This window comes from Arhodomonas sp. SL1 (assembly GCF_052060015.1).
GTDB lineage: Bacteria > Pseudomonadota > Gammaproteobacteria > Nitrococcales > Nitrococcaceae > Arhodomonas.
The window spans coordinates 54,626-110,582 of sequence record NZ_JBPODZ010000008.1 but is presented as its reverse complement, the minus strand read 5'-3'; the positions used below and the strand labels follow the sequence as shown (position 1 = coordinate 110,582).

53 protein-coding genes and 9 tRNA genes (2 of these 62 cut by a window edge) are annotated in these 55,957 nt (G+C 67.9%); 53 read left to right on the top strand and 9 right to left on the bottom strand.

Annotated elements, in window-relative coordinates:
* The 9 genes from mutL to ACQ754_RS12540 form a co-directional block, all read left to right on the top strand.
* Positions 1–87: the 3' portion of a DNA mismatch repair endonuclease MutL gene (mutL, locus tag ACQ754_RS12580; protein WP_440997379.1), read on the top strand. 1,815 nt of this gene lie to the left of the window's left edge; the window shows 87 of its 1,902 coding nt (coding positions 1,816–1,902); the start codon falls outside the window, past its left edge; its stop codon occupies positions 85–87.
* Positions 84–1,028 (top strand): tRNA (adenosine(37)-N6)-dimethylallyltransferase MiaA, encoded by a 945-nt coding sequence (gene miaA, locus ACQ754_RS12575; protein WP_440997378.1) that lies wholly within the window; start codon positions 84–86, stop codon positions 1,026–1,028. The genes mutL and miaA overlap by 4 nt, the downstream gene beginning before the upstream one ends.
* 67 nt (positions 1,029–1,095) lie before the next feature.
* The gene (gene hfq, locus ACQ754_RS12570; protein ID WP_440997377.1) at positions 1,096–1,347 is read left to right on the top strand and encodes an RNA chaperone Hfq; all 252 of its coding nucleotides are present in this window, start codon (positions 1,096–1,098) and stop codon (positions 1,345–1,347) included.
* Positions 1,325–2,650, top strand: a complete 1,326-nt coding sequence (gene hflX / locus ACQ754_RS12565; protein WP_440997376.1) for a ribosome rescue GTPase HflX — start codon at positions 1,325–1,327, stop codon at positions 2,648–2,650. Before hfq ends, hflX begins: the two co-directional genes overlap by 23 nt.
* 101 nt (positions 2,651–2,751) lie before the next feature.
* The gene (gene hflK / locus ACQ754_RS12560) at positions 2,752–4,122 is read left to right on the top strand and encodes an FtsH protease activity modulator HflK (protein ID WP_440997375.1); all 1,371 of its coding nucleotides are present in this window, start codon (positions 2,752–2,754) and stop codon (positions 4,120–4,122) included.
* Entirely contained in the window at positions 4,122–4,997 is an 876-nt protein-coding gene (gene hflC / locus ACQ754_RS12555) for a protease modulator HflC (protein ID WP_440997374.1), read from the top strand. Before hflK ends, hflC begins: the two co-directional genes overlap by 1 nt.
* A gap of 43 nt (positions 4,998–5,040) precedes the next feature.
* On the top strand, positions 5,041–5,229 hold the full coding sequence (locus ACQ754_RS12550; RefSeq protein ID WP_440997373.1) for a DUF2065 domain-containing protein: 189 nt from the start codon (positions 5,041–5,043) through the stop codon (positions 5,227–5,229).
* A 16-nt stretch (positions 5,230–5,245) separates the two neighbouring features.
* Positions 5,246–6,454 carry an ATP phosphoribosyltransferase regulatory subunit gene (locus ACQ754_RS12545; protein ID WP_440997372.1) on the top strand — a complete coding sequence of 403 codons (1,209 nt, stop codon included), beginning with the start codon at positions 5,246–5,248 and terminating at the stop codon, positions 6,452–6,454.
* Positions 6,455–6,468: 14 nt separating this feature from the next.
* Entirely contained in the window at positions 6,469–7,761 is a 1,293-nt protein-coding gene (locus tag ACQ754_RS12540; protein WP_440997371.1) for an adenylosuccinate synthase, read from the top strand.
* A gap of 67 nt (positions 7,762–7,828) precedes the next feature.
* On the opposite strand, the gene ACQ754_RS12535 is transcribed toward ACQ754_RS12540, so the two are convergent.
* Positions 7,829–7,915 (bottom strand) — tRNA-Leu (locus ACQ754_RS12535).
* Positions 7,916–8,156: 241 nt separating this feature from the next.
* Here ACQ754_RS12535 and ACQ754_RS12530 point away from each other — a divergent pair.
* The 15 genes from ACQ754_RS12530 to radA all read left to right on the top strand — a co-directional run bounded on the left by ACQ754_RS12530 (position 8,157) and on the right by radA (position 22,991).
* On the top strand, positions 8,157–9,491 hold the full coding sequence (locus ACQ754_RS12530; protein WP_440997370.1) for an ABC transporter substrate-binding protein: 1,335 nt from the start codon (positions 8,157–8,159) through the stop codon (positions 9,489–9,491).
* Positions 9,492–9,575: 84 nt separating this feature from the next.
* Positions 9,576–10,415 carry an ABC transporter ATP-binding protein gene (locus tag ACQ754_RS12525; RefSeq protein WP_440997369.1) on the top strand — a complete coding sequence of 280 codons (840 nt, stop codon included), beginning with the start codon at positions 9,576–9,578 and terminating at the stop codon, positions 10,413–10,415.
* A complete protein-coding gene (locus ACQ754_RS12520) occupies positions 10,396–11,103 on the top strand; it encodes an ABC transporter ATP-binding protein (protein WP_440997368.1) in 708 nt (235 codons plus the stop codon). Before ACQ754_RS12525 ends, ACQ754_RS12520 begins: the two co-directional genes overlap by 20 nt.
* Before the next feature lie 3 nt (positions 11,104–11,106).
* Positions 11,107–12,180 (top strand): branched-chain amino acid ABC transporter permease, encoded by a 1,074-nt coding sequence (locus ACQ754_RS12515; RefSeq protein ID WP_440997367.1) that lies wholly within the window; start codon positions 11,107–11,109, stop codon positions 12,178–12,180.
* Positions 12,181–12,184: 4 nt separating this feature from the next.
* Complete coding sequence (locus ACQ754_RS12510) at positions 12,185–13,378, top strand: branched-chain amino acid ABC transporter permease (protein WP_440997366.1); 1,194 nt, start codon at positions 12,185–12,187, stop codon at positions 13,376–13,378.
* Positions 13,379–13,480: 102 nt separating this feature from the next.
* On the top strand, positions 13,481–15,808 hold the full coding sequence (gene rnr / locus ACQ754_RS12505; RefSeq protein ID WP_440997365.1) for a ribonuclease R: 2,328 nt from the start codon (positions 13,481–13,483) through the stop codon (positions 15,806–15,808).
* A complete protein-coding gene (gene rlmB / locus ACQ754_RS12500) occupies positions 15,805–16,551 on the top strand; it encodes a 23S rRNA (guanosine(2251)-2'-O)-methyltransferase RlmB (RefSeq protein WP_440997364.1) in 747 nt (248 codons plus the stop codon). Before rnr ends, rlmB begins: the two co-directional genes overlap by 4 nt.
* Before the next feature lie 148 nt (positions 16,552–16,699).
* Positions 16,700–17,113: a 30S ribosomal protein S6 gene (gene rpsF / locus ACQ754_RS12495; protein WP_440997363.1), complete on the top strand. Its 414-nt coding sequence runs from the start codon at positions 16,700–16,702 to the stop codon at positions 17,111–17,113.
* 10 nt (positions 17,114–17,123) lie between these two features.
* Positions 17,124–17,453, top strand: a complete 330-nt coding sequence (priB, locus tag ACQ754_RS12490; protein ID WP_440997362.1) for a primosomal replication protein N — start codon at positions 17,124–17,126, stop codon at positions 17,451–17,453.
* Positions 17,454–17,460: 7 nt separating this feature from the next.
* A complete protein-coding gene (gene rpsR, locus ACQ754_RS12485) occupies positions 17,461–17,685 on the top strand; it encodes a 30S ribosomal protein S18 (protein ID WP_440997361.1) in 225 nt (74 codons plus the stop codon).
* A 1-nt stretch (position 17,686) separates the two neighbouring features.
* Entirely contained in the window at positions 17,687–18,553 is an 867-nt protein-coding gene (locus ACQ754_RS12480; protein WP_440997360.1) for a hypothetical protein, read from the top strand.
* Positions 18,554–18,599: 46 nt separating this feature from the next.
* The gene (gene rplI / locus ACQ754_RS12475; protein ID WP_440997359.1) at positions 18,600–19,049 is read left to right on the top strand and encodes a 50S ribosomal protein L9; all 450 of its coding nucleotides are present in this window, start codon (positions 18,600–18,602) and stop codon (positions 19,047–19,049) included.
* Between the two features lie 107 nt (positions 19,050–19,156).
* Positions 19,157–20,539, top strand: coding sequence for a replicative DNA helicase (gene dnaB / locus ACQ754_RS12470; protein ID WP_440997358.1), 1,383 nt, complete (start codon positions 19,157–19,159; stop codon positions 20,537–20,539).
* Positions 20,539–21,612, top strand: a complete 1,074-nt coding sequence (gene alr, locus ACQ754_RS12465; protein WP_440997357.1) for an alanine racemase — start codon at positions 20,539–20,541, stop codon at positions 21,610–21,612. The genes dnaB and alr overlap by 1 nt, the downstream gene beginning before the upstream one ends.
* A 2-nt stretch (positions 21,613–21,614) precedes the next feature.
* Positions 21,615–22,991 carry a DNA repair protein RadA gene (radA, locus tag ACQ754_RS12460; RefSeq protein WP_440997356.1) on the top strand — a complete coding sequence of 459 codons (1,377 nt, stop codon included), beginning with the start codon at positions 21,615–21,617 and terminating at the stop codon, positions 22,989–22,991.
* On the opposite strand, the gene ACQ754_RS12455 is transcribed toward radA, so the two are convergent.
* Positions 22,967–23,803: an IclR family transcriptional regulator gene (locus ACQ754_RS12455; RefSeq protein ID WP_440997355.1), complete on the bottom strand. Its 837-nt coding sequence runs from the start codon at positions 23,801–23,803 to the stop codon at positions 22,967–22,969. The genes radA and ACQ754_RS12455 overlap by 25 nt on opposite strands.
* A gap of 143 nt (positions 23,804–23,946) precedes the next feature.
* Between ACQ754_RS12455 and ACQ754_RS12450 the strand changes: the two genes are divergently transcribed.
* Complete coding sequence (locus tag ACQ754_RS12450) at positions 23,947–24,180, top strand: hypothetical protein (RefSeq protein ID WP_440997354.1); 234 nt, start codon at positions 23,947–23,949, stop codon at positions 24,178–24,180.
* Positions 24,181–24,260: 80 nt separating this feature from the next.
* A complete protein-coding gene (hyi, locus tag ACQ754_RS12445; protein WP_440997353.1) occupies positions 24,261–25,043 on the top strand; it encodes a hydroxypyruvate isomerase in 783 nt (260 codons plus the stop codon).
* 4 nt (positions 25,044–25,047) lie between these two features.
* Here the strand turns inward: hyi and ACQ754_RS12440 are convergent, their stop codons facing one another.
* The 3 genes from ACQ754_RS12440 to uraH all read right to left on the bottom strand — a co-directional run bounded on the left by ACQ754_RS12440 (position 25,048) and on the right by uraH (position 27,432).
* Complete coding sequence (locus ACQ754_RS12440) at positions 25,048–25,776, bottom strand: GntR family transcriptional regulator (RefSeq protein WP_440997352.1); 729 nt, start codon at positions 25,774–25,776, stop codon at positions 25,048–25,050.
* Positions 25,777–25,864: 88 nt separating this feature from the next.
* Positions 25,865–27,073 (bottom strand): urate hydroxylase PuuD, encoded by a 1,209-nt coding sequence (locus ACQ754_RS12435; RefSeq protein WP_440997351.1) that lies wholly within the window; start codon positions 27,071–27,073, stop codon positions 25,865–25,867.
* Positions 27,074–27,078: 5 nt separating this feature from the next.
* Positions 27,079–27,432, bottom strand: a complete 354-nt coding sequence (uraH, locus tag ACQ754_RS12430; RefSeq protein ID WP_440997350.1) for a hydroxyisourate hydrolase — start codon at positions 27,430–27,432, stop codon at positions 27,079–27,081.
* A 119-nt stretch (positions 27,433–27,551) separates the two neighbouring features.
* Between uraH and uraD the strand changes: the two genes are divergently transcribed.
* Positions 27,552–28,073 (top strand): 2-oxo-4-hydroxy-4-carboxy-5-ureidoimidazoline decarboxylase, encoded by a 522-nt coding sequence (uraD, locus tag ACQ754_RS12425; RefSeq protein ID WP_440997349.1) that lies wholly within the window; start codon positions 27,552–27,554, stop codon positions 28,071–28,073.
* A 1-nt stretch (position 28,074) separates the two neighbouring features.
* On the opposite strand, the gene folD is transcribed toward uraD, so the two are convergent.
* A complete protein-coding gene (gene folD / locus ACQ754_RS12420) occupies positions 28,075–28,926 on the bottom strand; it encodes a bifunctional methylenetetrahydrofolate dehydrogenase/methenyltetrahydrofolate cyclohydrolase FolD (protein ID WP_440997348.1) in 852 nt (283 codons plus the stop codon).
* 172 nt (positions 28,927–29,098) lie between these two features.
* Between folD and ACQ754_RS12415 the strand changes: the two genes are divergently transcribed.
* From ACQ754_RS12415 to ACQ754_RS12340, 16 genes are all read left to right on the top strand, one after another.
* A tRNA-Pro gene (locus ACQ754_RS12415) sits at positions 29,099–29,175 on the top strand.
* A 57-nt stretch (positions 29,176–29,232) separates the two neighbouring features.
* Positions 29,233–29,309, top strand: a tRNA-Arg gene (locus ACQ754_RS12410).
* A 21-nt stretch (positions 29,310–29,330) separates the two neighbouring features.
* Positions 29,331–29,406: transfer RNA gene (locus tag ACQ754_RS12405), tRNA-His, on the top strand.
* Between the two features lie 7 nt (positions 29,407–29,413).
* Positions 29,414–29,489: transfer RNA gene (locus ACQ754_RS12400), tRNA-Lys, on the top strand.
* 144 nt (positions 29,490–29,633) lie between these two features.
* Positions 29,634–30,353, top strand: a complete 720-nt coding sequence (locus ACQ754_RS12395; protein WP_440997347.1) for an ABC transporter ATP-binding protein — start codon at positions 29,634–29,636, stop codon at positions 30,351–30,353.
* Between the two features lie 5 nt (positions 30,354–30,358).
* The gene (locus tag ACQ754_RS12390) at positions 30,359–32,722 is read left to right on the top strand and encodes an ABC transporter permease (protein ID WP_440997346.1); all 2,364 of its coding nucleotides are present in this window, start codon (positions 30,359–30,361) and stop codon (positions 32,720–32,722) included.
* Positions 32,723–32,726: 4 nt separating this feature from the next.
* Entirely contained in the window at positions 32,727–33,923 is a 1,197-nt protein-coding gene (locus tag ACQ754_RS12385) for an efflux RND transporter periplasmic adaptor subunit (protein ID WP_440997345.1), read from the top strand.
* A gap of 147 nt (positions 33,924–34,070) precedes the next feature.
* Positions 34,071–34,158: transfer RNA gene (locus ACQ754_RS12380), tRNA-Leu, on the top strand.
* A 50-nt stretch (positions 34,159–34,208) separates the two neighbouring features.
* Positions 34,209–35,537 carry a trigger factor gene (tig, locus tag ACQ754_RS12375; protein ID WP_440997344.1) on the top strand — a complete coding sequence of 443 codons (1,329 nt, stop codon included), beginning with the start codon at positions 34,209–34,211 and terminating at the stop codon, positions 35,535–35,537.
* 2 nt (positions 35,538–35,539) lie between these two features.
* The gene (gene clpP, locus ACQ754_RS12370) at positions 35,540–36,190 is read left to right on the top strand and encodes an ATP-dependent Clp endopeptidase proteolytic subunit ClpP (protein WP_440997343.1); all 651 of its coding nucleotides are present in this window, start codon (positions 35,540–35,542) and stop codon (positions 36,188–36,190) included.
* A 175-nt stretch (positions 36,191–36,365) separates the two neighbouring features.
* On the top strand, positions 36,366–37,643 hold the full coding sequence (gene clpX / locus ACQ754_RS12365; RefSeq protein ID WP_440997342.1) for an ATP-dependent Clp protease ATP-binding subunit ClpX: 1,278 nt from the start codon (positions 36,366–36,368) through the stop codon (positions 37,641–37,643).
* 171 nt (positions 37,644–37,814) lie between these two features.
* Positions 37,815–40,268 (top strand): endopeptidase La, encoded by a 2,454-nt coding sequence (lon, locus tag ACQ754_RS12360; protein WP_440997341.1) that lies wholly within the window; start codon positions 37,815–37,817, stop codon positions 40,266–40,268.
* Positions 40,269–40,551: 283 nt separating this feature from the next.
* Complete coding sequence (locus ACQ754_RS12355; protein ID WP_440997340.1) at positions 40,552–40,824, top strand: HU family DNA-binding protein; 273 nt, start codon at positions 40,552–40,554, stop codon at positions 40,822–40,824.
* Between the two features lie 13 nt (positions 40,825–40,837).
* A tRNA-Val gene (locus ACQ754_RS12350) sits at positions 40,838–40,913 on the top strand.
* Between the two features lie 8 nt (positions 40,914–40,921).
* Positions 40,922–40,998 (top strand) — tRNA-Asp (locus tag ACQ754_RS12345).
* A gap of 120 nt (positions 40,999–41,118) precedes the next feature.
* Positions 41,119–43,041: a SurA N-terminal domain-containing protein gene (locus ACQ754_RS12340; RefSeq protein WP_440997339.1), complete on the top strand. Its 1,923-nt coding sequence runs from the start codon at positions 41,119–41,121 to the stop codon at positions 43,039–43,041.
* 44 nt (positions 43,042–43,085) lie between these two features.
* On the opposite strand, the gene ACQ754_RS12335 is transcribed toward ACQ754_RS12340, so the two are convergent.
* A complete protein-coding gene (locus ACQ754_RS12335) occupies positions 43,086–43,877 on the bottom strand; it encodes an enoyl-ACP reductase FabI (RefSeq protein ID WP_440997338.1) in 792 nt (263 codons plus the stop codon).
* A gap of 151 nt (positions 43,878–44,028) precedes the next feature.
* Between ACQ754_RS12335 and ACQ754_RS12330 the strand changes: the two genes are divergently transcribed.
* The 10 genes from ACQ754_RS12330 (at position 44,029) to ACQ754_RS12285 (ending at position 55,301) form a co-directional block, all read left to right on the top strand.
* Positions 44,029–45,840, top strand: a complete 1,812-nt coding sequence (locus ACQ754_RS12330) for an extracellular solute-binding protein (RefSeq protein WP_440997337.1) — start codon at positions 44,029–44,031, stop codon at positions 45,838–45,840.
* Between the two features lie 16 nt (positions 45,841–45,856).
* A complete protein-coding gene (locus tag ACQ754_RS12325; protein ID WP_440997336.1) occupies positions 45,857–46,165 on the top strand; it encodes a hypothetical protein in 309 nt (102 codons plus the stop codon).
* A 4-nt stretch (positions 46,166–46,169) separates the two neighbouring features.
* Positions 46,170–47,246, top strand: a complete 1,077-nt coding sequence (locus ACQ754_RS12320) for a microcin C ABC transporter permease YejB (RefSeq protein WP_440997335.1) — start codon at positions 46,170–46,172, stop codon at positions 47,244–47,246.
* Positions 47,247–48,296 carry an ABC transporter permease gene (locus tag ACQ754_RS12315; protein WP_440997334.1) on the top strand — a complete coding sequence of 350 codons (1,050 nt, stop codon included), beginning with the start codon at positions 47,247–47,249 and terminating at the stop codon, positions 48,294–48,296.
* Positions 48,289–49,896 carry an ABC transporter ATP-binding protein gene (locus tag ACQ754_RS12310; RefSeq protein ID WP_440997333.1) on the top strand — a complete coding sequence of 536 codons (1,608 nt, stop codon included), beginning with the start codon at positions 48,289–48,291 and terminating at the stop codon, positions 49,894–49,896. Before ACQ754_RS12315 ends, ACQ754_RS12310 begins: the two co-directional genes overlap by 8 nt.
* A gap of 67 nt (positions 49,897–49,963) precedes the next feature.
* Entirely contained in the window at positions 49,964–51,388 is a 1,425-nt protein-coding gene (gene der / locus ACQ754_RS12305; RefSeq protein WP_440997332.1) for a ribosome biogenesis GTPase Der, read from the top strand.
* Between the two features lie 95 nt (positions 51,389–51,483).
* The gene (locus ACQ754_RS12300; RefSeq protein WP_440997331.1) at positions 51,484–52,407 is read left to right on the top strand and encodes an amidoligase family protein; all 924 of its coding nucleotides are present in this window, start codon (positions 51,484–51,486) and stop codon (positions 52,405–52,407) included.
* Positions 52,380–53,099 carry a gamma-glutamyl-gamma-aminobutyrate hydrolase family protein gene (locus ACQ754_RS12295; RefSeq protein WP_440997330.1) on the top strand — a complete coding sequence of 240 codons (720 nt, stop codon included), beginning with the start codon at positions 52,380–52,382 and terminating at the stop codon, positions 53,097–53,099. Before ACQ754_RS12300 ends, ACQ754_RS12295 begins: the two co-directional genes overlap by 28 nt.
* Entirely contained in the window at positions 53,096–53,551 is a 456-nt protein-coding gene (locus tag ACQ754_RS12290; protein WP_440997329.1) for a YqaA family protein, read from the top strand. The genes ACQ754_RS12295 and ACQ754_RS12290 overlap by 4 nt, the downstream gene beginning before the upstream one ends.
* A gap of 97 nt (positions 53,552–53,648) precedes the next feature.
* Positions 53,649–55,301, top strand: a complete 1,653-nt coding sequence (locus ACQ754_RS12285) for a diguanylate cyclase (RefSeq protein ID WP_440997328.1) — start codon at positions 53,649–53,651, stop codon at positions 55,299–55,301.
* Here ACQ754_RS12285 and ACQ754_RS12280 read toward each other — a convergent pair.
* Both ACQ754_RS12280 and ACQ754_RS12275 read right to left on the bottom strand, forming a co-directional pair.
* Positions 55,294–55,821 (bottom strand): universal stress protein, encoded by a 528-nt coding sequence (locus tag ACQ754_RS12280; RefSeq protein WP_440997327.1) that lies wholly within the window; start codon positions 55,819–55,821, stop codon positions 55,294–55,296. The genes ACQ754_RS12285 and ACQ754_RS12280 overlap by 8 nt on opposite strands.
* A 74-nt stretch (positions 55,822–55,895) precedes the next feature.
* Positions 55,896–55,957, bottom strand: a tRNA-Arg gene (locus ACQ754_RS12275) (it continues 15 nt past the right edge of the window).

Sequence of the window (55,957 nt, the reverse complement as noted above, 5' to 3'; positions counted from 1 at the left end):
AACATCGGCCAGTGCAACCACGGCCGCCCCACCTGGACGCGGTTGACCATGCAGGACCTGGATCGGCTGTTCATGAGGGGGCAATGACGGCACAGCGCCTGCCGGTGGTCCTGCTCATGGGGCCCACCGCCTCCGGGAAGACCGCCGCCGCCATCGAGCTGGTGGAGCACTTCCCGGTGGAGGTGGTCAGCGTGGACTCCGCCCAGGTCTACCGGGGCATGGATATCGGGACCGCCAAGCCCGGGCCGGAGGAGTTGGCCCGGGCCCCGCACCGGCTCATCGACATCCTCGACCCTGCGGAACGCTACTCCGCCGCCCGTTTCCGCGAGGATGCCCTCGCGGAGATCGCAGCCATTCACCGCGCGGGACGCGTCCCCCTGCTCGCCGGCGGCACCATGCTCTATTTCCGGGCGCTGAGCCGGGGGCTCGCCGATCTGCCGGACGCGGATCCCGTGGTGCGTGCGGAGATCGAGGAGGAGGCCCGCCATCACGGCTGGGCGGTACTGCACCAGCGCCTCGCGGGGCTCGATCCGCAGACGGCGGCGCGACTGCACCCCAATGACGCCCAGCGCATCCAGCGGGCCCTGGAGGTGTACCGGCTCACCGGCCAAAGCCTGAGCGCGCTCACCGCGGCGGCGCGGACGGAACCTTTCCCGTTCCGTCTTGTCACTTGGGCAGTGGCACCGGCCGAGCGCCGGGTGCTGCACGAGCGCATCGGCCGCCGCTTTGCGGCCATGCTGCGGGATGGTTTCATCGACGAGGTGGCGGCCCTGCGCCGGCGGGGGGATCTACATACGGGGCTGCCGTCCATGCGGGCGGTGGGTTATCGTCAGGTCTGGGAATACCTGGAGGGGCGTTTCGACCGCGAGGATCTGGAGCAACGCGGCGTTGCCGCGACCCGACAATTCGCCAAGCGCCAGCTCACCTGGCTGCGCCGGGAGCGCGATGCGCAGTGGTTCGATGCCGCTGACGGCCGGCTGCTGCGCCAGCTTCGGGATGCCATGGGCCGCGTGTTAGACTCACGCTAGTCGGGCGCGGGTATAGAGGCTGTTCCCGCATAACAACAAGGGCCGGTAGCACGAAGGAGCATCAGGAATGGCCAAAGGGCAATCACTACAGGAACCGTTTCTCAACGCCCTGCGCAAGGAGAAGATCCCGGTCTCCATCTACCTCGTCAATGGCATTAAGCTTCAGGGCCAGATCGAGTCCTTCGACCAGTTCGTGATCCTGCTGCGCAACAGCGTCAGCCAGATGGTCTACAAGCATGCCATCTCCACCATTGTCCCGTCGCGGCACGTACGTGCCCATCAGCTAGAGGGATCGAGTGACGAAGAAGCCGATCAGTGATACGGCAACCGAGACGGTAGCGGCCCAGCTCTTCGAGCGGCCCGGCGGCGGCGAGCGGGCTGCCCTGGTGCAACTCGACGATGGCCGCCGCGCCGTCGACGAGGGGCTCGCCGAGCTCGCCGCACTGGCGGAGTCCGCCGGTGCCGAAGTCGTCGAGCGCCTGGTCAATCGCCGCGATCGTCCGGATCCGCGGTATTTCCTCGGCCGTGGCAAGGTAGACGAGCTCCGCGAGCGGCTCGCCAGCGCGGGCGCGGACCTGGTGCTCGTCAATCACACCCTCACTCCCGCCCAGGAGCGTAACCTGGAGCAGGCGCTGCAGTGCCGGGTGCTCGACCGCACCGGATTGATCCTCGACATCTTCGCCCAGCGGGCCCGCACCCACGAGGGCAAGCTCCAGGTGGAGTTGGCCCAGCTCCGTCACATTGCCAGCCGCCTGGTCCGCGGGTGGAGCCATCTGGAACGCCAGAAGGGCGGCATCGGCCTGCGCGGGCCGGGCGAGACCCAGCTGGAGATGGACCGGCGCATGCTCGGTCATCGCATCAAGCAGCTGGAGAAGCGCCTGGAGCGGGTGCGCCGCCAGCGCGGTCAGGGGCGCCAGTCCCGGCGCAAGCGCGAGCTCCCCGCCGTTTCGCTGGTGGGGTACACCAATGCGGGGAAATCCACCCTGTTCAACCGCCTCGCCCATGAGGGCGTGTACACGGCGGACCAGCTGTTCGCGACCCTCGATACCACGCTGCGCCGGATCGACCTCCCAGGCGGCGAGGCCGCTGTGTTCGCCGATACGGTGGGGTTCATCAGCGACCTGCCCCATCAGCTGGTGGCGGCGTTTCGCTCCACCCTTGAGGAAGTCGTGGAGGCGGACCTCCTGGTCCATGTCGTCGATGCCGCCGCCGACAACCGGGGGGATCAGGTGCGCGACGTGGAGGCGGTGCTCGAGGAGATCGGCGCCGGCGAGGTCCCCGTCCTCACCGTCTACAATAAGATCGACCTGCTCGGTCAGCCGCCGCGGGTCGATCGCGACGCGTCGGGGGTGGCGCGGGCGGTCTGGGTGTCGGCGGTCTCCGGCGAGGGGCTCGGCGAGCTGATCACGGTGGTCGGCGAGCGGGTCGGCGCGCAGCGCGCGCACGGCCGGCTGCGCCTGGGCGCTGCCGAGGGTCGGCTGCGCGCGCTGTTGTATCAGTCCGGTGATGTCATCGACGAGCAGGTCCTGGACAACGGGGACTGCCTCCTGGAGGTTAGCCTGCCCCAGCGCGAGGCCGAGCGCCTGCGCTGCCATGAGGGACTGCCCACCTTTGTCGAGTAACCTTCACGTGCCTTGCGGCCGTCGCAGGCGGATCATTAGAATCCGCCGCTGCGGCTGCGACCGGGCCTACGGGCCCCATCCAATGCAGGAGATCATCATCAATGGCCTGGAATGACCCCGGTGGCGATAACCGGGATCCCTGGAGTGGCGGCGGCGGCAATCAGGGACCGCCGGATCTTGACGAGTTGCTGCGCAAGGCGAAGGAACGGCTGAGCAGCCTCTTCGGCGGCAGTGGCTCCGGCGGCGAGAAGGGCTCCGGTTCCGGCGGCGGCGGTGGGCTACCCATCGGCCCCACCGGGATCGGCGTGATCGCCGGCGTGATCGTGCTCGGTTGGCTCGCCTCGGGGATCTACATTGTCGACGAGGGCCAGCGTGGCGTGGAGCTCACTTTCGGTGCCAATAGCGGCATCACCCAGCCGGGTCCGCACTGGCATTACCCCACACCCGCCGGCAGTGTCGAGCAGGTGGACGTCTCCGAAGTCCGTACCGTGGAGATTGGCTACGAGTCGATGGGCAACAGTACCCGGGAAGTGCTGCGCGAGGCGCTTATGCTGACCCGGGACGAGAACATCGTGAACCTCAAGGTGGCGATCCAGTACCGGGTCAGCGACCCCGCGGACTATCTGTTCAACCATCGCTCGCCGGACGACACCCTCAAGCAGCTCGCCGAGAGCGCGCTGCGCGAGGTGGTGGGCAAGGCGGAGGCCCCGGAGGGCGCCGAGATCCGGGCCACGGACGATCTCGATGAGCTGGCCGACGAGCTCTCCGACGAGCTCTCCGAGGAGCAGCTCGCCTCGCTCATCTCCGGCTCCGAGGATACCGATGACATGCGCCCGACGCCGCTGGAGTGGGTCCTCACCCAGGGGCGCGCGGAGGTCGCCCAGCAGACCGAGCAACTCATGCAGGATACGCTGGACGGTTATGAGGCCGGTTTCACCCTGATCCGGGTGGCGATCCAGGACGCCCAGCCGCCGGAGCAGGTGCAGCCGGCCTTCGCGGACGCCATCCGCGCCCGTGAGGACCAGCAGCGCACCATCACCCGGGCCCGTGGCTACGCCAACGCGCTGCTGCCCCAGGCCCAGGGCCAGGCGGCACGTATCCGCGAGGAGGCCCAAGCCTATCGCGAGCAGGTGATCGCCGAGGCCGAGGGTGAGGCCGATCGCTTTGTCGCCCTGCTGCAGGAGTATCAACAGGCCCCCGCTGTCACCGAGAAGCGCCTCTACATCGAGACCATTGAGCGGGTACTCAGCGAGTCCAGCAAGATCATGGTGGACGTCGACGGCGGCCAGCCGCTGATGTATCTGCCGCTGGACCGCATCCTCGAGCGCCGTGGCGCCAGCGATGACGGCGCTGATGAGGAGGATGCCGATGCCCGGGCCGGCGGTCTCTCCGATCGCCCGGGGGAGGGTAGCGACCGCTTCGCCCCGGTGGGCCAGGGCCGTGACACGCTGCGCACGCGGGAGGTGCGGTGATGGATCGCATGATTAAGACGGTGCTCATTCCCGCCGTGGCGGTGCTGCTGGTGCTGGTGTATTTCTCGGTCTATACGGTCGACGAGCGCGAGTACGCCATCAAGTTCCGCCTCGGTGAGGTCCTGACCGACGACATCGGGCCGGGGCTGCACTTCAAGACGCCGTTCATCAACAACGTGCGCAAGCTCGATCGGCGCGTGCAGACCCTGGATGCGGACCCCCAGCGCTTCCTTACCGCGGAGAACAAGAACCTCATCGTCGACTCCTTCGTGAAGTGGCGCATTACCGATCCCACGGAGTTCTACGTTTCCTTCGGCGGTGGCAACTTCCAGATGGCCAACTCGCGGCTGCGGGAGATCGTCCAACAGGGGCTGCGTGACGAGTTCGGCCAGCGTACGGTCAATGAGGTGATCTCCGGTGAGCGTGCCGAAGTGATGCGGATCCTGCGCGAGAGTGCGGAGGCGGCCACTAACGAAGTGGGCATTGAGGTCCTGGATGTGCGGATCAAGCGCGTCGACCTCCCCGAGGATGTCAACGAGTCCATCTTCGAGCGGATGGCCGCGGCCCGTGAGCGGGTCGCCCGGGAGTTGCGGGCCCTCGGCGAGGAGGCCGGTGAGCGCATCCGCGCCGAGGCGGATCGCCGGCGGACGGTGATCCTTGCGGAGGCGTATCGCGATGCCGAGCGCATGCGCGGTGAGGGCGACGCGCAGGCCACCGCGACCTACGCCGCCGCCTACGACCAGGAGCCGGACTTCTACTCCTTCTACCGCAGCCTGGAGGCCTATACCACCTCCTTCCGCAACAAGGACGACATGCTGGTGCTCTCGCCGGATAACGAGTTCTTCCGGTACTTCAACGAGCTGCAGTCGCCGTGAGCGCGACGGCGGGGGCGGGCGCCCCCGCCGCTGAGCGGTTATCATGTTCAACGACCTGTTGACGGCGCTGGCGCTGTTGCTGGTGATCGAGGGCATCATGCCCTTTCTGAGCCCGCGCTCGCTGCGCCGGGCGCTGTTCCAGATCGTCCAGCAAAACGATCGCACCCTGCGGTGGACGGGGCTCGTCACGATGGCCGCCGGTGTCGCGCTGCTCTACCTGGTGCGCCAGTGAACCCCGGGAGACGGAAATGAGCGATTCGAGCTACGCGCGCGGTGATCGCTGGCTGCTACCCGACGCGGTGGAGGAGCTGTTGCCGCCGCGGGCCATGGCCCTGGAGCGGCTGCGCCAGCGGGTGCTGGAAACCTGCACGGTCTGGGGCTATGAGTTGGTCATGCCACCGACCATCGAGTACCTGGACTCGTTGCTCACCGGTGCCGCCCACGACCTCGATCTCCAGACCTTCAAGATCACCGATCAGCTCTCCGGGCGCATGATGGGGGTGCGCGCCGATATCACGCCCCAGGCGGCGCGGATCGATGCCCATCAGCTCCGGCGCGACGCGCCGGTGCGGTTGTGTTACACGGGCACGGTCCTTCGGACCCGGCCGGAGGGGCTGACCGGTTCCCGCAACCCGTTGCAGGTGGGTGCCGAGCTGTACGGCCACGCCGGGGTGGAGAGCGATATTGAGGTGATCGCGCTGATGGCGGAGACCCTGCGTAGCGCAGGAGTCGGGACCATTCACGTCGATCTCGGCCACGTGGGGATCTTCCGCGGTCTCGCTCGGCAGGCCGGCCTGGGCGTAGACGCCGAGACGGAGCTCTGGGACGCGCTGCAGCGCAAGGCCGCCGCCGACATCGCGGCGCTGATCCGCGAGCACGGGGTCAGCGAGCCGGTGGCGGGCATGCTCTCCGCCCTGCCGGAACTCACCGGTGGTGTGGAAGTGCTGGACCACGCCAATGAGCGGTTGGCCGCCGGCGACGAGGAGGTCCACGAGGCCCTGCGGCGGCTTTGGTCCATCGCCGGTGCCCTTGAGCGTTGGTTGCCCGACGTTGCCCTGCACTTCGATCTCGGCGAGCTCCGCGGCTATCGCTATCACACGGGGGTGGTGTTCGCTGCCTTCGTCCCCGGCTGGAGCCAGGAGATCGCCCGCGGCGGGCGCTATGACGAGATCGGGGCCGTCTTTGGACGCCCGCGGCCGGCAACGGGCTTCAGCGCCGACCTCAAGGCGGTGCTGGCGCTCGCCGACGATACCGGCAGCACCGGAATGACCGCCCCGGCGGTCGGCGCCCCATGGGTGGATTCCGCCGCGCTGTTCCGGCGTATCGCGGAGCTCCGCGGGCGCGGCGAGCGCGTGCTGTGGCTGCTGCCGGGCCACGAGGATGAGGCGACGGCCATGGGCTGCGACCGGGTACTGGCCCGCCACGGTGAAGACTGGGTGGTGCAACCGCTGGACTGAACGGAAGGGGATTCATGGGCAACAGCGTAGTGGTCGTCGGCTCCCAGTGGGGCGACGAAGGCAAGGGCAAGGTGGTCGACCTCCTCACCGAAGGGGTATCGGCGGTGGCCCGCTTCCAGGGCGGGCACAACGCTGGCCATACCCTGGTCATCGACGGGGAGAAGACGGTGCTGCACCTCATCCCCTCCGGCATCCTGCGCGAGGGTGTGCTCTGCGCCATCGGTAATGGTGTGGTGGTCTCCCCGGCGGCCTTGCGCGAGGAGGTGGAGGCCCTCGAGGGCCGAGGCGTGCCCGCCCGCGAGCGGCTGCGGGTCAGCCCCGCCTGCCCGGTGATACTGCCCTCGCATCAAGCCCTGGACCAGGCCCGCGAGCGTGCCCGTGGCCACGCCGCCATCGGCACCACCGGGCGCGGCATCGGTCCCGCCTACGAGGACAAGGTGGCGCGTCGGGGGCTGCGCATCGGCGACCTGTTCCACCGCGAGCGGCTCGCCTCCAAGCTTGGTGAGCTGCTCGATTTCCACAATTTCGTGCTCCAGCGCTATTTCGGGGAGGCAACCCTGGACTTTCAGCGCATCCAGGACGAGTGCCTGGCGCATGCCGAGTTCCTGCGTCCGATTACCGCCGATGTGGCGGCGCTGCTTCATGACCGGCGGGAGGCGGGGGAGGACCTGCTCTTCGAGGGCGCGCAGGGGACGTTGCTGGATATCGATCACGGTACCTATCCCTATGTGACCTCCTCGAACACTACCGCCGGGGCAGCGGCCACGGGCACCGGCGTGGGGCCGCGGGACATCGACTACGTCCTCGGCATCACCAAGGCGTATACCACGCGGGTCGGCGCGGGACCCTTCCCCACGGAGCTCTTCGACGAGCTCGGCGAGCACATCGCCCGGCGGGGTCACGAGTTCGGCGCCACCACCGGCCGGCCGCGGCGCTGCGGCTGGTTCGATGCGGTGGCCATGCGGCGCTCGGCGCAGATCAACAGCTTCTCCGGGCTGTGCGTGACCAAGCTCGACGTACTCGACGAGCTCGAGACCCTGCGCATCTGCGTCGGCTACCGCAGCGCCGACCGCAGCAGCGCGGTGCTGCCGGCGGGGGCGGAGGCCGTGGCCGAATGCGAGCCGGAGTACGTGGAGCTGCCGGGCTGGCAGTGCTCGACGGTGGGGATCCGTCGCTATGAGGATTTGCCGGAGGCCGCGCGGACCTATCTCAAGCGCATCGAGGAGCTGGTGGGTGTGTCGGTGGACATGATCTCCACCGGGGCCGATCGGCACGATACCATCGTCCTGCGAAATCCCTATCAGTAGGACGCTCCGGCGCCGGGGAATGCCCACGAAAAAGGGCGGACCATCGGGCCCGCCCCTTCCGGGAGTTTGGTGCCGAGGAGAGGACTTGAACCTCCACGGGGTTACCCCCACTAGCACCTGAAGCTAGCGCGTCTACCAATTCCGCCACCTCGGCTTTCCCGTCGTCGACGCCGGGCGTCGGCGACAAGCGGCGCAAAGACTACCCTCCCGTGGCGGGGCTGTCAAACGCCCTGCCGACGGTTTCGCGCGAGGCGATTGCCCTTCGGCGAACAGCGTCTACACTCCTACCGTGAGGTGCGCGGCGAGTCCGTCGCACCGGACCAGAGCAAGAAGAAGTGGGCGCGGTGGCGTGAGGCCATCGGTGTCCCGTAAAGGCCCATATCAGGAGAGCAGCCATGCATGAAGACACGGCAAGCGTGACGGGCGGCAGTGCCCGCGGAATCCTCAGTGCCCTCGCACTCGGTGCGGCGCTGGTGACCACCAGCGTCGGTGCCCAGGACGCGCCGCCGGCGATCAAGCTCGGCCAGATCGCCCCGTTCACCGGTGCGGGGGCGGAATTTGGCGAGTTCTACCGGGACGGTGCCGCACTGGGCGTGGACCATATCAACGCCGCTGCCGAGGAGGTGCTCGGCGGCCCGGTAATCTCCGAGCACCTCGCCGAGGACACCAACACGCTGCCCACGCCGGCCATTGAGGCGGCCCGGCAGCTCGTCGAGGTTGAGGGCGTGCCCGCCATCGTCGGCGGTTGGTCCAGCGGCGTCACCGTGGCAGTGGCCACGTCGGTGACCATCCCCTCCGAGGTGCTGCAGATCTCCAACGGCTCCACCTCGCCGCTGATCTCGATCCTGCCGGAGGACAAGGACGCGGACATGCTGTTCCGCACCACCGCCTCCGACGCCCTGCAGGGCATCGTCGCCGCGCAGCTCGCCCGTGGCGAGATCTTCGACGACTACCAGGTGGATACAGCGTCGACCATCTTCATCAACAACCCCTACGGCCAGGGCCTGTCCAACGCCTTCGCCCGCGCCTTCCAGGCACGGGGTGGAACGGTCAACGCCCAGGTGCCTCATCCCGAGGAGCCGCAACCGACCTATACGTCCCAGCTGGCCCAGGCCTACCAGGGCGATCCGGACCTGCTGTTCGCGGCGAGCTATCCGGGCCACAGCTCGACCTTCCTGCAGGAGGCCCGGGATATCTTTGACCACACCACCTGGCAGTTCGTGGACGGCAATCGTTCCTCGGAGGTGATCAATGCCGTGGGGGCGGACGACCTGGAGGGCCTGATCGGCACGGCGCCCGGCCAGGACGAGAGCATCCCCGGCTTCCAGAACTTCGCTTCGGCGTTCGAGGATGCCTACGGCCACGACCGCATCCCGCCGTTCACTGAGTCCGCCTACGATGCCTCCATGCTGGTGGGCCTGGCGGTGGTCAAGGCCATTGCCGACGGCTACGATAACGCCGATGACATCACCGGCACCGTGCTCCGGGATCGCCTCCGCGAGGTGGCCAACCCGCCGGGACAGGACATCGTGGCCGGTGACGCGGAGAGCATCGCCGCCGGCATCCAGGCGATCCTGGACGGTGAGGATGTCGCCTACTCCGGGGCCGCCGGGCCGGCGGACTTCGACGACAACGGCGACGTGATCACGCCCATCGCCATCTGGAAGTACGCGGGCGGTGATATCGAGACTCTGCAGATCCAGTCCCCGGAGGATATCCCCGCCGAGTGATCCGGGGACCGAGTCGGCCCGCCGCGCCCGGCGGCGGGCCGTTTTCCGGTACACCCGGAGGACCAGACAACGAGTGAGGACAAGGTGAGCGACGAGACCGCAACCACAGAAGAAACCTCCACGACGCGCTCGTCCCCATCCGCCAAACCCCTGCTGGAAGTCACCGGCCTGCTGCGCGATTTCGGCGGTCTGCGGGCGCTGGACGGTGCGGACCTAGAGGTCCATGAAGGGACCATCACCGGCTTGATCGGGCCCAACGGTGCCGGCAAGACCACCCTGTTCAACGTGGTCACCGGCTTTCATGCCGCGCAGGGCGGGCGGGTGATCCTCGACGGGCACGATATCACCAATCTGCCGCCGCACCGGATCTTCCGCCACGGCCTGTGCCGGACCTTCCAGATCCCTCGGGAGCACGAAAGCCTCTCGGTGCTCGAGAACCTGATGCTGGTGCCAACGGATCAGGTGGGCGAGCAGCTGATCAGCGCCTGGCTGCGGCCGGGTGCCGTGCGTCGCCAGGAGCGTGAGATCCGGGAGAAGGCGCTGGAGGTGCTGGAGTTCGTCGAGCTCGGCCATGTGCGTGACGAGTACGCCCGCAACCTCTCCGGCGGACAGAAGAAACTCCTGGAGCTGGCGCGCACACTGATGACCGATCCGCGGCTGGTGCTGCTCGACGAGCCCGGCGCGGGGGTCAATCCGACGCTGATGCGCCGGCTCACCGAGAATATCCGCACCTTGAATCGCGAGCGTGGCATCACCTTCCTGGTCATCGAACACGACATGGACATGATCATGTCGTTGTGTGATCCGGTGATCGTCATGAGCGAGGGCCGGCAGCTGATGACCGGTTCCCCAGAGGAGGTGCGCAACGACCCGCGGGTGCTCGAGGCCTACCTGGGAGGGCAGTATGCCGTTGCTGAAGGCTGACGGGATTACCGCGGGCTACGGGGACACCGAGATCCTCCACGACGTGCATCTGGAGGTGCACGACGGCGAGATCGTCTCGCTGATCGGGCCCAATGGTGCCGGCAAGTCCACAGTGATGAAGACCATCTTCGGGCTGGTCCATCCCAAGCAGGGATCCATCCAGTTCCGCGACCAGGAGATCGCCGGGCTGACCCCCTACGAGGTGGTCAAGCGGGGGATGTGCTATGTGCCCCAAGTGGCGAATGTCTTCGTTCAGCTCACGGTGGAGGAGAACCTGGAGATGGGGGGGTACCTGCTCGAGGAGCGCCAGCTCCCCGAGCGCAAGGCGCGGATCTACGAGCTCTTCCCGAAGCTCGAGGAGCGCCGCCGCCAGCGCGCGGGCAAGATGTCCGGCGGCGAGCGGCAGATGGTGGCCATCGGTAGCGCGCTGATGCTGGACCCGGGGTTGCTGCTCCTCGACGAGCCCTCCGCCGGGCTGTCACCGAAGCTGGTGGACGAGATGTTCGAGAATATCCGGCGCATCAACGCGACGGGGCTGGCGGTGCTCATGGTCGAGCAGAATGCCCGCAAGTCCCTGGAAATGGCCGACCGTGGCTATGTCCTGGCCAGTGGCCAGAACCGCGTCGAGGGCGCCGGCCATGAGCTGCTCAACGACCCCGACGTGGGTCGTCTGTATCTGGGGGGTTAATCGATGAATGGGGGCGATCCGGCCAACACCGCCGGCGGCATGGTCCTGCGCGAGAAACGGCCCGGCGAGCGCCTGCGCGAGGTGGTCCAGACCCGCGCCTTCCTGCTGGTGGCGGTGGCCGCAGTCTTTGTGGCGCTGGTGGCCCTTGCCTGGGCCCAGGGCGTGGGCGGCGAGCGGCTGCTGTCCCTGGTGGCCTGGGGGCTGATGCTTGGGGGCATCATCGGACTCGGGAGCATTGGGCTGACGCTGGTCTACGGCGTGCTCAAATTCCCGAACTTCTCCCACGGTGCCTTGGTGACCTTCGGCGCCTACTTCACCTTCGCCCTGGTGGCCTTGCTACCCCAGGGGCAGACGCTGCGGCCGCTGTCCTTCGGCTGGGAATTCCTCGTGGCGCTGGTCCTCGCCATGCCCCTGGTGGGCCTGGTGGGCCTGGCGGTGGATCGGGTGGTCTACCGCCGCCTGCGCAATCAAAATGCGCACCTGGTGCTCTTCGCCATGGCCTCGCTGGCGATGGCGTTCTTCCTGCGCAGCATCATCTACATCCTCTGGGGACCGGATTTCCACTTCTACTACCCCGGCCGTGCCAACCCCGCCCTGGACCTGCCCCTGGGGATCCGCATACGCGCCGACCAGCTCTTCATCCTGGTGCTGGCCCTGGTGCTCATGGCGGCGGTGTATCTGCTCCTCGAGCGCACCCGCATCGGCAAGGCCATGCGGGCCACGGCGGACAACCCGGAGCTGGCCCAGGTCCGCGGGATCAATACCGAGCGGGTGATCGCCTGGACTTGGATGATCGGTGGCGCCCTGGCTGCGGCGGCGGGGACCATGTACGGGCTGTCCTCGCAACTGCGCCCGGAGATGGGCTTCTGGCTGCTGCTACCGATGTTTGCCGCCACCATCATGGGGGGTATCGGCAATCCCTACGGTGCGTTGGTGGGGGCGCTGATTATCGGTGTGACCCACCAGGTTTCCTCGGCATTCCTCGATCCGACCTACGGTCCCGCCGTGGCCTTCGTGCTTATGGTGATCGTCTTGCTGGTCCGGCCCCAGGGCCTGTTCGGCCGCTCGGGAGGGTAGCGCCATGTCGAGCATCGTATTGATCAAGGGCATCCTGCTGGTCATACCCGCCGTGCTGCTGATGGCGTTGGTGCTGCCGCCGCGCCCCTGGCGGCTGCCCGCCGCTGTCGTGATCGGGGCGGTCGCTGGCTTCGTCGCGGCGGCAGCGCTGCCGCCGGGCATCCTGGCCTATGTGGTGTCCTTCGCCATCATGGGCAGCGTCTACGCCATGCTGAGCCTCGGGCTGAACACGCAGTGGGGCTATACGGGGCATCTCAACTTCGGCGTGGCCGGTTTCTTCGCCGTGGGTGCCTTCACTTCAGCGCTGGTCACCGTGGAGGCCCCCACAGGGATGGCGGCGCAGTACACCCAGATGGCCTTCGGCCTGGACATGCCGTTCCTGGTGGGTGTAGCCGCGGCGGCGGCGGTCTCCGCGGTGGTGGCCTTCCTGGTGGCGGTGCCCGTGCTGCGGTTGCGGATGGATTTCCTTGCCATCGCCACCATCGGCGTGGCGGAGATCATCCGGTTGATCTTCCAGAACGAGCGCTGGCTCGCCAACGGCCCGCAGCCGCTGCGCGGCATCCCCCAGCCGCTGCAGTGCGCGGTGCGCGGTGATGTCTGCGAATGGCTCCCGGCCTGGGCGACCGCGTTGCTGGAGCCGTTGTCGCCGCGAGATTATCCGCTGATCTACCTGGTGATCATCACGCTGTTTTTGGCGGTGGTGTACATGGTCGTCGAGCGTGCCTGTCGCTCGCCCTGGGGGCGGATGCTACGGGCCGTGCGTGATGACGAGGGCTCGGCGGCGATGAACGGCAAACCCATCACCTATGTGCGCATCCAGTCCTTCGTGTTCGGGGCGGTGATCATGGGCATCGCTGGCGCTCTCTACGCCCATTACGTGGTGACCATCGACTACAGCCACTTCCACGCGCTGTTCGCCACCTTCCTGGTGTGGGTGATGCTCATGCTCGGCGGCAGCGGCAATAACCGCGGCGCGGTGATCGGGGGCTTCATCGTCTGGGGGGTGTGGAGCGGCACCGCCTTCCTGACCAGCGCCATCGAGCCGCTGCTGGCACTGATCTCCGATGACCTGCCCCGGCGGGCGGCCTACTTCCGCTGGCTGCTGGTGGCGCTCCTGCTCGCCGGCATCGTGCTGTTCCGGCCTCAGGGGCTGATCCGCGAGGAGAAGGTGGTTTCGCGCTATCTCCGCGGGCGCTGAGCGCGCTGGCATTTCAGTGCGAGCGGGTGCATGGAGCGGGGCCGATGGCGTATGCTTCCGCGCATTAATGGCGCCATTTGTTGCGAATAGGAAGCGAACCGCATGGCCAAAAAAGGTAGTGTCGATCCGGGTGCGGACCCGCATCTGGCGCGCGAGCAGGAAAAGTACGGGAACCCGGTCCCGAGTCGCGAGTATATCCTCGAGCAGCTCGAGGCGGCGGCGCGGCCCCTCGCCCGCAAGGAGCTTGCTGAGCTCTTTGGACTGACCGACGAGGATGCCCTTGAGGGTCTGCGCCGTCGGCTGCGCGCCATGGAGCGCGATGGCCAGCTCGTGCGCAACCGCCGCAACGGCTATGTGGTGGTGGACAACGAGGAGCTGGTGCGCGGGCGCGTGCGCTCCGGCCCGGAGGGCTGGGGCGTGCTGCGCCCGGACCTCCCCGGCGACACGGTGTTCCTCTCGCCCCGGGAGATGCGCAATCTCCTCCACGGTGACCGTGCGGTGGTCCGGATCACCGGCGTCGATCGCCAGGGCCGCCCGGAGGGCGAGGTGGTGGAGGTCCTGGAGCGGGCCAACCGCAGCATCGCCGGGCGCTACTTCGAGGAGAGCGGTGTCGGCTTCCTGGTGCCGGACAACAAGCGCCTGCACCAGGACGTCATCATCCCGCCGGATAACCGCGGCGACGCCCAAGACGGCGATCTGGTGGTGGTGGAGGTGTTGAGTCAGCCCTCCAAGCGCCGCCAGCCCATCGGCCGGGTCACCGAGGTAGTGGGGCGCCATATCCCCGAGGGCAGCGAGATCGACGTCGCCGCCCGGGTCCATGGCATCCCGGTGGAATGGCCGAAGGAGGTGGAGCAGGAGGCCGTGGCCTTCGGCGAGGAGGTGCCTGAGGCGGCCAAGCAGGGACGCAAGGATCTGCGCAAACTCCCCCTGGTGACCATCGACGGCCCCGACGCCCGGGATTTCGACGACGCGGTCTACTGCGAGCCCACCGAGAACGGCTGGAAGCTGCTGGTGGCCATCGCCGACGTGGCCCATTACGTGACCCCCGGCAGCCCACTGGACACCGAAGGCGCCGAGCGCGGCAATTCGGTGTATTTCCCCCGCAGCGTGGTACCCATGCTGCCCGAGGAGCTCTCCAACGGGCTGTGTTCGCTCAACCCGAAGGTGGATCGCCTGTGCATGGTCTGCGAGATGCAGATCAACCGCGAGGGCAAGGTGCGGCGCTCGCGCTTCTATGATGCGGTGATGCGCTCCCACGCCCGGCTGACCTACGACGAGGTCAAGGCCATCCACATCGATCGGGATCCGGAGGTGCGCCGGCGCTACCGCGGCATCCTCAAGTACATCGATCACCTGTTCTCGCTCTACCGCGTCCTGCGTAAGGATCGGGATCGCCGTGGCGCCATCGACTTCGAGACCACGGAGACGGAGATCGAATTCGACTCCGATGGGCAGATCGCGGCCATCCATCCCACCGAGCGCCATGATGCGCACAAGCTCATCGAGGAGTGCATGGTGCGGGCCAACGTGGCCGCCGCGAGGTTCCTCGAGCGCAAGCGCGTGCCCGCCCTCTATCGGGTGCACGAGCCGCCGGCGGAGGAGCGCCTGGATAACCTACGCCAGTTCCTGGCCCAGGTGGGACTGCGGCTGGAGGGCGGCGACAGTCCGGAGCCGAAGCATTACGCTGCGTTAATGCAACGCGTGCGTAGCCGCCCCGACCGACACCTCATCGAGACCGTCCTGCTGCGCTCGATGATGGCCGCGGAGTACCGCCCGGACAACGCCGGGCATTTCGGCCTGGCCCTGGATGCCTACACCCACTTTACCTCGCCGATCCGGCGTTATCCGGACCTGGTCGTCCACCGCGCGATCAAGCATGTCATCAACGGTGGCAAGCCGGCGGATTTCGGCTATAGCAATGACTACCTGGTTACCCTGGGCGAGCACTGCTCGATGACTGACCGGCGCGCCGAGGAGGCGAGCCGCGACGCCGAGATGACGCTGAAGTGCCGCTATATGGCCGAACGGGTGGGCCAGGAGTTCAACGGTGTGATCAGCGGGGTCACCAGCTTCGGGCTGTTCGTGGAGCTCGAGGGCATCTACGTGGATGGGCTCATCCACATCACCAACCTCGAGAGCGATTTCTTCCACTTCGACCCGGTCGGCCACCGCCTCACCGGCGAGCGTACCGGCAAGGAGTACCGGCTTACCGATCGTATCCGGGTACTCGTTGCCCGGGTGGATATCGACGAGCGCAAGATCGATTTCCAGCCGGTGGCCCACCCCCTCGGCCCGGACGGTGAGCCCTTGGAGGGGGGTGGCACGCGTAGCAGCAAGCGCCGCCAGGAGCAGGGCAAGGGCGGTAAGAGCGCCAAGAGCGGGAGGCGACGCCGGCGTCCCGGACGGCGGCGCGGCGACGGCGACAGTTGAGCGCCACCCTACAGACCCTGTTCGGCCAGCATGCGGTGCGTTCCGCGCTGCGTTACGACCCCACCCGCGTGGTGGAGGCCTGGGTGGATGCGCGGCGCCGGGATCCGCGGGGGCGCCGGCTGCGTGAGCAGCTGGAGGCCGCCGGGTGCCCGGTCCACGACGCCGACCGTCGGACCCTGGACCGGCTGTCGGGGGGTGGTGCCCACCAGGGGGTGGTGATCCGCTATCGCGGTGACGAGCCCCGCGGTGATCAGGCGCTGCTCGAGCACTTGGATGTCCTGGAGGGGCCGCCGTTGCTGCTGGTCCTCGACCAAGTCCAGGATCCTCACAACCTGGGTGCCTGCCTGCGTACCGCCGATGCCGCGGGGGTCGACGCGGTGATCGCCCCCCGGGACCGGGCGGCGGGGCTGACCCCGGTAGTCCACAAGGTGGCCGCCGGCGCGGCCTCCCGGGTACCGTTCTACCAGGTCACCAACCTCGCTCGCAGCCTTCGCGCCCTGCGCGCGCGGGGTATTTGGCTGGTGGGGGCCGCGGATTCCGCCGACGCTGACCTCTACACCAGCGATCTCACCGGCCCCATCGCCCTGGTGCTCGGCGCCGAGGAGCGCGGCCTGCGCCGGCTCACCCGGGAGGCCTGTGACACCGTGATCCGCATCCCCATGGCCGGCGGTGTCGAGAGCCTCAATGTCTCCGTGGCCACCGGCGTGGTTCTGTTCGAGGCGGTGCGCCAGCGTCGTTGTTGATGTTTCCCATTGCCTGTACCCGCGGCTTGGCGCGTGCCGGCGTTCCGGGTATCATTGCCCGTTCGCCCGTTCCGGGCGTCTCCTTGCTGTCCGCCGCCGCGCGGATGGCTTTCATGACCTCCGGGTCAGACAACCGTAAGGAGTGACAATGCGACACTACGAAATCGTCTTCATGGTCCACCCGGACCAGAGCGATCAGGTGCCCGCCATGATCGAGCGCTACCGCAACCTCATCGAGGGTGGTGGCGGCAGCATCCATCGGCTCGAGGACTGGGGGCGCCGGCAGCTCGCCTACCCGATCAATAAGCTCATCAAGGCCCATTACGTCCTGATGAACGTGGAGTGTACCCCGGCGGAGCTCGACGAGCTGGTTTCGCTGTTCCGGTTCAATGACGCCGTCATCCGGCATATGACCCTGTCCCGCCAAGAGGCGGTGACCGAGCCGTCGCCGCTGGCCAAGAACCAGGACGAGCGGCGCGACGACGAGCGGCGCGACGACGAGCGTCGCGACGACGAGCGTCGCGAGGAAGAGCGCAGCGGCCGGGAGTCCTCGGAGGCCTGAGCGGGCCGTCGTGGCCGCGAACCGCGTACGCTTGACCGGCCGCCTCGTGGAGACGGCCCGGCTGCGGTACTCGCCGGCCGGGGTCCCCATCGCCCGCTTCCTGCTCGAGCACGAGTCACGGCAGGAGGAGGGCGGCGCGAGCCGTCCCGTGCGTTTCCGGGTCGGCGTCCGCGCCGCCGGCGATGCGGTGGGCGAGGGGCTCACCCGCTGGCCGCCGGGCACGGAGATCACCGTCGAGGGGTTTTTGGCCCGTGCCCGGCAGCGGGACGGGGACAATCGCTTGATCATCAGCGCCGACCGGATAGAGAGCACCGGCGGCGCGCACCAATATCGGGAGTAATCGAGACATGGCACGTTTTTTCCGTCGCAGGAAGTATTGTCGGTTTACCGCGGAGGGCGTGAAGGAGATCGACTACAAGGATCTCAACACCCTGCGCAACTACATCACGGAAACGGGCAAGATCGTCCCCAGCCGCATCACCGGCACCGCCGCGCGCTACCAGCGGCAGCTCGCGCGGGCGATCAAGCGGGCGCGCTACCTGGCGCTTCTGCCCTACACCGACCGCCACTGACATGCAGGCGCTGGCGGCCTTCGTCATGCGTGGTCGCCTCGCGGCCATCGCGGTGACGGCCGTTGCCGCGATGATGCCGCTGCTGCTGTGGTTGAGCGCTGCGGCGGTGGCGCTGGTGACCCTGCGGCGTGGGGTCAACGAGGGGCTGCTGGTGACGGTGGGCGCCAGCGTCGTGCTCGGTGCGGTCAGCGCGGTCAGCCTCGGTAGCCCCGTGCCGGCGCTGCAGGCCCCGCTCCAGGTGTGGCTGCCGATGGTCGCCATCGCTGGCTGCCTGCGGGTGACGGTTTCGCTGGGTCGTACCCTGGAGCTGGCCGCGGGTCTCGCTGCGCTGGCAGTGTTGCTGTTCCACCTAGCGGTGGGGGATGCCGGGGCCTACTGGCGGGACATGCTGGTGCGGGCCTCGGAGCTGTTCGCCGACCCGGCCATGCGCGAGGCGCTCCAGCAGCAGGCCGGGGACGTGGCGGCGATGATGACCTCGCTGTGGTTCGGCAACCTGCTGTTCGTGGGCGTGGCGAGCCTGCTGCTCGGGCGCTGGTGGCAGGGCCTGCTGTATAATCCGGGCGGGTTCGGTGCCGAGTTCCGGGGGCTGCGGTTTTCGCGGGCGTTCACAGTGGCGGCGCTGGTGCTGCTGGTCCTGGGTGGTTTCGCCGGTGGCGGGCTCGTCTATGACCTCGCGTTGGTGGTGAGCACGGTGTTCCTGTTTCAGGCGCTGGCAGTGGCCCACGCCCTGGTCCACGAGCGCGGCGCGAGCCGTGTCTGGCTGGTGGTGGTCTACCTCACACTGGCGCCGTTTGCGCGCATCTACGCCCTGCTCGGCATGGTCGACGTCTTCGTGGACGTACGCCGGCGGGTCTCGCGTCCCGCCTGAAGGCGGTGATGGACTGCAATCGCAAGACTGGTTTTGGGGATTGGTAATGGAAGTCATTCTGCTTGAGAAGATCGATAATCTCGGCGATCTCGGCGATCGCGTGAAGGTTCGTGCCGGCTATGGCCGCAATTACCTGCTGCCGCAAGGCAAGGCACGGATGGCGACGGCGGAGAACATCCGCTACTTCGAGGAGCGTCGTGCCGAGCTCGAGCGCCAGGCCGCGGAGCAGCTCGCCGCCGCCCAGCGTCGTGCCGAGCAACTCACCGGCCTGACCGTCACGATTCAGGCCAAGGCCGGCGAGGAGGGTAAGCTCTTCGGCTCTGTGGGTACCGCCGACATCGCCGAGGCGATCACCACGGCCGGGGTGCCGGTGGAGCGCCATGAGGTGCGGATGCCGGAGGGACCGTTGCGGCAGACCGGCGAGTACGAGATCGAGCTGCACCTGCACTCCGGCGTCGACACCACGGTGAACGTGGTCATCGAGGGCGAAGGCTGAAGTAGGTCGGCGTATCCCATGGCCGCGCGTCGCCCCGGACGCGCGGCGTCGGCGGGTGTGCCCTGTCCGGGAAGGTGAGGCAGCCCCGAGCGGGCGCGGAGGTGGCGATGGCCGAGGCGCGTGCCGCCCTGAGCGAGACCGAGGCACTGAAGGTGCCGCCCCATTCCATGGAGGCCGAGCAGGCGGTCCTCGGTGGGCTGATGGTGGATAACGCGGCCTGGGATCAGGTCGCCGACCGGGTCTCCGAGCCGGACTTCTACCGCCGGGACCACCGCCTCATATTTCGCGCCATGGAGAGCCTGGCCGAGGCCGGCCAGCCCATGGACGCGGTCACCCTCTCGGAGTGGCTGAAGGCCAACGGCGAGCTCGAGGACGCGGGGGGGCTGCCCTATCTCGGGGCCCTGGCCAAGGATACCCCTAGCTCGGCGAATATTCGCGCGTATGCGGACATCGTCCGCGAGAAGTCCGTGCTGCGCCAGCTCATCGCCGCCGGCACCGAGGTGGCCAGCTCCGGCTACACGCCGGATGGCCGCACCAGCGAGGAGCTGCTGGATCACGCCGAGCGCACCATATTCGAGATCGCCGAGCAGTCACGGCGCCACCGGCGCGGCTTTATCGGCGTGCGCGAGATCCTGCCCGATGTCGTTGACCGCATCGACACCCTGTACCACCAGGATGGCGACGTCACCGGCTTGCCCACGGGGTTCAGTGACTTTGACCGCATGACCTCCGGGCTGGAAGGCGGTGACATGGTGGTGGTGGCGGCCAGGCCCTCTATGGGCAAGACCACCTTCGCCATGAACGTCGCCGAGAACGTCGCGATGCACGACGACACACCGGTGGCGGTGTTCAGCATGGAGATGCCCGCGGATGCCCTGGCGATGCGAATGCTCGCCTCCCTCGGCCGGGTGGAGCTGCAGAAGATCCGGTCCGGGCGTCTGGCGGATGATGACTGGCCGCGACTGACCAGCACCATGAACCTGCTCTCGCGGGCGAAGCTGTTCATCGACGACACGCCCGGGCTCACGCCCACGGAGATGCGTGCCCGGGCCCGGCGATTGAAGCGCGAGCATGGTCTCGGGCTGATCCTCATCGACTACATCCAGCTCATGCAGCTGCCCGGCTTCAAGGAGAACCGCGCCCAGGAGGTCTCCGAGATCTCGCGCTCGCTCAAGGCCATGGCCAAGGAGTTGGAGGTGCCGGTGATCGCGCTCTCCCAGCTCAACCGCAGCCTCGAGCAGCGCCCCAACAAGCGCCCGGTGATGTCCGACCTTCGCGAGTCGGGAGCGATTGAGCAGGATGCAGACGTCATCGTGTTCATCTACCGGGATGAGGTCTATAACGAGGACAGCCCGGATAAGGGCGTCGCCGAGATCATCATCGGCAAGCAGCGCAACGGGCCGGTGGGCACGATGCGGCTGACCTTCCTCGGCCAGTTCACCCGCTTCGAGAACCACATCGAGGACATATACGGGAGCGAGGCCTGGTAGTGACCCGGATCGCCCGTGCCACCATCCATGCCGCTGCCCTGCGTGAGAACCTCGCCGTCGTCCGCCGGCATGCCCCCGGCGCGCGGGTGATGGCGGTGCTCAAGGCCGATGCCTACGGCCATGGGTTGCTGCCGGTCGCCGATGCCCTCGCCGGGGCCGACGCCCTGGCAGTGAGCTGCCTTGCCGAGGCGCTTCCCCTGCGGGAGGCGGGGTTCGGGCATCGCGTGGTGCTCCTCGAGGGCTTTTTTAGTGGCGACGAGATTCCCCTCTTCGCGGAACGGCGGCTGGATGCCGTGATCCACGCCCCCTGGCAACTGGATTGCCTGGAATCGGCCGCGCGGGGGCGGCCCATCGACGTATGGATCAAGGTGGATACCGGCATGCACCGGCTCGGTTTCCCGCCGGAGGCCGCGGCGGGCGTGTACCGGCGCCTACGTGCCTGCCCAGCGGTCGGCGAGATCCGCTGGCTCACCCATCTGGCGAGTGCCGACGACCGCGATGACCCCACCACCGGTGCCCAGGTCGACGACTTCGAGGCGGCACGGGGCGAACTCCCCGGCGAGGTGTCCCTGGCCAATTCCGCCGGCACCCTGGGCTGGCCCGTGGCCCACGGGGACTGGGTGCGTCCGGGTATCTGCCTGTATGGCGCGTCACCGTTCATCGACGGTGGCGGGCGGCCGCCGTTGCGCCCGGCCATGACCCTGGAGGCCCGGCTCATCGCCGTGCACCGCCGTTGTAAGGGGGACCGTATCGGCTATGGCGGCGGTTTCACCTGTCCGGAAGACATGCCGGTGGGCGTTGCCTCCATCGGCTACGGCGACGGCTATCCCCGGCACGCCCCCAATGGCACGCCCGTGCTGGTGGCGGGGCACCTGGCCGCCCTGGCCGGGCGGGTATCCATGGACATGCTGTGCGTCGACCTGCGGGGCGCCCCGCAGGCGGCCCCCGGTGACCGGGTCACCCTATGGGGCGAGGGGTTGCCCGCGGAGCGCGTCGCGGACGCCGCCGGCACCATTGCCTACGAGCTCTTCTGCCGGCTCACGCCCCGCGTCGAGCGAATCGTGGAGGAGTGAGCATGGCCAAGGCCGGACGTTCCCGCCGTGCATTCGTGTGCACCGCCTGTGGCGGCGAGTCGGCGAAGTGGGCCGGGCAGTGCCCGGACTGCGGGGCCTGGAACACCCTGGAGGAGCAGGTGGTGGCGCCGGCGGCCGGTGGCGGCCGGCAGGGCCGCGAGCAGTATGCCGGTGACCAGGGCGTGCGCAGCCTCGCCGACGTCCCCGCCGACGAGGAGAGCCGTCAGACTACAGGCACCGGTGAGCTGGACCGGGTCCTCGGGGGCGGCCTGGTGGTCGGTGCGGTCATCCTCCTGGGCGGCGACCCCGGCATCGGCAAGTCTACCCTGTTGCTGGAGACCGTCGCCCGGCTACCCGCGGAGCGACGTGCACTCTACGTTACTGGCGAGGAGTCGCTGCGGCAGGTGGGCCTGCGGGCGAGTCGGCTGAACGTCTCCGCGGAGGGGCTGCGGCTGCTTGCGGAGACCTCCGTGGAGGCCATCTTGGAGGCGGCGATGTCCGAACGTCCCGGGGTCATGGTCATCGACTCCATACAGACCCTGCACAGCGAGGCCCTGGGGTCGGCCCCGGGCTCGGTGGCCCAGGTGCGCGAGTGCACGGCACAACTGGTGCGCTTCGCCAAGCAGAGCGGGACGACGCTGTTCTTGGTGGGTCACGTCACCAAGGAGGGCCAGATCGCCGGGCCGCGGGTCATGGAGCACATGGTGGATACCGTGCTCTACTTCGAGAGCGATTCCGGAAGCCGCTACCGCCTACTGCGGGCGGTGAAGAACCGCTTCGGCGCCGCCAATGAGCTGGGCGTGTTCGCCATGCTCGATACCGGGCTCCACGAGGTGAAGAACCCCTCCGCGATCTTCCTCTCCCGCCACGAGGAGGCGGTCTCCGGGAGTGTGATCATGGTCACCCGGGAAGGGACCCGACCGCTGCTGGTGGAGGTCCAGGCCCTGGTCAACGAGAGCCCGCTGGCCAATCCCCGACGGGTGGCGCTGGGCCTCGACGGCAATCGCCTGGCCATGCTGCTGGCGGTGCTGCAGCGCCACGCCGGGGTGAGCACGTTCGGAGAGGATGTGTTCATCAATGTCGTAGGGGGCGTTCGGGTCTCCGAGACCGCCAGCGACCTGCCGAGTCTCACGGCGGTGATCTCGAGTCTCCGCGACCGTCCCGTGCCCCAGGAGTGGGTACAGTTCGGAGAGGTCGGCCTGGCCGGCGAGATCCGGCCGGTGCCCAACGGCCCGGAGCGCCTCGCCGAGGCCGCCAAGCACGGCTTTCGCCGCGCCCTGGTGCCGGCCAAGAACCTCCCCCCCAAGGCCCAGCGGCCTCGGGGGATGGAGATCGTTCCGGTCTCCCGGCTGGATCAGGCCCTGGACGCCCTGTTCTGAATAGCGACGCCACCGAGTCGGCTCGTGATGGCCCGCGCGGTGCGCGCCACCTTGGCGCCGAGCTCGTGCATTACGGCATCGGTGATGCGCGCCCGGGGGCCCGAAACAGAGATGGCAGCGAGCGCCTGGCCGGTCTCATCATGGATCGTGGCGGCGACGCAGCGCAGGCCCACCGCATGCTCCTCATAGTCGCAGGCGTAACCGCGCTCGCGGATCTCGGCGAGATCCGCGAGGAGCCGGGCCGGCGTATCCAGGGTGTTGTCGGTCACCCGCGGCAGGCCCCGCCGCTGGAGAATGCGTTCCACCTCCGGGTCCGTCATGCTCGCGAGCAACGCCTTGCCCACGCCGGAGGCGTGCAGCGGGGCGCGGCTGCCGAGGCGCACGATCATGCGCATCATCTCCTGGGATTCCACCTGGGCGAGGAAGACCGCGTAGCCCTCGTCCTGGACGGCGAGGTTGGCCGTCTCGCCGGTGTCCTCCATGAGCTGGTGGAGATAGGGGCGGCTCTCGGCCACGTAGTCCCGGGCGTCGACGAAGCCATTGCCCACGATGAAGGCCTTGACCCCCACCTGCCAGAGGCCCAGATCCTCGTCCTGCTGGACGAACTGCAGCTGCTCCAGGGTGTGGAGCAGCCGGTGGGTGGTTGATGGGGCGAGGCCGGCGATCTGGGAGATCTCCGAGAGCGTGAGCCCGTGGCCCGCGCCGGCCAGCGCCTCGAGGATATGCAGTCCCCGAGTGAGTGACTGGCTGTGCCCACCGCCGCGGTTGCTGGTCCGGGGGCGACCGGTGGTTCGCGTTACTCGTTCCGCCAACGTTTCTCCTCGTGGAAGCATTTTCCACGATTGTAGGTCATCGTGGCGCGACAGTGGGAGCGGGGCGTTGATCTGGGTCATGGTCGCGCCGGAGCGGATGCGATGTGATGGCAGCGTCACTTTTATCCGCTGCGGGAGGGATCATGACGGGCGTGACGCATCAGAGCTGGGATTATCAGGAGTGCGTTCGTTGCGCGGCCTGGCAGGTGGTGCCACGGGAATCGGCGGTGGTGCTGGCGTGCGCCTGCACCCGTCCGCGGGAAGTGGAACGCCTGGACCGCCCGGCCACCGGCCACGAGGTGTTGCAGGCCGAACGGCTGCGCGCGCTGGTATGGGCGGCGCCGGTGTGGGAGGCACAGCCGCGGGAGGCGGCCTGAGCGTGCCCCCGCGCGGGCGGTGAAAGGCCCAGGGCGGCTCGGCTACACTTGCGGTGCACACTCACGCCGCAGGAGCCGCCATGCCACGCCTCGCCGCCAACCTCTCGCTGCTGTTCACCGAGTATGATTTCCTCGATCGTTTCAAGGCGGCCGCCGACGCCGGCTTCCGCGGCGTGGAATACCTCTTCCCCTATGACTATCCGCCGCAGCAGCTCCAGGAGTTGCTGGTGGAAAACGGCCTCACCCAGGTGCTGTTCAACCTACCGCCAGGCGATTGGGACGCCGGCGAGCGCGGCATCGCCTGCCATCCCCTGCGTCGCGAGGAATTCCGCGAAGGGTTGGAGGAGGCGATCACTTATGCACGGGCGCTGGACTGCCGGCGTGTCCACTGCCTGGCGGGGTGTCTGCCGGAGGGGGTGGACACCGCCGAGGCCCGTTCCACTCTGGTAGCGAGCCTCGCCGAGGCGGCCCCGCGGTTCGGGCAGGCGGGGGTGACGCTGCTGCTGGAGGCCATCAATACGCGGGATATCCCCGGTTTTCTCGTCCACCGTTCCGCCGACGCGCTGGCCATACTCGACGAGGCCGGCGCCGATAACCTCGCGCTGCAATATGACGTCTACCACATGCAGGTGATGGAAGGGGATCTGGCGCGCACGATGGAGGCGAATCTCGCCCGCATCGGTCATATCCAGATTGCCGATAACCCCGGCCGGCATGAACCGGGGACCGGCGAGATCCATTATCCCTATCTCCTCGACCGCCTCGATGAGTGGGGATACCGGGGATGGGTAGGCTGCGAATACCGTCCCTCGGGAGACACCGCAGCCAGTCTCGCATGGGCGGCGGACTACCTGGACCGTTGAGGTTTCAGTGCTTGAGGATATCCGCCAAATCCACGGGGCGTGGCTGCTCCTCGAGGCTCAGGCGCGCCTCCAGGGCATCCAGATGTTCGCGCGCCCGTCGGGCGGCCTCGTCTCCGTGCCCGGCGGACAGGGCGTCGGCGAGGGCCTGGTGGTCATCCCCCAGGTAACAGGCGCTCATGCCTGGTGCCTTGTACAGCGCGATGACGATTGAGGTGCGGATCACCAACTCGCGGAGCATGCGTCCGAGCACGGCGTTGGGGGCATGGTCGGCGATGCACAGGTGGAAGGCCATGGAGTGCTGGACCCGCTCGTCCTCCCGGGCCTCCTGGTGGGCGGCGTGTTCGTCGGCGATGATCTCGCGCAGACACTGCTCCACCACCTGCGCCCGCACACCCGCGAGCTGACGGACCACCTCCGCCTCCACGAGGCGGCGCGCGTCAAAGATATGCCGTGTCTCCTCGACGCTGGGGCGGGCCACGATGGCCACCTGGTTGGGTCGGCGGGTCACGAGCTGGTCGCCATCGAGCCGCGCCAAGGCCTTGCGTATCACCGAGCGGCTCACCCCGAAGAGCTTGCCGAGGCTGACCTCCGGGAGCCGGGTGCCCGGGGGCAGTCGCTGGGTGAGCACGGCGTTGTAGATTGTCCGGTAAATGGTCTCGTCCGTGGAGCGCCGCCCGGCCTCCGGCGCGAGGCCGGGCGGCGCGAGGGGCGGGGATTCCTTCCGTTCGGTCATCAGTGTGGCTCGTCGGGGCTGCTCATGGGGCTCCCTGGTCCGAATTTAGCCATTCCGCCGGCCCTTTGGCAAACCGCCCCCACGGGGATCATGGGTCTTGTTCCGCTGCGGCGATCCAGGCCCCGAGGCGCCGGCGTTCGTCCTCGGTCATCTCCGTGATGTTGGCCAGTGGCATATAGTCGCTGTCCACCGCTACCCGGGCGATCGCCTCGCGCTGGCGTCGAATCTCCGCGGGCGTCTCCAGTACCACGCCCGCCGGCGGGCTGGCGTAACCGGCGAAGCTCGGCTCCTCGGCGTGGCAGGCGGTGCAACGGGACTGGATGATTCCCTGGATCTCGGCGGACGCTACCTCCTCGGTGACCGCCGCGCTAGGCCCGTTTGGGCCACCGGTGAACGGCTCGTGCAGTGCCGGGCTCGCCGCAATCGCCACGGCGGCAAAGGCGAGGGCACTGGCCGGAAGAATCAAGGCCTTGGACCGTCCCGGACGGTGGCGGATGTTGAAGTAGTGGCGCACCGCCACACTGATTACCGACAGCGCCGCGAGGATCGCCCAGTTCCATTCCTGGGCGTAGGTGCTCGGGTAGTGGTTGCTGATCATGATGAACAGCACCGGCAGGGTGAGATAGTTGTTGTGGCGGCTGCGCAGCAGCCCGGCCTTGCCGTGGCGCGGGTCCGGCGCCCGTCCCTGCTCCATGGCGCGAACCAGCTCCTTCTGGGACGGGATGATGACGAAGAACACGTTGGCCACCATGCAAGTGCCGACGGCCGCGCCCACGTGGATGTACGCCGCGCGGCCACTGAGCAGCGTCGACAGCCCCCAGGCGAGCAGCACCAGGAGCACGGTGATGAGGGTCGCGAGCCACCCCGGCCGATGGCCGAGCTGCCGGCACAGCGCATCGTAGACCAGCCAGCTGACCACCAGCGTGGCCAGCCCCAGGGCTACCGCCTGCCACGGTGCCAGCACCCCGGCGGTGCCGAGCATCATCGTGCCGGCATTGTGGTAATAGACGACAATCAGTAGCAGGAAGCCGGTAATCCAGGTGGAGTAGGCCTCCCACTTGAACCAGTGCAGTCGTTCGGGCAGCTGTGGCGGTGCCACGGCATACTTCCGAACGAAGTAGAAGCCGCCGCCGTGGACCGCCCAGAGCTCGCCGGCGATCCCCTCGGGCCGGCCCGTACGCTCGAGGTGGTTCTCCAACCAGTTGAAGTAGAACGACGCGCCGATCCAGGCCACGCCGGCGATGAGATGCAGCCAGCGGACCAGCAGGCCCGACCACTCGGCGAGCGCCGCCTCCATGGGGGTCAGCTGCCGCGGTAGGTGGTGTAGCCGTAGGGCGAGATGAGCAGCGGGACGTGATAATGCTCATCGGGGCGGGCGACACCGAAGCGGATTACCACCTCGTTGAGAAAGCGCGGACTCTCCGTGCCCAGCCCCGAGCCGTCGAAGTAGTCCCCCACGTGAAAGACGAGCTCATAGTCGCCGGCGGTCAGTGCCTCGCCCTCGAGCAGTGGCGCGTCCACCCGCCCGTCCCCATTGGTCACCGCTTCTTTGATGGGCCGTGGGTTGCCGTTTTCCATCCGGCGAAGTTCGATGCGGATGCCGGCACCGGGATGTCCTTGGGCGGTATCCAGGATATGGGTGGTGAGTCGGCCCATGTCGTCTTCTCCCCGTTGGTCACCGGTTCGCGGGAGGTATAGACCAAAGTGTCGACAGCCGCAACCGGAAATGTATACAGTTAGTGGCGCGTCGGGAACCTTCCGAGGGGAAACCGCTGATGGCATCCACACTTCGACCCCGGCCCAGCGAGCTCGACGAGGAGGCCTTCGTCGCCACTTACGGGGATGTCTACGAGCACTCACCGTGGGTGGCGCGGGAGGCGTATCGTCAGGGGCTGACGCCGGTGGAGGACGATCCCGAGGCCCTCGCTGCGGCGATGGCGGCGGTGCTCCGGGAGGCCGCCGCGGAGGACCAAATGGCCGTCATCCGGGCCCATCCCGACCTGGCTGGTAAGGCGGCGTTGGGCGGCACCCTCACCGAGGACTCCGGTCGGGAACAGGCGGGGGCGGGGCTCGACCAGTGTACGCCGGAGGAGCTGGAGCGCTTCCAGGCGCTCAATCGGGCCTATCGGGAGCGCTTCGGTATGCCCTTCGTGATGGCGGTGAAGGGCTTCCACCGCCGGGACATCCTGACCGCCTTCGAGACCCGTCTCGCCAACGACGCCGACGAGGAACGGCGCACCGCCGTCGAGCAGGTCAACCGCATTGCGCGGCTGCGTTTGCGCGCCCGTGCTGGGTGAGTCAGCGTTCCAGGCCCGCCGCCTGGAGGGTGTTGGCCAGCAAGGTGGCGCGGGTCATGGGACCGACGCCACCGGGTACTGGCGTGATCCAGCCGGCCCGGGCGGCGGCGGCATCGTAGTCGACGTCCCCCACCAGGCGGCCGGCGTCATTGCGGTTGATGCCCACGTCGATGACGATCGCGCCCTGCTTGATCCATTCGCCGAGGACGAAGCCCGGGCGGCCCACGGCGGCCACCACGACGTCCGCGGCGCGGACCTTCTCCGCCAGCCCGCGGGTGCGGCTGTGGCAGATGGTGACGGTGCAGCGGGCGTTGAGCAGCTCCAGGGCCATGGGCCGGCCAACGATGTTGGACTGGCCGATGACCACGGCGTCTCGTCCGGAGAGCTCGATGGCGCTGTGCTCGAGCAGGGTCATTACACCGCGGGGGGTGCAGGAGCGAAGCCCGGGCAGACGGAGGGCCAGGCGGCCCACGTTGACGGGGTGGAAGCCGTCCACGTCCTTGTCCGGGTGGATGGTTTCGATCACCCGCTGGGCATCGATGTGCCCGGGCAGCGGCAGCTGGACCAGGATCCCGTCCACCGCGGGGTCGGTGTTGAGCTCGTTGACCAGCGCCAGCAGCTCGCCCTCGCTGGTCTCGGCGTCCAAATCGTGGGCGTAGGATTGGATGCCCACCTCGGAGCAGTCCTCGCGTTTCTTGCGCACATACACCCGGGAAGCGGGGTCTTCGCCGACCTGAATGACGGCGAGCCCCGGGGGGCGGCCACCTTCGTCGGCGTGGGCCTGGACGCGCTCGGCGATGTGGTGGCGCAGCCGCGCGGCGATGGCCTTGCCGTCGATGATGCTCGCGCTCATTCGTAGTTCCTCCCAGGGTGTGCCGACCGCCGATGGACAGGCCGCGAATTCTCTCACTTGCCGGTAGGGCGCTCAATATTCCGCGCTTGACGTGCCACGGGCGCCTGCGTAGTATTCCGGCGTCTACGGCGACGGCTGAACGCCTGCCCGGTGTGACCCGGCGATCGATGCACGGGGTGTAGCGCAGTCTGGTAGCGCGCCTGCTTTGGGGGCAGGATGTCGGGGGTTCAAATCCCTCCACCCCGACCAGTTCCGCCGCCACGCTGGGCGACCCGGCGGGTGCCGAGGCTTGAGGCTGTGGGTTACGCGCCCGTAGCTCAACCGGACAGAGCATCGGCCTTCTAAGCCGAGGGTTGCAGGTTCGAGTCCTGCCGGGCGCGCCAGTTGACAGTGCACAGACAATGGTGGGCGTAGCTCAGTTGGTAGAGCACCGGATTGTGGCTCCGGCGGTCGTGGGTTCAAATCCCATCGCTCACCCCAGACAAGCGGGCCGTTAGCTCAATTGGTAGAGCAGCTGACTCTTAATCAGTAGGTTCGGGGTTCGAGTCCCTGACGGCCCACCATCCTGTTGAAGGGCTGGGGCCTCCTGGCCCTTTCTTCTTCTGACCCTTTCTTGTGGCCACTACCGCCGCTTCGTGACCCCCCGCAGTGAACGCCCCGCCGCTTCGTGACACCATGGACCGGCCAGCAGGGCAGGGAGGACGGCGATGACTGGGGCGGCCGGCGGGGCGGTCTTCGAGGTCAGCGGGCTGACCAAGGTCTATCGGGTCGGCGAGACGGAGGTGACGGCGCTGCGTGGCGTCGAGCTCACCCTCCACGCCGGCGAGCTGGCCGTCATGCTCGGCGCCTCGGGTTCCGGAAAATCCACGCTGCTCAACATCCTCGGTGGCCTGGACAGCGCCACGGCGGGTCGCGTCCTCTACCGAGGGCACGATCTGGTGGATGCCGACGAGCGGGCCCTGACCCGCTACCGACGCGAGCACGTCGGCTTCGTGTTCCAGTTCTACAACCTTATCTCCAGCCTCACCGCCCGCGAGAACGTGGCTATCGTCACCGAGATCAGCCGGGAACCCATGGCGCCGGAGCAGGCGCTGGGCCTGGTGGGGCTGGATGCGCGCCTGGACCACTTTCCCGCGCAGCTCTCCGGCGGCGAGCAGCAGCGGGTGGCCATCGCCCGGGCCATCGCCAAGCAACCCGCCGTGTTGCTCTGCGATGAGCCCACCGGGGCCCTGGACTCGGCTACCGGCATCCAGGTCCTCGAGGCCTTGGCCCGCGTCAATCGCTCCCTGGGTACCACCACCGTGATCATCACCCACAATGCGGTCATTAGTGAGATCGCCGACCGGGTCATTGCCATCCACGACGGACGGGTGGCGCGCACGGAGGCCAACCCCCGTCCGCGGCCGGCCGCGTCGCTGCACTGGTAGGCGTGGTGCGAACGCTGCGGCGCAAGCTCCTTCGGGACCTGATTCGTCTGGGGGCGCAGACCACGGCGATCGCCGTGGTGATCGGCGCCGGCGTGATGACCCTGATCCTCTCGGTGACCAGTCTCGAGGCCATGGAGCGCAGCCGCGGGGCCTTTTACCGGGATCAAGCGCTGGCCGACGTGTTCGTCACCCTCAAGCGGGCCCCGGAGGCGGTGGCGGAACGCCTTGTAGCCGTGCCCGGGGTGAACCGGGTGGAGACCCGGATCCGGGCCCCGGTACGCCTCCAGATCCCGGGCTTCGGTGAGCCGGTGCGCGGGTTGGCGCTGTCCATTCCGGACGGCCGTCAGCCGGCGGTAAACCGCCTTCACCTGCGCGAGGGCGGCCTGCCTGAGCCGGGGCGCAGGGACCAGGTGGTATTGAGCGAGGCCTTTGCCGAGGCCCACGGCCTGCACCCGGGGGACCGCATCACCGCCATCATCCGCGGTCGCCTGGAGGCGCTGCGGGTCAGTGGGGTGGCGCTGTCGCCGGAGTTCGTCTATCAGGTGGGGCCGGCGGACCTATTGCCCGACTATCGACGCTACGGGGTGCTGTGGATGGGCCGCAGCGCCCTTGCCGGCGCCTATGGCATGGAGGGGGCGTTCAATGACGTGGTGCTCACCCTCCAGGCCCGGGCCCGGGTGGAGGCGGTGGTCGCGCGGGTCGACGCCGTGCTGGGGCGCTACGGTGGTACCGGCGCCCACGGCCGCGACGAGTTGCCCTCCGAGCGCTTCCTCGCCGAGGAGATCGACCAGTTGCGGGGTATGGCGTTGGTGCTGCCCGCCGTGTTCTTGGGTGTCTCGGCGTTCCTGCTCAGTGTGTTGATGGCGCGGGTGATTCGCACTCAACGCCGGGAGATCGCCCTGCTCAAGGCATTCGGCTATCGCGATTGGGATATCGCCGTGCACTATGCGTTGATGACCGCCGTGGTGGTCGGCATGGGCGGTATCCTGGGGGCGGCCTTCGGCGCCTGGGCCGCGGAGGCACTCGGCGGGCTGTACCGGGAGTACTTCCGCTTTCCGAACATCGATTTCCGGTTGAGCCCTCGAGTGGTCGGTATCGCCGTGCTCGTCGCCGGGGGTGCCGGGGCAGTAGGCACCTTCGGCGCCGTGCGCGCGGCGGCGCGGCTGCGGCCGGCCGAGGCGATGCGACCGCCGCTGCCCGAGCGTTTCCATCGCGGCCGTCTCGCCGGCTCGCGGCTGGGGCGTCGCCTCGACCAACCCACCCGGGTCGTGCTCCGCCACCTCGCACGCCATCGCTTGAAGGCGGCGTTGTCGGTGCTTGGCATCGGGCTCTCGGCGGCCCTGCTGCTGCTCGGCAGCTATCAATTCGCTGCGGTGGAACGACTGATCGACGTCCAGTACCGCCTGGTCCAGAAGGCCGACGTCCAGGTGGTATTCAGCGAGGTGACCTCCGTGCAGGCGCTCGCCGACCTCCGGCATCAACCGGGGGTGTGGTTTGCCGAGGGCTATCGTTCGGTACCCGTGCGCCTGCGCCACGGCCGGCGGCATTACACCACCAGCATCCTGGGCATGGACCGTCGGCCGCAGCTTCGGGGCCTGATCGACGCGCAGCACCGCCCCCTGACCCTGCCGGCGCAAGGTCTGTTGCTCACCGATTACCTGGCCGACCAGCTCGGCGTCGCGGTGGGGGAGTCACTCTCCGTGGAGATCCTGGAGGGACGGCGGGAGACGGTACGCGTGCCCATCGCTGCGGTGGTGGCTGAACCGGTTGGGGTCGGGGTCTACATGGCCCGCGACGCCGTGAATCGGCTGATGCGGGAGGGGCCAGCCGTTTCCGGCGCCTGGCTGCTCACGGACCGTCACCGGGAGGCGGAGCTATTCGACGCCCTGTGGGCGGCGCCGCGGATCGCCGGCGTGGGATTGTTGCGCCGATCCGAGGCGGCGATCCGGGACTACATCGAGGGGACCATGCTGGTGACTATGGGCCTGCTTCTGGTGCTCGCTGGCTGTATCACCTTCGCAGTGGTCTACAACAACGCCCGCATCGCCTTCGCCGAACGTGGCCGGGAGCTGGCGACCCTGCGGGTGCTGGGCTTCACACATGGCGAGGTGGCCTGGATCCTGGCCGGCGAGATCGCGCTCATCACCCTGCTGGCCATCCCGGTGGGCTGGCTGCTGGGTACGGGCTTCGCCTGGCTGCTCAATGTCGCGCTGAGCATGGAGCTGATGCGCCTACCCTTTGTCATTACCCCGACTGTCTACGCGTTCGCCGCGGCCGGGGTGCTCGGTGCCTCGGCGCTGTCGGTGCTGCTGGTGGTCCGCTGGATCCGCCGTCTGGACATGGTTTCGGCGCTGAAGACCGGGGAGTAAGGTAATGGGTCGACGTAGAAATGGGATTGCCGCCGCAGCGGCCATGGCGATCATCGGTGCGTTGATCTGGGCGCTTTGGCCCGCCCCGGTGCCGGTCAATGTTGCCCTCGTCGAGCGCGGGCCGTTCGCCGAGTACGTCGAGGACGAGGGTCGCGCCTGGCTGCCCGAGCCCCATGTGGTGACCGCGCCCATCGGCGGTTACCTGCGCCGGGTCGACCTCGACCCGGGGGACCGCGTCACCGCCGGTCAGGTGCTCTTCGAGCTCGAGGCGTTGCCGTCGCCGGCCCTGGATGCGCGCAGCCGTGAGCAGGCCCGGGACACGGTCTCTGCGGCCCGGGCGCGATTGGCTATGGCCGAGGCGGGGTTGGAGGCGCAGCGGGCCCGCCGCGAGGTGGCGGAGGGCGAATACCAGCGCCATCGCCAACTCCACGCCCGGGAGTTTATCTCCGCCGAGGTCATGGACCGCATTCGTGCCGAGCGCGACGCCGCCATGGCCGGCGAGCGTGCCGCCCGGCACGCGGTGGAGGTGGCGCGCTTTGAGCTTGCGGCGGCTGAGGCAACGCTGGCAGTGGCCGATGGCGAGCGGGCGGCGCCGGAGCAGCCCTCGTTGCCGGTGCGCGCCGCTATCGAGGGGACGGTGGTGGAGCGCTTCCGCTGCTGCGAGGGGCCGATCGCGGCGGGGGCGCCGGTGCTCGAGATCGGCGACCTCTCCACCCTGGAGGTGCGCTTCGAGCTCTTGTCCCCGGACGCGGTGCGGGTGCGCCCGGGGATGTCGGTGGTCCTTGAGCGCTGGGGTGGGGACGCGGTTCTGGACGGGGAGGTGCTCCGAGTGGAGCCGCGGGGTGTCGAGGAGGTCTCGGCGCTCGGTGTCGAGGAGCGGCGCGTACCGGTGCGCGTGGCCATTCGCTCGCCCAAGGAAGCCTGGGAAGGGCTTGGTGACGGTTACCGGGTCGAGGGTCGTTTTATCCTATGGCAGGGTGACGATGTGCTCCAGGTGCCGACCAGTGCATTGTTCCGTGAGGGGGACCGCTGGATGGCGTTCGTGGCCGAGGACGGTCGTGCCCGTCTGCGCCCGGTGGAACGTGGGCGGCAAAGTGGCCTCCGCACGCAGGTGCTCGGGGGTCTCTCGCACGGCGAGCGGGTGATCACACACCCGGGGGACCGTCTCTCCGAAGGCATCCGTGTACGGCTGCAGGAGTGAAACCGGGGATGCCCCGTGGGTCCGGAGATGCTAGCCTTATGCGCTGGAGTGAACGGTCTGCGGCGTCGTGTCGTGGACCGTTTTGTTTTCGGCACGGCGGCGACTTAGCGTCGTGCGCTGGCATTGGTATAGTACGCGTTTAACATCGCGAAAGTGGCGGAACCGGTAGACGCGCTGGGTTTAGGTCCCAGTGGGGTAATCCCCCGTGCGAGTTCGAGTCTCGCCTTTCGCACCAGACATGGGCACAGGCGCGCGGTGGCGGGCACCGCGCAAGAGGTGTATTCGATGCAAGTATCCGTGGAGACCACTGAGGGGCTGGGCCGTCGCATCAAGGTGCAGGTGCCCTCGACGCGCGTGGACAGCGAGGTCGAGAGCCGACTCAAGGACCTGCGCGGCCGTGTCCGCATGAATGGCTTCCGCCCGGGCAAGGTGCCGATGAAGATCGTGCAGAAGCAGTACGGTGATCAGGTGCGCGGCGAGGTGCTCAATGAGGTCGTGCAGAGCACCTACAGCGAGGCCCTGGAGCAGGAAGGGCTCCGGCCCGCCGGCGCGCCGGAGATCGAGCCCGTGCAGGTCGAGGCGGGCAAGGATCTGGAGTACGAGGCCACCTTCGAGGTGCTACCGGGCATCGAGGTCACCGGTATCGAGGAGATCGCCATCGAGCGCCCCGCCGCCGACATCACCGATGCGGATGTGGATGCGTTGATCGAGCGGCTGCGCCGCCAGCAGGCGGAGTACAGCGAGGTCGAGCGCGCCGCCACCGATGGCGACCGGGTGACCATTGACTTCCATGGCACCGTCGACGGCGAGGAGTTCGAGGGCAACACCGGGGAGGACGTCCCGGTGGAGATCGGCTCCGGGCAAATGCCCGCGGAGTTCGAGGCGGAGCTCGTCGGCGTCAGCGCCGGTGAAGACAAGCGCATCGACTACACCTTCCCCGAGCAGTTCCCGGACCCGAAGGTGGCCGGTAAGACCGCTACCTTCGAGGTGAAAGTCAAGAAGGTCGAGGAGGCGGAGCTGCCCGAGGCGGATGACGAGTTCGCCAAGGCCATGGGTATGGAAAACGGGCTCGAGGAGTTGCGGGAGCGGGTGCGCGAGAACCTCGAGCGCGAGCGCGATCAGGCCGTGCGCGCTCGGGTCAAGCAGCAGGTCATGGACGGGCTGATCGAGCGTAACCCCATTGAGCTGCCCCAGGTGCTCATCGATCGGGAGATCGAGCAGTTGCGCGAGCAGATGAAGCAGCGCATGCAGCAGTACGGTGCCGAGGGCGAGGAGCCGGACCTGCCCGCCTCGCAGTTCGAGGAAGAGGCGCGGCGCCGCGTCGCGCTCGGGTTGCTGATCAACGAGATCGTTCGCGCCAACGAGATCGAACTCGACCGCAGCCGCCTGTCCGAGGCGTTGCAGGAGATCGCCTCGGGCTACGGCCAGCCGGATCAGGTGATCCAGGCGTACATGCAGAACCAGCAGCTCATGGAGAGCCTGCAGGTACAGGTCATGGAGGACCAGGTGGTGGACTGGATCGCCGAGCGGGCCCAGGTCACCGACAAGCCCGTGAGCCTGGACGTGCTGCTCGGCCGGGCGAGCGAAGAAGACGACGGCGAGGCCGGAGAATGACCATGACCAGTGAGCGCGAGGGCCAGATCCGCAGCGAGATCGAGAACACCGGCCTGGTGCCGATGGTGGTCGAGCAGACTGCCCGCGGCGAGCGTGCCTACGACATCTATTCGCGGCTGCTCAAGGAGCGGGTGATTTTCATGGTCGGCCCGGTGGAGGACTACCAGGCCAACCTGCTGATCGCCCAGCTACTGTTTCTCGAGTCCGAGAACCCGGACAAGGACATCCACCTCTACATCAACAGCCCCGGCGGGGTGGTCACTGCGGGCCTGGCGATTTACGACACCATGCAGTTCGTCAAGCCCGACGTCAGCACCGTGTGCATCGGCCAGGCGGCGAGCATGGGCTCGCTGTTGCTCGCCGCAGGCGCGGCGGGCAAGCGCTTCGCCCTGCCCAACTCCCGGGTGATGATCCATCAACCCCTCGGTGGCTTCCAGGGCCAAGCCACGGACGTGGACATCCACGCCCGCGAAATCCTCAACACCCGTGAGCGGTTGAACCGCATCCTCGCCCATCACACCGGGCAGGACATGGAGACCATCCAGCACGATACCGAGCGGGACAACTTCATGGCTCCGGAAGAGGCCCAGGAGTACGGCATCATCGACGCCGCCCTGCGCGACCGCGCCAGCCTCGGCGGCGCCGGCGAGTGAGACGTAGCGCCCCGGCTACCCGCCGGGGCACCCTTGAAGACCCTCCCCTCCCCGCCCCCATATTAGCCGGATAGGGCGTAGCCGCGGGCCGCGCGGCCGTCGGCGCTTACTTGCGTGGCTGCTAAAATGCAGGCAAGGTTTCAGCGAATACTGCTCCCATTCTTGAGGGTAACCAATGAGTGACAGAGAGAACGGCAGGGGCGACGACAACGGCAAGCTGCTGTATTGCTCCTTCTGTGGCAAGAGTCAGCACGAGGTCCGCAAGCTGATCGCTGGCCCGTCCGTTTTCGTCTGCGACGAGTGCGTCGAGCTTTGCAACGACATCATCCGCGAGGAGATGGAGGAGAAGGCGGCCGGTGGCGGCAACAAGCTGCCGAAGCCGCATGAGATCAAGGAGGTGCTCGACGAGTACGTCATCGGCCAGGAACCGGCCAAGAAGGTGCTCTCGGTCGCGGTGTACAACCACTACAAGCGCATGGAGGCGGGGCAGTCGAAGAGCGACGTGGAGCTATCCAAGAGCAACATCCTGCTCATTGGGCCCACGGGTTCGGGCAAGACGCTACTTGCCGAGACGTTGGCCCGGATGCTCGACGTGCCGTTCACCATCGCCGATGCCACCACCCTCACCGAGGCCGGCTATGTCGGTGAGGACGTGGAGAACATCATCCAGAAGCTGCTGCAGAAGTGCGACTACGATGTCGAGAAGGCGCAGCAGGGCATCGTCTACATCGACGAGATCGACAAGATCTCGCGCAAGGCGGACAACCCGTCGATCACCCGGGACGTATCCGGTGAGGGCGTGCAGCAGGCGCTGCTCAAGCTCATCGAGGGTACCACCGCTTCGGTGCCGCCCCAGGGCGGGCGCAAGCACCCGCAGCAGGAGTTCCTGCAGGTCAACACCGCGAATATCCTGTTCATCTGCGGGGGCGCCTTCGCCGGGTTGGAGAAGGTCATCCAGCAGCGCTCGGAGAAGGGCGGGATCGGCTTCTCCGCCGACATCAAGGCCACGAACGAGCGCAAGAGCACTAGTGACACCCTGCGCGATGTCGAGCCCGAGGATCTGGTCAACTACGGCCTGATCCCGGAGTTCGTGGGCCGCATGCCGGTGGTTGCGACCCTCGATGAGCTCGACGAGGAGGTCCTGATCCGCATCCTGCGCGAGCCCAAGAACTCGCTGGTCAAGCAGTTCGGGCGGCTGTTCGACATGGAGGGCGTGGAGCTGGAGTTCCGCGACGAGGCCCTGCGGGAAGTGGCGCGCAAGGCCATTGCCCGTAAGACCGGTGCCCGGGGGCTTCGGACGCTCATCGAGCACGTGCTCCTGGATACCATGTACGACCTACCGAGCCTGGACGACGTCAGCAAGGTGGTGGTCGATGACGCGGTGATCCGCGGCGAGACCAAGCCGTACATCATCTACGACGGCTCCGAGCAGCCCGCTGCCGCCTCGGATTGACGGCGGTTCGGGCGTTGCTCCCGTAAAGGGCCCGGTCGCCGTCGGCGGCCGGGCCCTTGAGTATCCGTTGAAAGCGCCCCCCGCCGGCTCCATATCCCGGGCAGTGCCGTCTTACGGGCCACCGATTCCCGCGGTGGCCTCCGCCGAACCAGTCACGAGGACCCGAATCCTATGACCACCGAAACCACCAGTGATCGCAACCAGCCCGTCTCCGGCCGCATGCCGGTACTGCCGCTGCGCGATGTGGTCGTCTATCCGCACATGGTGATCCCGCTGTTCGTCGGCCGCGAGAAGTCCATCCAGGCCCTGGAGGCCGCCATGGAGGGGGAGCGCCATATCCTCTTGGTGGCGCAGAAGAGTGCCGAGGTCGACGAACCCGGTGCCAATGACCTCTACGAGGTGGGCACGGTCGCGAACATCCTGCAGATGCTGAAGCTCCCGGACGGCACCGTGAAGGTGCTGGTGGAGGGCAGCCAGCGGGCCCGGGTCACCTCCCTGGTCAGCGATGCGGACTACTTCGCCGCCATGGCCGAGGAGATCCCGGAGGTCAGCACGGAGGGCGACCGCGAGCTCGAGGTGATGATGCGCTCGCTGATGTCGCTGTTCGAGCAGTACGTGAAGCTCAACAAGAAGGTGCCGCCGGAAATCCTCTCGTCCCTGCAGGGCATCGACGAGCCGGGGCGTCTCGCCGATACCGTGGCCGCGCACATGTCGCTGTCCATCGAGGAGAAGCAGCGGACCCTGGAGATCGAGGACGTGCGTGCCCGTCTTGAGCACCTGATGGCGCTGATCGAGGGCGAGCTGGACATCCTCCAGGTGGAGAAGCGCATCCGCGGGCGCGTCAAGCAGCAGATGGAGAAGTCCCAGCGCGAGTATTACCTCAATGAGCAGATGAAGGCCATTCAGAAGGAGCTCGGCGAGCTCGAGGATGTGCCCAACGAGGTGGAGGATCTCGAGAACAAGATCGCCGAGTCGGGCATGTCCAAGGAGGCCCGGGAAAAGGCCGAGCAGGAGCTCAACAAGCTCAAGCTCATGTCGCCGATGTCCGCCGAGGCAACGGTGGTGCGCAATTACCTCGAGTGGATGGTCGGCGTTCCCTGGAAGAAGCGCACCCGGGTGCGCCACGACATCGAGCGCGCGCAACAGATCCTGGATGTCGACCACTACGGCCTGGAGAAGGTCAAGGAACGGATCCTCGAGTATCTCGCCGTGCAGAAGCGGGTGCGCAAGTTGAAGGGGCCGATCCTCTGCCTGGTGGGGCCGCCCGGCGTCGGCAAGACCTCGCTGGGGCAGTCCATCGCCCGCTCGATCAACCGCAAGTTCGTGCGCATGTCTCTCGGCGGGGTCCGCGACGAGGCCGAGATCCGCGGTCACCGGCGTACCTACATCGGCGCGCTACCCGGCAAGATCATGCAGAAGCTCTCTAAGGTGGGCACCCGTAATCCGCTGTTCCTCCTCGACGAGGTGGACAAGATGGCCATGGACTTCCGCGGCGACCCGGCCTCGGCGCTGTTGGAGGTGCTCGACCCGGAGCAGAACGCCACCTTCAACGACCACTACCTGGAGGTGGACTTCGACCTCTCGGATGTGATGTTCGTGTGCACCGCCAACACCATGAACATCCCGGGGCCGCTGCTCGACCGCATGGAGGTGATCCGGCTTCCCGGCTACACCGAGGAGGAGAAGGTGGCCATCGCCGAGCGCTATCTCATCCCCAAGCAGATCAAGGCCAACGGTCTGCGCAAGGGCGAGCTGGAGATCAGCGCCAACGCGGTGCGTGACATGGTCCGTTACTACACCCGGGAGGCCGGCGTGCGCAACCTGGAGCGGGAGGTGGCCAAGGTGGCGCGCAAGGTGGTCCGCGAGGTGGTCACCGGCGGCCAGAAACGGGGTCGCTCCGAAGGTGTGCGTGTCACCACACAGAACCTGGACAAGTATCTCGGCGTCCGCCGCTACCGCTACGGCATGGCCGAGGAGACGGACCTGGTGGGGCGTGTCACCGGCCTTGCCTGGACCGAGGTGGGCGGCGAGCTGCTCACCATCGAGGCGGCGGTGGTCCCCGGCAAGGGCCGCCTGACCAACACCGGTCAGCTCGGCGACGTGATGCGTGAATCCATCGAGGCGGCACGGACGGTTGTCCGCAGCCGCGCCGAGGCCCTGGGGGTGGATCCCGAGTTCCATCAGAACCGGGATATCCATGTCCACGTCCCCGAGGGCGCGATCCCGAAGGACGGCCCCAGCGCCGGCATCGGTATGTGCACGGCCCTGGTGTCCTCGCTGACCGAGATCCCGGTCCGCTCGGATGTGGCGATGACCGGCGAGATCACCCTGCGCGGCGAGGTCCTGCCCATCGGTGGGCTCAAGGAGAAGCTACTGGCGGCCCTTCGCGGTGGGATCAAGACGGTGCTCATCCCGGAGGAGAACCGCAAGGATCTCTCGGAGATCAGTAAGGATATCCGGAATAAGCTCGATATCCGGCCGGTACGCTGGATCGACCAGGTCTTCGAGCAGGCCCTGGTGCAGCCGCCGCAGCCCAGGCCCACGGAAAATGGCGAGCTGGAGTCCGCCGAGGTCAAGACGGAGACCAAGGGGCGGCGCAAGCGCGAGGGTGCCCGCACCCACTGACCGGGGCGGTTTGACACCGCGTCGACACCGTTGCTATAAAAAGCGCCGCGATGCGGCGGGGATGGCCCCGCCGCATTATTCGTCGGCCCGGCAGGCGCGATGGATGAAACCCGACGACCCGTGTGGCGTGTTGTGCACCTGCAATGTTGTGTCGCCCGGGTGGCAACGCTAGGATGCAGGTGAGGCACAACGCCGGATTGCTCACCTCCCCCCTGGTTGCCAGGGACCGTGGAACGCGGATGGTGGGCATGTCCCGATAAGAAACTCCAAGGGGATTGGGTCCATGAATAAGTCCGAGTTGATCGAAGCCGTCGCGCAGTCCGCCGACATCTCCAAGGCGGCGGCCACCCGCGCCGTCGATGCCTTTGCGGATTCGGTTGCCGATGCCCTAAAGAAGGGCGATCAGGTGACCTTGGTCGGGTTCGGCACCTTTACCGTGCGCGAGCGTGCCGCCCGCACCGGCCGTAATCCGCGTACCGGTGAGAGCATCAAGATCCCGGCATCCAAGGTGCCCGGATTCAAGGCTGGCAAAGCGCTAAAGGATGCGGTAAACTAGCGGGCCTCAGTTGGGGTGGTTAGCTCAGCTGGGAGAGCGTCGCCCTTACAAGGCGAATGTCGGGGGTTCGAGCCCCTCACCACCCACCAAGAAACTCGGAGCGGTAGTTCAGCAGGTTAGAATGCCGGCCTGTCACGCCGGAGGTCGCGGGTTCGAGTCCCGTCCGCTCCGCCATCCAATATCCCAGCACACGGAAGGCGCCCGCGCGGCGCCTTTTTGCTGTCCGGACCCCGGAAAACACGGCCTGTCTCCCGGGGACTTTGTGAACAACCCTAGTCCGCATGGTTGGTGACGATGCTGCAGTCTATTCGTGACAACACCCGGGGCTGGATCGGCTACACCATCGTGGCGGTCCTCGTGGTCCCGTTCGCCCTGTTCGGTGTCTACAACTATTTCACCGGCGGGTCCAACCCGCCGGTCGCCGAAGTCGAGGGCGAGGAGATTACTTCCCAGCAGCTCGACCAGGCCGTGCAGCAGCAGCGCCAGCGTCTGCAGCAAATGCTCGGCGATCAGTATGACCCCTCCATGTTCGGCGGCGGAGAGCTCCGGCGACAGGCCCTCAACGAGCTGATCAATACCGCTGTGCTCGATGCCTTTGCCGGTGAGCACGGCCTGCGCCTGACCGACCAGGCCCTGCGCCAACACATCCAAGGCCAGTCGTTCTTCCAGGTGGATGGGGAGTTTTCGCCGGAGCGTTATCGGGCGGTGTTGCAGCAGAACAACCTTACGCCCGAGCGCTATGAGGCGCAGCTCCGTCGTGAGGGCGCGGCCGGCCAGCTCCAACGCGGCGTCAGTGGCTCCGTGTTCGTCACCGACGCGGAGCTCGCCCGCTTCATCGCCATCCAGCGTCAGCAGCGTGATGTCGCCTGGCTGCGGGTGGCGGCGTCCTCCTTCGCCGACGAGCTCCAGCCGGATGAGGCGTCGCTGCGGGAGTATTACCGGGCCAACGAGTCGTCGTGGGAACGCCCCCGCCAGGTCCGCCTCGCCTACGTGGAGCTTTCGCCACAGACCCTGGCCGAGCGGGCGGACATCAGCGAGGCGGAGGTCCGCGAGCGTTACGAATCCCTTCGCGACACCCAGTATACGAAAGGGGGTGAACGGCGGGTCCAACACATCCTGTTGCAGCCCTCCACCGAGGGGGAGGGAGAGCAGACCCAAAGCGCGGAGCAGCGGCTCGCCGAGCTGCGCCGGCGCATCACCGGTGGCGATCTGGGCTTTGCCGAGGCGGCCGAAGAGTATTCCGAGGATCCTGCCTCGGCACGAGAGGGCGGTGAGCTTGGCTGGATCTCCCGGGGTGACCTCTCGGAGCCGTTGGAGGAGGCCGCCTATGCCCTGCAGCCGGGCCAGATCAGTGAGCCGGTGGAGAGCGATTTCGGCTGGCACCTGATTCGTATCTCCGAGGTGCGGGACCAAGAGGTAACGCCCTTCGAGGAGGCCCGCGACGAGATCCGCCAGGAGCTCGAGGAGCGTGCTGTCGAGGAGGCATTCGTGGCGCTTCGTAACGAGCTGGCGAACTTGGCCTACGAGAACCCCGGTAGCCTAGAGCCGGCAGCGGCGGCCGTGGATCTGCCCGTGGAAACCACGGACTGGGTATCGCGCGCGGGCACGGACAGCGAGATCACCGCCCGGGACGCCATACTGGAGGCGGCGTTCTCCGCCGAGGTGCTGGAGCAGGGGCTCAACAGCGATCTCGTCGAGCTCGGCGAGAACCACGCGGCAGTGGTGCGCGTCGCTGAGCAGCGGCCGGCGACCGTCCTGCCCTTTGAGCAGGTGCGCGAGCAGGTGCGCGAGCGCCTGGTGGCCGAGCGCGCCGCCGAGCGGGCGCGGGAAGTTGGTGAGGGCCTCCTCGACCGTCTGGCCGGGGGGGTGGAGCCCGCGGAGTTAGCGGCCGAGGAAGAGGCCGCCGAGTGGTCCGAGCCCGGCTGGGTGACCCGCGGCGGCGGGAACATTCCCAGTGAGATCAGCGAGGTCGTGTTCCGTACCGAGCCGCCCGGGGAGGGGGAAACCAACCGCCGTGGGGTGGAGCTGTCCAATGGGGACTATGCGGTGATCCTGCTGCGTGGGGTACGTGACGGCCGCCTCGCGGATATCCCCGAGGAAGAGCGCGAGGAGCTGCGCATGCGGCTGCGTGAGCTCGATGCCCGCAGCGCCGAGCAGGCGCTGGTGCAAGCCTTGCGGGCGGAGGCCGACGTCACCATCTACGACGACCGGCTGTGACCTGGGCCCGCCGGGCCCGATCGGGCCCGGCGCCCATGCCGTTGTTATTCGAACTCGGCACCGGACAGGGCCACGGCGTGGAAGCCCCCGTCGACGTGGACTACCTCGCCGGTGATCCCCGAGGCGAGATCCGAGCACAGGAACGCCCCGGCCTTGCCCACATCCTCCGGGGTGACGTTGCGCCGCAGTGGTGCGGCCTGGGCGTTGTAGTCGAGCATCTTGCGGAAGTTGCCGATCCCCGAGGCGGCGAGGGTCCGGATCGGACCGGCGGATATGGCATTGACCCGCGTGCCCTCCGGTCCGAGGTCGTAGGCCATGTAGCGTACGCAGGCCTCCAAGGCCGCCTTGGCCGGCCCCATGACATTGTAGTTGGGTAGGGCCCGCTCGCCGCCGAGGTAGGTCAGGGTCAGCAACGAGCCCCCGCGGCCCTTCATCATCGGCCGCGCTGCCTTGGCCAGGGCGACGAAGCTGTAGGCGGAGATGTCCTGGGCCATTTGGAAGCCACCGCGGGTGGTATTGTCCACGAATGAGCCCTCGAGCTCCTCGCGGGGGGCGAAGCCCACGGCGTGGACCACGATGTCGAGACCGTCCCACTGGCGTTCCAGCTCGGCGAGCACCGCCTCGATCTCTTCATCCCGGGTGACATCCAGCGGCAGCACGATGCGGCTGCCGCAGACTTCCGCGCACTGCTCCACCCGCGCCTTGAGCTTGTCGTTCTGGTAGGTCAGCGCGATCTCCGCCCCTTGTTGGGCCATTGCTTCGGCGACGCCCCAGGCGATGGAGCGGTTGCTCGCCACGCCAACGATCAGTGCCTTCTTGCCCTCGAGAAAACCCATCGGAATATCCCCGGTTTCTGCCTTGGTCTGAGCTGGTCGGTGATAATAACCGCCGAGGGTGATGGTACACGAGCCCGCCGCGCCCGAGGTTGTTCGCCATCGCGGCGGCGGTGCTACTATGCCCCTCCGACAGTCCCGCGGGGAGGAGCCCATGACAGTTAGGGGATGGCAGCGCAGCGCCGTCGCGCTGGTGATACTGGCGGTGACGCCGTCGGCCGGGGCGGCCCACGCCGTGGCCCTGTACGGCGAGCCGAAGTACCCCGAGGGCTTCGCCCACTTCGACTATGTCAACCCGGATGCCCCCAAGGGCGGGACGCTACGCCTGGCCAATACGGCCGCGGCGACCTTCGATAGCCTCAACCCGTATATCCTCCGCGGCACGGCCGCCGCCGGCCTCGGGCAGGTGTTCGATACCCTCACCGTGCGTTCCCTCGACGAGCCCTTCACCGAGTACGGCCTTGTTGCGGGGGATATCGAGATCGGTCCCGGGCGGGAGTGGGTGCGCTATCGCCTGCGCGAGGCCGCCCGCTTCCACGACGGCAAACCCATCACCGCCGAGGACGTAGTCTTCAGCTTCCGGATGCTGCGTGAGGACGGCCATCCCCAGTACCGCTTCTATTATCGCAACGTCGAACGGGTGGAGGCGGAGGGTGAGCGCACCGTTACCTTCCATTTCGACGATGGAGACAACCGGGAGCTGCCGCTGATCGTCGGCCAGCTCCCGGTGCTGCCCCGCCATTACTGGGAGGATCGGGAGTTCGACCGCACCACGCTGGAGCCGCCACTGGGTAGTGGCCCGTATCGCATCGCCGAGGTGGACCCCGGTAACCGCATCGTCTATGAGCGCGTCGAGGACTACTGGGCGGAGGAGCTGCCGGTCAACCGCGGCCGCTACAATTTTGATCGCATAACCTACGACTACTACCGGGATGCCACCGTTGCGGTGGAGGCGCTCAAGGGCGGCGACTATGACCTGCGCACCGAGAATGTGGCCAAGAACTGGGCCACCGCCTATGACATCCGGGCCCTTGAGGACGGCCGTCTGGTGAAGCAGGAGATCGAACACGGGTTGCCCTTCGGCGCGCAGGGGTGGTTTTTCAACACCCGCCGCGAGTTGTTCGCCGACCCGCGCGTGCGCGAGGCGATTGGCTATGCCTTCGACTTCCCCTGGACCAACCGCCAGCTCTTCCATGGCGCCTACAAACGCCTCGAGTCCTATTTCGCGAACTCCGAGCTGGCCGCTGAGGGGCCGCCCGCGGAGGCGGAGCGGGCGGTGCTCGAGCCGTACCGGGAGCAGCTCCCGGAGCGGGTGTTCACGGAGGATTTCGAACCACCGTCCACTGTCGGTGAGGGCGGGCTGCGGGCGAACCTGCGCCGGGCGGTGGAGCTGCTGGCCGAGGCGGGCTACGGCATCGAGGACGGGACGATGGTCCACCAGGACAGCGGCGAGGCGCTCGCTTTCGAGATCCTGCTCGACAGCGCCTCCATGGAACGGGTGACCCTGCCGTTCGTGAAGAACCTGCAACGCCTCGGCATCGACGCGGAGGTGCGCACCGTGGACCCGACCCAGTACCAGAACCGGGTCCAGAGCTTCGACTACGACATGATCGTCGAGCGCATCCCCCAGTCGCTGTCGCCGGGTAACGAGCAGCGCGATTACTGGAGCTGTGAGGCAGCCCGCACCCCGGGCAGCCAGAACTATGCGGGGATCTGCAACGACGCCATCGATGCCCTCGTCAGCGGGTTGATCAACGCACCCAGCCGGGAGGCCCTGGTTACGCGCACGCGGGCCCTCGACCGGGCCCTGCTCTGGGGGTCCTACATGATCCCGCACTGGTATTCCGGGAACTTCCGGCTGGTCTACTGGGACAAATTTGGGCAGCCGGAGCACGCGCCGCCCTATGGGCTGGCCCTCGACAGCTGGTGGGTGGACTCGGAGAAGGCCGCGCGGATCCAGCGCTGACAGTGAGGAGGTGAACATGGCGGATGCACTGCACGAAGGCGCCGCACGCATCGAGCAGCGGGTGCGCCAACGGGCGCAGGACGCCCACGTGGCCGTCGTCCAGATGCTCTGGAACGGTGATGAGGGATTGCGGCGCGACGCGGAGCTGCAGTCGCTGATCATCGAGGGGATGGAGAAGTCGACGCAGCTCGCCCTGACCAGCGACCAGGTGGGCGGCGCCGCCGAAGGTGGCGTCACGCCCGACGTGGACGCCCTCATCGAAGAGGCGGTCAACAGCATCCACGTGCCGGCGGGGCCGACGCCGCCGGAGGGTGGGGCCGGCTGAATCAATGCCGGCCTACATAGCGCGGCGGCTGTTCCTGATGATCCCGACGCTGTTCGGGATCCTTTTGCTCAATTTCGTTATCGTCCAGTTCGCCCCGGGTGGGCCGGTGCAGCAGATCACCGCCCAGGTGCGCGGCACCACGGATCTCAGCACGAGCCAGTTCGCCGGCAGCGCTGGCGATACCCGGGGCGGCGATGGGGAATACCGCGGCGCCCGCGGCCTACCGCCGGAGTTCATCGCCGAGCTGGAGGCCCAGTTCGGCTTCGACCGGCCCGCTCACGAGCGCTTCTTCAAAATGGTCTGGGATTACCTGCACCTGGACTTCGGCGAGAGCTTCTACCGCGACCGCAGCGTCACCGAGCTCATCGCGGACAAGTTGCCGGTCTCGATCTCCCTGGGGCTGTGGACCACGCTGATCACCTACCTGGTCTCCATCCCGTTGGGCATCCGCAAGGCGGTGCGCGACGGCAGCCGTTTCGATGTCTGGACCTCGGGGGTGGTCATCGTCGGCTATGCGGTGCCCGGCTTCCTGTTCGCCATCCTGCTCATCGTGCTGTTCGCCGGCGGTACCTATCTCGACTGGTTCCCCCTGCGTGGGATCGTCTCCGAGGATTGGGCGGAGCTGTCCTGGCCGGCACGGATCGCCGACTACTTCTGGCATATCACCCTGCCGGTGATCTCGCTGGTCATCGGCGGCTTCGCCAGCCTGACCATGCTCACCAAGAATTCCTTCCTCGAGGAGGTGCACAAGCAGTACGTGGTGACCGCCCGGGCCAAGGGCGTTGCCGAGCGACGGGTGCTCTATGGCCACGTCTTCCGCAACGCCATGCTGGTGGTCATCGCCGGAATGCCCGCGGCATTCATCAGTATCCTGTTCACCGGGGCCATGCTCATCGAGGTGATCTTCTCCCTGGACGGCCTCGGTCTGCTCGGCTTCCAGTCCGTGGTCAACCGCGATTACCCCGTGGTCTTCGGGACGCTGTTCATCTTTACCTTGCTCGGGCTGGTGCTCAATCTCATCGGCGATCTCGTCTACGTGCTCGTGGACCCGCGCATCGACTTCGAGACCCGGGAGGGCTGAATGCGCCGGCCCCGTCTCAGCCCCATCAATCGCCGCCGCTGGGCGCAGTTCCGGGCCAACCGGCGGGGCTGGTATTCGCTGTGGCTGTTCCTGGCGCTGTTCGCCGTGACCCTGTGTGCCGAGCTCATCGCCAATGACCGGCCCCTGTTCGTTTGGTACGACGGCGCGGGCTATTTCCCCGTGCTGTCGGACTACCCGGAGACGGAGTTCGGCGGCTTCCTGCCCACGCCCGCGGATTATCGGGACCCGGAGGTAGGGGCGTTGATCCAGGAGAAGGGCTGGATGCTCTGGCCGCCGGTGCCCTACAGCTACGACACCATCAACTATGAGCTGGAGGTGCCGGCACCGGCGCCGCCGAGCGCGGAGAACTGGCTGGGCACCGACGACCAGGGCCGGGACGTGGTGGCCCGACTGATCTATGGCTTCCGTATCTCCGTGCTCTTCGGGTTGCTGCTGACCCTGACCAGCTCGGTGATCGGCGTCGCCGCCGGCGCGGTGCAAGGTTACTTCGGCGGGCTCACCGACCTGCTCGGCCAGCGCGCCATCGAGATCTGGTCGGGCCTGCCGGCGCTGTACGTCATCATCATCCTCTCGAGTTTCGTCCAGCCCGGCTTTTGGTGGCTGCTGCTGATCCTGCTGCTGTTCAGCTGGACCCAGCTAGTGGGTGTGGTGCGCGCGGAGTTCCTGCGCGTGCGCAACTTCGACTACGTCAAGGCGGCCCGGGCCCTGGGCGTATCCGATGGGGTGATCATCGCCCGCCACGTCCTGCCCAACGCGATGGTGGCGACCATCACCTTCCTGCCCTTCGTCATGACCGGGGCGATTACCGCGTTGACCTCGCTGGACTTCCTCGGCTTCGGCATGCCGCCCGGGGCCCCGTCACTGGGCGAGCTCCTCGCCCAGGGCAAGGCCAACCTGCAGGCGCCGTGGCTCGGCATCACGGCCTTTGTCGCCCTGGCGGTGATGCTCTCGCTGCTGGTGTTCATCGGCGAGGCGGCCCGGGACGCCTTCGACCCGCGCAAGACCCTGCAGGGGGGTGTCCATGGCTGAGGGGGCCCTGCTCGCCGTCGACGAGCTCGCCGTGGCCTTTGGCGCCCAGGACGTGGTCCGTGGCGTCGATCTATCCGTGCGTGCCGGGGAGACCCTCGCCCTGGTGGGCGAGAGCGGGTCCGGCAAGTCGGTGACCGCGCTGTCCGTGCTCGGTCTGCTGCCCTATCCCCACGCCCGCCATCCCGCCGGCCGGATCCGCTACCGCGGCGAGGACATCCTCGGTGCCGGTGAGGCGCGTCTGCGGGCGTTGCGCGGCGGCGAGATCGGCATGGTCTTCCAGGAGCCCATGACCTCACTGAATCCGCTGCATCACGTCGAGAAGCAGATCGGGGAGAGCCTCACCCTGCACAGTGGCCTCACCGGCGCGGCGCGGCGGCGCCGGGTGCTGGAGCTCCTGGAGCTGGTACGGCTGCCGGAGCCCGAGCGCCGATTGCGCGCCTATCCCCACCAGCTCTCCGGGGGGCAGCGCCAGCGGGTGATGATCGCCATGGCACTCGCCAACGACCCTGCCCTGCTCATCGCCGACGAGCCCACCACGGCCCTGGATGTCACCATCCAGGCGGAGATCCTGGACCTGCTCGCGGACCTCAAGCGACGGCTCGGCATGGCCATGCTGTTCATCAGTCATGACCTCAACGTGGTGCGCCGAGTCGCCGACCGGGTGGCGGTGATGAAGGACGGCACCGTGGTGGAACAGGGGTTCGCGGCGGCCTTGTTCGCTTCGCCATCGCATGCCTATACGCGAGAGCTGCTGGCGGCCGAGCCGACGGGACGACCGGCACCGGTGGCCGCGCAGGCGCAGACCGTCCTCGAGGCCGAGGACATGAAGGTGTGGTTCCCGCTCCGCGGTGGCCTGCTGCGTCGGGTTCGTAGCCATGTCCGTGCCGTGGATGGGGTCTCCCTGGTGGTGCGCCGTGGCGAGACCCTGGGCATTGTAGGCGAGAGCGGATCGGGCAAGACCACCCTGGCCTTTGCCCTGCTGCGCCTGCAGCCGGCCCGCGGCCGAATCGTCCTGCTCGGCGACGACATCTCCCGGCGCCGGGCTCGGGCCCTGCGGCCGCTGCGGCGGCGGATGCAGGTGGTCTTTCAGGACCCCTTCGGGAGCCTCAACCCCCGTCTCTCGGTGGAGCAGATCGTCGCCGAGGGGCTCGGCGTCCACCGCCTGGCCGACAGCGCCACCGAGCGCGGCGATCTCGTGGCCCAAGCCCTGGAAGAGGTGGGGCTGGGCCCGGAACTGGCGCGACGCTTTCCCCATGAGCTCTCGGGCGGCCAGCGCCAACGGGTGGCGCTGGCCCGGGCCGTCGTCCTCAAGCCCGACCTCCTGGTCCTCGACGAGCCCACCTCGGCGCTGGACCGCACCGTGCAGTCCCAGCTGGTGGTCCTGCTTCGCGACCTGCAGGCCCGGCACGGCCTGGCTTACCTGTTCATCAGCCACGACCTGGCCCTGGTCCGGGCCATGAGCCATCGTATCCTGGTGATGAAGGACGGGCGGGTGGTGGAGGCCGCGGAGGCGGAACGGTTGTTCACGCGTCCGGCGGAGGCCTATACCCGGCGCTTGATCGAGGCCGCCTTCGGCGCCGCCCCGGAACCCGCCGCCTGAGCCGCTGGCGGCATGGCCGCCGGGGTTTTCTGGTATCCTGACGCCGTTTCGCCGGCACGGTGTATCGATGGATCCGGTCATCGCCCTCGTAGGGCGCCCCAACGTGGGCAAGTCCACCCTATTCAACTACCTCACCCGCACGCGTGATGCCTTGGTGGCGGACTACCCGGGGCTCACCCGGGACCGCCAGTACGGCATCGGCCGCGTGGGGCCGCGCCCCTATATCGTGGTGGATACCGGGGGCATGGGAGAGGACGAGGAGGGGGTGCATCGCGGCATGCATGAGCAGGCGCGGCTCGCCGTGGAAGAGGCGGACGCTGTGCTCTTGGTGGTGGATGCCCGCAGCGGTGTCACTGTCGCGGATCAGGCCCTGGCGGAGGCGCTCCGACGCACGGGCAAGCCCGTATGGCTGGTGGTGAACAAGACCGACGGCGTCGACGAGCGCCTGGCGCTGACTGATTTCCATGCCCTCGGCATCGGTACGCCCCAAGGGGTCGCCGCCGTGCACGGTCGAGGCGTCCCCGCGCTGATGGAAGCGGTGCTGGCCGGGCTACCTGAGGTCGGGGAGGGCGGGGCCGCCTCGCCGGTGGCCGAGGATCCGGCGGCCGTTCGCGTGGCGGTGGTGGGGCGGCCCAACGTGGGCAAGTCCACGCTGATCAACCGCATGCTCGGTGAGGAGCGGGTGCTGGTCTTCGACCGGCCCGGTACTACCCGGGACAGCATCTTCATCCCCTTCGAGCGGGATGGCCGACCCTATACCCTCATTGACACCGCTGGTGTGCGGCGCCGGGCCCGGGTCCGGGAGACGGTGGAGAAGTTCAGCGTCGTCAAGTCCCTGCAGGCCATCGAGGCCGCCCATGTGGTGCTCCTGGTGGTGGATGCCCGGGAGGGCGTCTCCGAGCAGGATGCCCACCTGGTGGGCCACGTCATCGAGGCGGGGCGGGCCCTGGTGCTGGCGGTGAACAAGTGGGACGGGCTGGACGCGGATCAGAAGCGGGCCGTGCGCCGTTCCCTGGACATCAAGCTCGGCTTCCTGGACTTCGCCCGCGTGCACTTCATCTCCGCGCTCCACGGCACCGGGGTAGGCCTGCTCTATAAGGCGATCGGCCGGGCCCATGCGGCGGCCACGGCGACCCTGGAGACCGCGCGGCTGAACCAGATCCTCCAGGACGCCACCGCCGCCCATCAGGCGCCGCTGGTCCGCGGCCGGCGGGTGAAGCTCCGGTATGCCCACCAGGGCGGTCGCAACCCGCCGGTGATCGTCATCCACGGCAATCAGACCGCCCGCCTCCCCGAGGCCTACCGGCGTTACCTCATGAATACCTTCCGCCGCGAGCTGGATCTGTGGGGGACGCCGCTGCGCCTGGAATTCCGCACCGGTGAGAATCCCTACGCCGATCGGCCCAATCCGCTGAGCCCGCGGCAGCAGGCACGGCGTCGCCGGTTGATGGCCCATGTCAAGAAACAGAAGTCCAAGCGTCGGCGCCGCTAGGCGCCGGCCGTGCGCCGCCGGGGGTTTGGAACGTGTCCCGTGAGACCCTGAGGCTGCCGCCTCGCCGCCATGGCGCAGACGGTCGGGAGCGTCACGTGGGCGTCGAGATCGAGCTGGCGGGTCTGGACGTGCCGGCCGCCGCAGCGGTGGTGGCGGCCGTGGTCGGTGGGTGCACGGAGGCGATCAGCCGGTATGAGTATCGAATCATCGGCGATGCCCGCGGCGAGTGGGTCGTCGAGCTGGATTTCGCGTACCTAAAAGGGCGGGGGCGCGGCCCCGCCGAGTCGGTGACCGGCGAGGCCATGGAGACGGTGATCCGGTTGGGTGCCGAGCAGGTGGTACCGGTGGAGGTGGTCTCGCCACCGCTGCGGCTGCGGGATTTGACCGTCGCCGACGAGGTCATCGAGGCGCTGCGGGAGGGTGGCGCGCGGGGCACCGGCGGTGGCCTGGTCTATGCCTTCGGCCTGCAGCTCAATCCGGAAATGCCCGCGTTGGACCCGGAAACCATTTCCCGCTATTTGCGGGCGTTCCTTTGCCTGTTCGATTGGCTCAAGGAGCGGGCACGGGTGGACCTCACACGGCGGCTTACCACCTACATCGACCCCTTCCCGCGCGCCTATGTACGCCGGGTGGTGGATCCGGGATACCAGCCCTCGCTGGAGCAGTTGATCGACGATTACCTGGCGGCGAACCCCACCCGCAACCGGGCGCTGGATCTGCTGCCGCTGTTCACCCATCTGGATGCCCGGCGGGTCCGCGCCGCGCTGGACGATCCGCGGATCAAGGCCCGGCCGGCGCTCCATTACCGCCTCCCCAACAGCGAGGTGGATCGGCCGGGCTGGGGCATTGGCGGTGCCTGGAACGACTGGGTGTGCGTGGAACGCCTCGCCAGTGACGAGGAGCGGTTGCGGTCCGTCGCCACGGCCTACCTCGACTATCTGGATCATCCGCTTCAGGCCCTCGGCCACCCCTGGTTGGAGCAGGTCACTGAATGGCTGGACGCCGACGACGGCCTGTAGTCGTGGTCACTGGTCCGGCTCGCGGGGGTCTGGGGCCGCGCCTGTGTATCGACCTGGGGCTACGACTGGCCGGGGCGCTGCCCCGTCACCTCCATGCCGGTGACAGCCTCGCGGAGGTGCGCGCCAATGGCGTGGTGATCTCGGGCGGCCACGATGTCGATCCGGTGTTGTACGCCCAGACGCCGGCGGTGCGCCCGCGCTACGATCCCGAGCGTGACGCCTTCGAGTCCCGCGTCATCGACGCCGCCCTGGCGCAGGGTCTGCCCCTGTTGGGCATCTGTCGCGGCGCGCAGCTGCTCAACGTCTACCGTGGCGGCAGCCTCCACCAGAGCCTGCGGGATCGGCGCCGTGCCACCTCCGGCCGGCGTACACTGCTGCCGGTAAAGACGCTGAGCCTGGTCGCCGGGACACGCCTGGCGCGCCTCCTGGGTAATGACCGCATCCGCGCGAACAGCCTCCACGATCAGGCCATCGACCGCCTGGGGGATGGGTTGCGGGTGGCGGCACGGGACGCCGACGGCATTGTCCAGGCGGTGGAGGCGGCCGATCCCACCGGCGCCTTCGTGATCGGCGTGCAGTGGCACCCGGAGTTCCTGCTCTACGGCCGACGCCAGCGCTCCATCTTCCGAGCCCTGGTGGACGCCGCCCGTCACAGCGCGGCGGCCCCGCTGGTTCCGGGGGCGCCGACGTGACGGCCTATTTGAGCCTGTTCACCATCGCCTTCCTCGCCGCCACCGTGCTGCCGGCGTATTCCGAGGTGATGTTCGGCGGGCTGCTCGCGGCAGGCTATGACCCCCTCGCCCTGTGGCTCTGGGCCAGCGCCGGCAACACCCTCGGCTCCGCGGTGAACTGGATCCTCGGCCGCTACCTATTGCACTTCCGCGACCGGCGCTGGTTCCCGTTCCCCGAACGTGCCCTGGGGCCGGCCCAGCGCTGGTTTCAGCGCTACGGTGTGTGGTCGCTGCTGCTCGCATGGGCGCCCGTGGGTGGTGATGCGCTGACTTTCATTGCGGGCCTGATGCGGGTGCCGTTCTGGTTGTTCTTCCTGCTCACCGGCATCGGCAAGGCGGCCCGTTATGCCATCCTGCTCGCCCTCCTGATGGGGGTGGGGGAACGCATCGACACGTGGTTCGCGATGGTCTGACCACTCGTCGGGTGGCTCGGGGAGGAACGGATTATTTTGTGATAGCGTCCGCACATTCACGAATCTTTCACCAATGCAAAGGGGCTGCACTGCGATCGTGAACGACGTTAATGCCGACAAGCTCCAGGACGGCGCTGGCCGCGCCTACACCGAGTTCTTCACCCGCAACGCGGCGCCCAAACTCCTTATCGACCCGGAAACCGGTGAGATCGTCGACGCCAACCCCGCGGCGGCCGGTTTCTATGGCTGGTCCGTGGGTGAGCTCACCGGCATGCGGATCCAGCAGATCAACACCCTATCCGAGCCGGAGGTGCGCCGGGAGATGGCGTTCGCGGAACGCGAGCATCGCCGCTACTTCCGTTTCCGGCACTGCATCGCCGACGGCAGTGTCCGTGATGTAGAGGTGTACTCCGGCCCTATCCACGTGGGCGGTCGGCGGCTGCTGCTGTCGATCATCCACGACGTCTCCGAGCTCCATCGCCAACAGGAAGCGCTGGAGGTCTACCGGGACCTCTTCGATGCGTTGCCCCTGGGGGTGTTCCGCAATACACCGGGCCCGGACGGCCGGTTCCTCGAAGTGAACCAGGCCATGGTGGAGATCTTTGGGGCGAACTCAGTGGAGATCCTGAAGGATACTGCTGTGAGCGCCCTCTACCGGGACCCGGCGGAACGCGCCGATGTGGACCGGGAATTGCGCGCGACGGGCTGCATCAAGGGCCGGGTACTGGCGCTGCGAACCCTGCGGGGTCGTCCGCTGTTCGTGCAGCTCACTGCGAGGCTTGTGACGTTGCCGGATGGGACGGAGGCATTCGATGGCATCGTCAAGGACGTCACCGCCGAGCGCGAGGCCGAGACCTTCCGCGGCCTGCTCCTGGAGATCCTGGATACCACCCCGGATGTGGTGGCAATGACCGATGCCGGCGGCGGCCTGCTCTATATGAACCGCAGCGGTCTCGAGCTGTTTGGTTTCGGCGGCCACACCGATGGGGACAATCGCGAGCCGCCGCCGACGCTCCGGGGGATGCCGCTCAGCGAGCTGGCCCCGCACCCGCCCTGGGCGCAGCAGCAGCTGCGCGAGAACGTGGCGCCGGTGGCCCGGGACAAGGGCCTGTGGCGCGGCGAGAGCGCCCTGCGTACCCCGGACGGCCGGGAGATCCCCGTCTCCCAGGTGATCATCGCGCACTACGATGAGCACGGGGCCGTGGCGCGCTATTCCACCATCATCCGCGACATCTCCGAGCAAAAGCGCCTGGAGGCCGCGCTGGCCCGAGAGGCCACCATGGACCGGCTCACGGGGCTGTATAACCGGCTGCGCTTCGAGGAGGTGTTGGTGGAGACGCTGGCCCGGTGCCGGCGTTACGGCGCGGACGCGGTCCTGGTGATGTTCGACCTGGATCACTTCAAGGCGATCAACGACACCTTCGGTCATACCACCGGCGACGAGGTATTGCGCGAGCTTGCCCACCGGGTGCGCGCCGAGGCGAGGGATGCCGACCTGCTCGCCCGCTGGGGTGGTGAGGAGTTCGTGGCGGTGCTCCCGGATACCGACCTAGAGGGGGGGCACATCTTCGCCGAGCGCCTGCGCGAGGCGATAGCCGGGACACCGTTCGTGGGAGTCGGCAGGGTCACCATCAGCCTGGGTGTGACCGTCCTCACTGGTGAGGACAACCCCGACAGCGCCCTGCGCCGGGTGGACCGGGCCCTTTACCGCGCCAAGCGTGCCGGCCGCGATCGCGTGCGCGTCACTTGACCGTGATGCAGGTGCACGGCGCGCGATCGGTCACCTTGCGGGAGACGCTGCCGAGCACCATCGCCTTGACCCCGCTGAGGCCGCGGGAGCCCATGATCACGCAGTCGACGCCGTGGGCCTCGATGGCACCGAGGATCTGATCGGCGGGGTCGCCATCCACGAGCAGGGTGGATACGTCCGTGACCCCCGCCTGTTTCGCCTCTGCCACGCCATTGTCCAGGATATGCTCGCCGATCCGTCGCAGCGCCTTGGTCGAGACGGTGCTCTCCTCGAAGGACGGGCGGTAGTTCAGGTTGAAACGGTTGGTGGTGGTTTCCAGCCGCTGGAGCTCCGGCTCCACTTGCTCGGCGAGGCCCTCGATCTCGGCGAAGCGCTGCAGCCCCTCGGAATCCGCATTCCGCAACAGCCCGTGGAGCAGGATCAGTGAGGCGCCGTAGTGATCGGCCAGGTCGATGGCCAGGATGAGGGCACGTCGCGCGTTGGCCGAGCCATCCAACGGACAGAGCAGGGAGTTGAACATGCCGTCGCCTCCTTGTGTGGTTTCCGCCATGATAGGAGGCCGGTAGGGGATGTGCCAGCGGCGGCGAGGTGGAATGGCGCCCCGGACAGGATTCGAACCTGTGACCTACCGCTTAGGAGGCGGTTGCTCTATCCGG

What these genes read in the sequence shown, in the direction of transcription:
- der (WP_440997332.1), top strand. Translation starts at nt 49,964, where the DNA reads ATGGATCCGGTCATCGCCCTCGTAGGGCGCCCCAACGTGGGCAAGTCC.
- ACQ754_RS12385 (WP_440997345.1), top strand. Translation starts at nt 32,727, where the DNA reads ATGGGTCGACGTAGAAATGGGATTGCCGCCGCAGCGGCCATGGCGATC.
- ACQ754_RS12280 (WP_440997327.1), bottom strand. Translation starts at nt 55,821, where the DNA reads ATGTTCAACTCCCTGCTCTGTCCGTTGGATGGCTCGGCCAACGCGCGA.
- clpX (WP_440997342.1), top strand. Translation starts at nt 36,366, where the DNA reads ATGAGTGACAGAGAGAACGGCAGGGGCGACGACAACGGCAAGCTGCTG.
- ACQ754_RS12295 (WP_440997330.1), top strand. Translation starts at nt 52,380, where the DNA reads ATGGCTGGACGCCGACGACGGCCTGTAGTCGTGGTCACTGGTCCGGCT.
- ACQ754_RS12480 (WP_440997360.1), top strand. Translation starts at nt 17,687, where the DNA reads ATGCAGGCGCTGGCGGCCTTCGTCATGCGTGGTCGCCTCGCGGCCATC.
- lon (WP_440997341.1), top strand. Translation starts at nt 37,815, where the DNA reads ATGACCACCGAAACCACCAGTGATCGCAACCAGCCCGTCTCCGGCCGC.
- clpP (WP_440997343.1), top strand. Translation starts at nt 35,540, where the DNA reads ATGACCAGTGAGCGCGAGGGCCAGATCCGCAGCGAGATCGAGAACACC.
- ACQ754_RS12540 (WP_440997371.1), top strand. Translation starts at nt 6,469, where the DNA reads ATGGGCAACAGCGTAGTGGTCGTCGGCTCCCAGTGGGGCGACGAAGGC.
- ACQ754_RS12330 (WP_440997337.1), top strand. Translation starts at nt 44,029, where the DNA reads ATGACAGTTAGGGGATGGCAGCGCAGCGCCGTCGCGCTGGTGATACTG.
- ACQ754_RS12545 (WP_440997372.1), top strand. Translation starts at nt 5,246, where the DNA reads ATGAGCGATTCGAGCTACGCGCGCGGTGATCGCTGGCTGCTACCCGAC.
- dnaB (WP_440997358.1), top strand. Translation starts at nt 19,157, where the DNA reads ATGGCCGAGGCGCGTGCCGCCCTGAGCGAGACCGAGGCACTGAAGGTG.
- rplI (WP_440997359.1), top strand. Translation starts at nt 18,600, where the DNA reads ATGGAAGTCATTCTGCTTGAGAAGATCGATAATCTCGGCGATCTCGGC.
- ACQ754_RS12310 (WP_440997333.1), top strand. Translation starts at nt 48,289, where the DNA reads ATGGCTGAGGGGGCCCTGCTCGCCGTCGACGAGCTCGCCGTGGCCTTT.
- rpsR (WP_440997361.1), top strand. Translation starts at nt 17,461, where the DNA reads ATGGCACGTTTTTTCCGTCGCAGGAAGTATTGTCGGTTTACCGCGGAG.
- ACQ754_RS12315 (WP_440997334.1), top strand. Translation starts at nt 47,247, where the DNA reads ATGCGCCGGCCCCGTCTCAGCCCCATCAATCGCCGCCGCTGGGCGCAG.
- ACQ754_RS12340 (WP_440997339.1), top strand. Translation starts at nt 41,119, where the DNA reads ATGCTGCAGTCTATTCGTGACAACACCCGGGGCTGGATCGGCTACACC.
- hflC (WP_440997374.1), top strand. Translation starts at nt 4,122, where the DNA reads ATGGATCGCATGATTAAGACGGTGCTCATTCCCGCCGTGGCGGTGCTG.
- hfq (WP_440997377.1), top strand. Translation starts at nt 1,096, where the DNA reads ATGGCCAAAGGGCAATCACTACAGGAACCGTTTCTCAACGCCCTGCGC.
- ACQ754_RS12355 (WP_440997340.1), top strand. Translation starts at nt 40,552, where the DNA reads ATGAATAAGTCCGAGTTGATCGAAGCCGTCGCGCAGTCCGCCGACATC.
- ACQ754_RS12450 (WP_440997354.1), top strand. Translation starts at nt 23,947, where the DNA reads ATGACGGGCGTGACGCATCAGAGCTGGGATTATCAGGAGTGCGTTCGT.
- ACQ754_RS12510 (WP_440997366.1), top strand. Translation starts at nt 12,185, where the DNA reads ATGTCGAGCATCGTATTGATCAAGGGCATCCTGCTGGTCATACCCGCC.
- folD (WP_440997348.1), bottom strand. Translation starts at nt 28,926, where the DNA reads ATGAGCGCGAGCATCATCGACGGCAAGGCCATCGCCGCGCGGCTGCGC.
- ACQ754_RS12515 (WP_440997367.1), top strand. Translation starts at nt 11,107, where the DNA reads ATGAATGGGGGCGATCCGGCCAACACCGCCGGCGGCATGGTCCTGCGC.
- hyi (WP_440997353.1), top strand. Translation starts at nt 24,261, where the DNA reads ATGCCACGCCTCGCCGCCAACCTCTCGCTGCTGTTCACCGAGTATGAT.
- ACQ754_RS12530 (WP_440997370.1), top strand. Translation starts at nt 8,157, where the DNA reads ATGCATGAAGACACGGCAAGCGTGACGGGCGGCAGTGCCCGCGGAATC.
- ACQ754_RS12550 (WP_440997373.1), top strand. Translation starts at nt 5,041, where the DNA reads ATGTTCAACGACCTGTTGACGGCGCTGGCGCTGTTGCTGGTGATCGAG.
- radA (WP_440997356.1), top strand. Translation starts at nt 21,615, where the DNA reads ATGGCCAAGGCCGGACGTTCCCGCCGTGCATTCGTGTGCACCGCCTGT.
- ACQ754_RS12335 (WP_440997338.1), bottom strand. Translation starts at nt 43,877, where the DNA reads ATGGGTTTTCTCGAGGGCAAGAAGGCACTGATCGTTGGCGTGGCGAGC.
- hflK (WP_440997375.1), top strand. Translation starts at nt 2,752, where the DNA reads ATGGCCTGGAATGACCCCGGTGGCGATAACCGGGATCCCTGGAGTGGC.
- ACQ754_RS12520 (WP_440997368.1), top strand. Translation starts at nt 10,396, where the DNA reads ATGCCGTTGCTGAAGGCTGACGGGATTACCGCGGGCTACGGGGACACC.
- ACQ754_RS12440 (WP_440997352.1), bottom strand. Translation starts at nt 25,776, where the DNA reads ATGACCGAACGGAAGGAATCCCCGCCCCTCGCGCCGCCCGGCCTCGCG.
- ACQ754_RS12395 (WP_440997347.1), top strand. Translation starts at nt 29,634, where the DNA reads ATGACTGGGGCGGCCGGCGGGGCGGTCTTCGAGGTCAGCGGGCTGACC.
- uraD (WP_440997349.1), top strand. Translation starts at nt 27,552, where the DNA reads ATGGCATCCACACTTCGACCCCGGCCCAGCGAGCTCGACGAGGAGGCC.
- uraH (WP_440997350.1), bottom strand. Translation starts at nt 27,432, where the DNA reads ATGGGCCGACTCACCACCCATATCCTGGATACCGCCCAAGGACATCCC.
- rnr (WP_440997365.1), top strand. Translation starts at nt 13,481, where the DNA reads ATGGCCAAAAAAGGTAGTGTCGATCCGGGTGCGGACCCGCATCTGGCG.
- miaA (WP_440997378.1), top strand. Translation starts at nt 84, where the DNA reads ATGACGGCACAGCGCCTGCCGGTGGTCCTGCTCATGGGGCCCACCGCC.
- ACQ754_RS12435 (WP_440997351.1), bottom strand. Translation starts at nt 27,073, where the DNA reads ATGGAGGCGGCGCTCGCCGAGTGGTCGGGCCTGCTGGTCCGCTGGCTG.
- tig (WP_440997344.1), top strand. Translation starts at nt 34,209, where the DNA reads ATGCAAGTATCCGTGGAGACCACTGAGGGGCTGGGCCGTCGCATCAAG.
- ACQ754_RS12325 (WP_440997336.1), top strand. Translation starts at nt 45,857, where the DNA reads ATGGCGGATGCACTGCACGAAGGCGCCGCACGCATCGAGCAGCGGGTG.
- ACQ754_RS12320 (WP_440997335.1), top strand. Translation starts at nt 46,170, where the DNA reads ATGCCGGCCTACATAGCGCGGCGGCTGTTCCTGATGATCCCGACGCTG.
- rpsF (WP_440997363.1), top strand. Translation starts at nt 16,700, where the DNA reads ATGCGACACTACGAAATCGTCTTCATGGTCCACCCGGACCAGAGCGAT.